The following is a 57,671-nucleotide window of genomic DNA, read 5'->3' on the forward strand; positions in this document are numbered from 1 at the left end:
GGAGACGGGGTATCAACATATCTGGCGTTGATTTTTGGCACGCTGTTGAGTTCTCAAGGAACGGTCGCTTCCTTCGTACTCACCCTCTCGGGCTTTCCTCCGGGCGCTTCCCTTCGGTGTCTCCGACTCTATCAGATCTTTCCGATCCGATTTCCTCGGTGCTTTCCAGGTTCCCGCTTCCGCGTTTCCCTTTCCGGCGGTTCTGACTCTATCAGATCCTTTCGGCGTCTGACTCCCAGTCAGGGGGGCTTGTCTTCCCGACCCTTGGGCCGTTCCGACGTCTCAAACCTTAGCCGATCCGCCCGGCGATTCCCAAACGGGCCGCCGAGTCCCTATTCGAATTGAATTCGGGCGCGCCGAAATCAACCCCGTCGGGAGATCGTGCATGTGGTTGAGGGTGCCGCTCGAGGCGGCGGAGGTGCTGTCGGGAACCGTCACGGCTCCGCGGCAACCCGAAGAACCTTACGGATCGGGCAGGGGAGTGTCAACAGCCCCCTGTCAAGATCTTTTGGAGCGGCCTCAGTCCAGGTCGCTGAGCCGGCCGCCGGCGTCCGGCTGCGCGTGCTCCACCCTGCGCAGGAGCCGGGTGAGCACCTCTCCCAGCGCCGTCCGCTCCATCGGCGTCAGGTCCTGGAGCAGGTCCTCCTCGAAGACGGTGGCCAGGCGCATCGCCTCCAGCCACTTCTCACGGCCCTCGGGAGTCAGCTCGACGATCACCCGTACGCGGTTGGACTCGTCACGCTCCCGGGTGACCAGCCCCTCGGCCACCATGCGGTCGATCCGGTGGGTCATCGCGGCCGGTGTGAGGCCGAGCCGCTTGGCGAGTTCGCCGGGGCCCATGCGGTAGGGGGCGCCGGAGAGCACCAGTGCCTTCAGGACCTCCCACTCGGCGTTGCTGATGCCGAGGGCGGCGGTCTGGCGGCCGTACGCGACGTTCATCCGGCGGTTCAGCCGGGACAGCGCCGACACGATCTTCTCGACCTGCGGGTCGAGGTCCTGGAACTCGCGCTGATACGCGGCGATCTGTTCTTCGAGCGTCGGCTCTGTGACGCCGGGGGTCTCGGCCATGGGCGCAGTATCGCACGCGGCCCCTTTGCATTGAAGTCCTTCAGTATGTACTCTTTAGCTTCTAACTTTAGCTTCGAAGTCTTCAGATCTAACTAGTGAGAGAGGTGAACGTGACCAGGGCGATGGGCGCGGCGATGCGCCGGATCCACGCGGGCAACGCACTCAGCGCGTTCGGGCTCGGCTTCACCGTCCCCTACCTGTACGTCTACGTGGCGCAGGTGCGGGGGCTCGGAGCCATGACGGCGGGACTCGTGCTCGCCGTCTTCGCCGTGGCCGCGCTGATCGTGCTGCCGCTCGCCGGCCGGGCGATCGTGCGGCGCGGCCCGCTGCCGGTCCTGCTCGCCGCCCTGGTGACCGCCGCTCTGGGCGCGCTGAGCCTCGGGCTCGCGGGCGCCGCCGCCACCGTGCTGCTGTCCGCCGCCGCGCTCGGCGCCGGGCAGGCCGTGATGCAGCCGGCGCTGGCGACGATGATCGTGGACTGCTCGACGGCGGACACCCGCTCACGGGCCTTCGCGGTGCAGTTCTTCCTGCAGAACCTCGGGCTCGGCGTCGGCGGTCTCATCGGCGGTCACCTCGTCGACGCCGCGCGCGCGTCCTCGTTCACGCTGCTGTTCGCGATCGAGGCGGCGGTGTTCGGGCTGCTGGTCGGGGTGATGGCGACCGTGCGGACGCCGCACTCGCCGCGGATCGAGGACGCGCCCGCGCGGAAGGCGAAGGGCGGCTGGAAGCAGCTGCTCGGCAACCGGGCGATGGTGCAGCTGTGCGTGCTGGGCTTCGTCCTGTTCTTCGCCTGCTACGGGCAGTTCGAGTCGGGCCTGAGCGCGTACGGCGTGGAGGCCGCCGGAATGTCCACCTCGGCGCTGGGGACGGCCCTGGCCGCGAACACGCTGATGATCGTGGTGGCCCAGTTCGCCGTGCTGAGGTTCGTCGAGCGGCGGCGCCGGTCCCGGGTCATCGCCGCCGTCGGACTCGTCTGGGCCGTGGCCTGGCTCGCCGCCGGGTACGCGGGGCTGGGCCACGGCGGCCGGGAGATGGCCACGGCCGCCTTCGTGTCCACGTACGCGCTGTTCGGGCTGGGCGAGGCCATGCTGTCCCCGACGGTCGCCCCGCTGGTCGCCGATCTCGCGCCGGAGGGCATGGCCGGGCAGTACAACTCGGCGTTCGCGCTGGTCAAGCAGCTGGCGCTGGCGGTCGGCCCGGCGGTGGGGGGACCCCTGGGCGCCTCGCTGCACGCGCCCTACATCATGACCTTCCTGCTGTTCTCGCTGGGGATCACCTTCCTGGCGCTGCGGATGGGCCGCGGCCTCACCCTGGCGCAGGACCACCCGTGGATGGCCGCCAGGTCTCGCGTGGTGGCCCGGGGCGGGTCGCCCGCGGAGTCCGTGAGCGCCTAGGAGGCCCTGTCGTCCGGCAGGGCGAACTCGCACCACACCGACTTGCCGCCGCCGGGCGTTCTGCGGCATCCCCAGTTCGAGGAGATCGTCGCCACGATGGCGATGCCGCGGCCCGACTCGTCGCCGGGGCCGGCGCGGCGGCGCAGCGGCAGGTGGTCGTCGCCGTCGGTGACCTCGACGATGAGGCGGCGGTCGGTGCGCCGCAGCCGCAGCCGCATGGGCGGGGTGCCGTGCTGGAGGCTGTTCGCAACGAGCTCGCTGGTCGCGAGGACGCCGAGGTCCTGCAGCTCGGCCGGGAAGCGCCAGCTGGTGAGGACACCGGAGGCGAAGGCACGCGCGCGGGGCGCCGCCTCGACGCCGCCGAGGAGTTCCAGCGCCGCGTTGCGGAAGAGGTCCCCGTCGGGGCCGGTGCGCGCGGGGTGCTGGAGGACGAGGACGGCCACGTCGTCGTCGTGGTCGGCGGTGACGCCGGCCGAGCGGACCAGGCGGTCGCAGACCACCTGGGGTGTGCCGGTCGCGCCGGCGAGGGCGTCCGCGAGCGCGGCGATGCCCTCGTCCAGGTCCTTGTCGCGGCGCTCGACCAGCCCGTCGGTGTACAGCACGGCCGTGGAGCCGGGGCCGAGGGCGATGGATCCGGAGGAGTGCATCCAGCCGCCGGTGCCGAGCGGCGGGCCGGTGGGCTCGTCGGCGCGGGAGACGCTGCCGGTCTCGTCGCGGACCAGGATCGGCAGATGGCCCGCCGACGCGTACACCAGACGGCCCTCGTCGGGGTCGTGGACGGCGTAGACGCAGGTGGCGATCTGGTTGGCGTCGATCTCGGCGGCGAGGCCGTCGAGGAGCTGGAGCACCTCGTGCGGGGGCAGGTCGAGGCGGGCGTAGGCGCGGACGGCCGTGCGGAGCTGGCCCATGACGGCGGCGGCGCGCACCCCCCGGCCCATGACGTCGCCGATGACCAGGGCGGTGCGGCCGCCGCCGAGGGTGATCACGTCGTACCAGTCGCCGCCGACCGCGGCCTCGGTGCCGCCGGGCTGGTAGGTGGCGGCGATGCGCAGGTCGTCGGGCTGCTCCAGTTCCTGCGGGAGCAGGGAGCGCTGGAGCGTGACGGCGGTCTCCCGCTGGCGGCGCTCGCTGGCGCGCAGGCGTTCGGCGGCCTCGGCGTGGTCGGTGACGTCCGTGGCGAAGACCAGCACGCCCGCGCCGCGGTCGGCGTCCTCGGCGACGGGCGTGCAGGTGAAGGTGTACGAGCGGCCGTCGACGGCCTTGCGGGACTTCAGCGTGCGGGGTCTGCCGCTGCGCAGCACCTGGTCGAGCAGCGGGAGGAGCCCCAGTGCGGCGAGTTCCGGCAGGGCCTCGCGGGCGGGTGCGCCGGCGGGGCGGTCGCCGAAGGCGGCGGTGTAGGCGCCGTTGAGGTAGGCGATGCGGTGCTCCGGGCCGTGCACGAGGGCGACCAGGGCCGGCACGCGGTCGAGGACGTCCCGCACGGGCAGTTCGTCGACGGCGGACGGCGGGTGTGCGCCGCCGGCGAGCCGCCGTTCGGCGCGGGCCGCGGGCACGGAGCCTTCCCCCCGCCGGTCCGGGGGGACCGGGGTGTCGGTCCGCGCGGCGGCGCGGCGCTGCGTTCCGGGGAGCCGGGCGCTCCAGCGCGTGAAGTTCACTGTGGGCAAGGCCTCGTGGGTGCTAGGGCGGGTGGCCCGTCCGACGTCGCAGGCGGTCCGGCGTCGTAGGGCAGTCTGGCAGGGAGCGGGCCGCGGCGAGCGACAACCGTCAGACGCCTGGGCGATCCGGGGAGTTCCTCGGTCCGGTCAGGTCGACCCCTTCGGGTCGTCGGTGGGACTGTGCGGCGGTTTTCGACCGGCCGCCAGTTCGAACTCCGCCCGCGGGTGTTCGAGCGAACCGAGCGAGACGATCTCCCGTTCGAACAGTCCGGCGAGGATCCATTCGGCGAGCACCCGGGCCTTGCGGTTGACGGTGGGAACCCGGCTGAGGTGGTACGCGCGGTGCATGAACCAGGCAGGGTAGCCCTTCAGCCGGCGCCCGTAGACCTGGGCGACGCCCTTGTGCAGGCCGAGGGAGGCGACCGAGCCGGCGTACCGGTGCGCGTACGTCTGCAGGGGCTCGCCGCGCAGGGAGCGGACGATGTTGTCGCCGAGGAGCTTCGCCTGGCGGACCGCGTGCTGGGCGTTGGGGGCGGTCTCGGCGCCGGGCTCGGCGGCCGTGACGTCGGGCACGGCGGCGGCGTCGCCCGCGGCCCAGGCGTGCTCCGTGCCGTCGATCCTGAGCTGGGCCGTGCAGCGGAGCCGGCCGCGGGCGGTGCGCGGCAGGTCGGTGGCGTCGAGCAGCGGGTGCGGTCTGACACCCGCGGTCCACACGACCGTGCGGGTCGGGAAGCGCTGGCCGTCGCTGAGGACGGCGACGCGGTCGGCGCAGGACTCCAGGCGGGTGCCGAGGAGCACCTGGATGTTGCGGCGGCGCAGCTGGGTGACGGTGTAGCGGCCCAGCTCGGCGCCGACCTCCGGCAGGATGCGGTCGGAGGCCTCCACGAGGATCCACCTCATGTCCTCGGGGCGGATGTTGCGGTAGTAGCGCGCGGCGTAGCGGGCCATGTCCTCCAGCTCGCCGAGCGCCTCGACGCCCGCGTAGCCGCCGCCGACGAAGACGAAGGTGAGGGCGGCGTCGCGGATCGCCAGGTCGCGGGTGGAGGAGGCGATGTCCATCTGTTCGATGACGTGGTTGCGCAGGCCGATGGCCTCCTCCACGGTCCTGAAGCCGATTCCGTGATCGGCGAGGCCGGGGACGGGCAGGGTGCGGGAGACCGAGCCGGGGGCGAGCACGAGCTCGTCGTAGCCGAGGAGGTCGGGCGCCGCGCCCCGTTCGGCGGTGGCGAGCGTGCTGACGGCGGCGGTGCGGGCGGCGTGGTCGACGGCAGTGACCTCGCCGATGACGACGTGGCACCGGTCCAGGACGCGGCGCAGCGGTACGACGACGTGGCGCGGGGAGATCGAGCCGGCCGCGGCCTCGGGAAGGAACGGCTGGTACGTCATGTAGGGGTCGGGGGTGACGACCGTGATCTCGGCCTCGCCCCGCCGGAGCTCGGCCCTCAGTCTCCGCTGGAGGCGCAGGGCCGTGTACATCCCGACGTAGCCGCCGCCGACAACCAGAATGCGCGCACGTTCCTTCACCCTCCCATGACGCACCCGGCGCTGTTGTTTGTCCACAGCCCCGGCAATTCGTGTGACCGGCGACCGGGTGTGCGCAAGGCCGGTCGCGGTGTCCGCGCGGGACGAAACGGGGCAGGTCAGCGGGGGCGGACGACGGGGCACGAAGGTAAGGATTCGGGGCGTACGCGCCGCGTACTCCGATCGGGGGGCGCACGGTGCGGAACCTGCCCCTTCTGAATTGACTTCCTCTCAACTATGTTCGTGTGTCGACGGGGTGTAGGGAATGTGGTCGAACGGGTTCGCAACGGGCGGGTCCGATCGGGACCGATGCCGCTTTCGCGCACTTCGCATCCAGTGGCGGGGAGTCTCCGGGGGGAGACGTCATTACCGGGGGAATCACATGACTGTTCAGGGCACGCACTGGTCGTCCGCAGCCTCCGTCGCGCCCGGTGGCGCGGCGGTGAACGCGGCGACGGGCTCGGCGGGGAGCGCGACGACGAGCGCGGCGGCGGGCAACGGGCGCGCGGACGGGGCGCGTACGACGCCGCTGCGGGTGGACGCACAGCGCAATCTGGAGCACGTGTTGCGTGCGGCGCGTGAGGTGTTCGGCGAGCTGGGGTACGGCGCGCCGATGGAGGACGTGGCGCGGCGCGCGCGGGTCGGGGTCGGCACGGTGTACCGGCGCTTCCCCAGCAAGGACGTGCTGGTCCGGCGGATCGCCGAGGAGGAGACGGCGCGGCTGACCGAGCAGGCGCGGGCCGCGCTCGGACAGGAGGACGAGCCGTGGTCGGCGCTGTCGCGCTTCCTGCGGACGTCCGTGGCGTCGGGGGCGGGGCGGTTGCTGCCGCCGCAGGTCCTGCGGGTCGGCTCCGCCGGGTCGGGCGAGTCCGGGGCGGGTGCCGGTGCCGGCGGCCCGGTCCGGTCCGTTGCGGCGGTGGGGGCGGTCGATCCGGTGGAGCCGGTCGGGTCGGTCGAGGGGGCTCGGTTGCCTCAGCAGCGGGTGCAGCCGGGCGGTGGCGAGCTGCGGCTCGTCGCGGAGGAGCCGGCGCCCGTCGCCGATGACGCCGGGGCCGGCGCGCTGCTCGAGGTGGTCGGGCAGTTGGTGGAGCGGGCGCGGGCGGCGGGGGAGCTGCGGACGGACGTGTCCGTGGCCGACGTGCTGCTGGTGATCGCCACGGCGGCGCCGGCGTTGCCGGATGCGGCGCAGCAGGAGGCGGCGTCCGCGCGGTTGCTGGACATCCTGCTGAACGGGCTCCGGTCCCGGCCCGCGTAGGTCGGCAGCGGGGGTTCGTCTCCGACGGGGTGTCGGCTCGGGCGGGGTGTCGGCTCGGGCGGGGGCTCGTCTCCGACGAGGTGTCGGCTCGGGCGGGGGGTCGGCTCGGGCGGGGTCGCCGCCCACCTGCCCGTGTGCGGCTTCCGCGGGGTGCGGGTGGGCTCCGGCCCGGTGGCGGATCGCTCCGGTGGCACGGGCGGCTCGGGGGAGGCGTCGCCGTCGCCGGGTGCGTTCGGGCGGGGCGCGCCGTTCCCCGCGCCCCTCGGGAGAGTTGCCCGCGCCGTCTATCCGAGCGGTGCCCGGGGTACGGGCTGCCTCACGGCACGTACGAGGTGGCCGGCGCACCGTTCCCCGCGCCGCTCGGGGGAGTTGCGCGCGCCGCGACATCGGACGGTGCTCGGACGGATGGGGCGGGGCGCGCGGTGACGACGGGGACGCGGAGACCCGTGGACCGACCTCGCCGCAGGTGCCGGCCCGGCGCGGAGGCAGTGAGCCGCCGCCGGGGAGGCTGCCTCCGGCGGACGGTGAGCTGATCGGGCGGATCGGCGCCGGGGACGGCACCGCCTACGAGGAGCTGTACCGGCGGCACGCCGATGCGGTGCGCCACCAGTTCGGCGACCTGCGCCACGACGTCGATGGCGACGGCGCCCGGCCGGAGGTGTCCCTGGGCGGCAGCGGCCTGGGTGCGGCGGCGGCACGGCATGTCGATCGGCGGCAGGCGCTGCGCGGGCGGGGTGACCGTGCACGCCGGGCCCTCCCTCACCGTCGCCCTGCACCGGCGGTGCACCGCCTGCGAGGCACGAGCAGGGGTGGACGACCTGGCCCTTGGCCTCGCGGCGTCTCCTTCTCCGTCCACGCCGACGGGGTCCGGCAGCGGCGGTCCGCCCGGTCGGCGGAGATGACCAGGCCCTCCCCGGCCACGTGGACCTGACCGGCCGCAGCTCCGCGCTGCTCGTGGCGCAGCCGCACGGCGACCCCTCCGGCCGGGCGGCGCCCGCGGACCGGGCGGAGTCCCGGTTCACCCGCCGGTAGGCGTGTCCTGCCGGGCCTCGCCGGCCGCCGCGCGGGCCCCCAGCTCCCGCAGGACGTCCGCCGTGCCGAGAGAGGCGCCCCGGGCGCGCTCGGCCGCGTAGCGGTCGGCCGGGAGGGCGGCGCGGGCGCGGGCCAGCACCCGGTCGGCCTCGCTGCGCTCCGGCTCGGGACGCGGGCGGCCCTCGCGCCAGCGGTCCGCGGCCGTGTACAGCCGGAGCGCGCCCGGCAGGTCGCCGAGCCGGCCCAGCAGTCCGGCCGCGACGTCCGCCAGCCCCGCCATGATCACCTCGGCGCACTCCTGCTCCACCACCTGCCGCAGGGCGGCCGCGAGGATCGGCAGGCCGTGCGCCGGACCGGACTCGTCGGCCACGAGCAGCGCCTCGACCACCCGCTGGGCCGCCACGAACTGCGGGGGCGGGGTGCCGTGGTGCAGCACCGCGCGCATCTCCCCGTACAGTTCGCGGGCGCGGGCCGTCTCCCCGTCCTGCAGCGCCATCTGGGCGCGCAGCAGCAGCACGAAGGCGTGCGACTCCGGCACCGTGTACCGGTCGGCCGCCGTCGCCGCCTCGTCCAGGGCGGCCAGCGCGGCCTCGCGGTCGCCGGTGCGGATGGAGATCTCGGCGAGCCGGGCGATCAGGAACGGCGACTCGGCGTACGCGCCGACCTCGTAGGACAGGCGCAGCGCCTCCCGGTACTCGCCGCGCGCCTCCTCGAACCGGCCCCGCGCCATGGCCGCCTCGCCGGCCGCGCTGCACACCTGCGCCCGCACCCAGCGGTCGCCGACGCGCCGTGTCAGGGTCCGCAGCTCGGCGAGGTCCTCGTCCACGCCCTCCAGGTGGCCCGGCGAGTCGACGGTCACGTGGGCGCGGTACATGAGGGCGACCGCGACCTCCCAGTCGCCGCCGTAGCGGCGGCAGTTGTCGACGGTCGACGTCAGGTCCGGGCGGACGTCGACCGGGCCGCCCAGGTAGTAGACGGTCAGCGGCCAGACGACGCCGGGGAGGCGGGCGGCCTGTGGACCGCCCCGCTCGTAGGCGGCCCGCAACCGCGCGAGGTACTCCTGGGCGCGCTTGCCGTCCGCGAGGCTCCGCATGCCCGACTCGGAGCTCAGGAACAGGTCGAGCATGTGCAGGTCCGTGCGCAGCTCGTGCAGCGGGTGACCGCGCTCGCCGTCGGGGGCGGCGAGGAAGGCGCTCACCGGGTCGGCCGACTCCGTCAGCGCCGCCAGCTCGCCGGCCGGTGCGTCCGCGGGCAGGGCGTCCAGGGCGGCGCCCAGGCGGAGCACCCGCCGTACCCAGGTCACCGCCTCCTGGCGGTGGTTGCGCAGCCACCAGAACCAGCTGACGGCCAGGACGACGGCGCCCGCCTCCGCCTCGTCGCCCGCGCGCACCGCCCGGTCCAGGGCCGCGCGGATGTTGTCCATCTCGGTCTCCAGGCGGGGGAACCAGGACAGCTGGGCCGCGGACCGCACCTGCGGTTCGGCCTCCTCCACCAGCGCGCGCACCCACGCGCGGTGGCGCCGCTCGGCCGCCGCGCGCAGGCCGGGGACCTCGTCCGCGCGCTCGGCGGCGTACTCGTGGATCGTCTCCAGCATGCGGTAGCGCATGCCGCCGCCGGGGCCGTGCGGGGCGGCGACCACGAGGGACTTGTCGACCAGGGCGCCGACCAGCTCCGCCGCGGGGCCGGTGCACACGGCCTCGGCCGCCGCGAGGTCCCAGCCGCCGGCGAACACCGACGCCTCGCGCAGGACCGTCCGCTCGCGCTCGTCGAGCAGCCCCCAGGACCAGTCGACGACCGCGCGCAGGGTCTGCTGTCGGGGCAGGGCGGTGCGGCTGCCGGAGGTGAGCAGGCGGAAGCGGTCGTCCAGGCGGTCGGCGATCTGCCGCGGGGTCAGCAGCCTGAGCCGGGCCGCGGCCAGCTCGATGGCGAGGGGCAGCCCGTCCAGGCGGCGGCAGATCTCCGCCACGGCCTCGGTGTCGCCGAGCACGGCGTCGGCGTCGGGGCGGACGGCCCGGGCGCGCTCGGCGAACAGGCGGTGCGCCTGCTCCGGGGCGAGGGGCTCCACCGGGCGCACCGACTCGCCGGGGACGCCCAGGGGTTCACGGCTGGTCGCGAGGATCGTGAGGCCGGGGCAGTGGGTGAGGAGGGTCTCGGCGAGGGCGGCCGCCGCGTCGACGACGTGCTCGCAGTTGTCGAGGATCAGAAGGTGGCTGCGCGGGGCGCAGTACTGGATCAGCAAGGTGGTGGGGTCGGCCTGCGGGGTCGCCGACTCGCTGGTCAGCAGCACGGTCTCGCGCAGGCCGAGGGCGCTGACCACCGCGTCCGGCACCGCCTCCGGCCGGTCGAGCGGGGCCAGCTCGACCAGCCAGGCCGAGGGGAACGCCGCGGCGGCCTCCTCGGCGAGACGGGTCTTCCCGGAGCCGCCCGGTCCGGTGAGGGTGACCAGGCGGGCCCTGTTCATCTCCGCGCGGATGGCCGTGAGTTCCGGTTCCCGTCCGACGAAGGACGTCAGACGGGGCCGGAGGTTGCCGGTCCGCTCGGGGGGCGGGGACTGCGGCGCCGGATGCTCCTGCTTCAGCAACGACTCGTGCAGGGCGCGCAGTTCCGGGCCGGGATCGGCGCCGAGGGCCTCGGCGAGGGTGCGGCGGGCGGACTCGTAGGCGGCGAGGGCGTCGGCTGTCCGGCCCGTGTCGCGCAGGGCGCGGATGAGGAGGACGTGCAGGGGTTCGTCGTAGGGGTGGGCCGCGGTCAGCTCCTGCAGCTCCGTCACGGTCTCCGGGGCGCGGCCCAGGGCGAGCGCGGCGGCGGCGCGGGCGCGGGTCGCCTCCAGCCGGAGCGCCTCCGGGCGGGTGGCGGCGGTGCGGTCGGGCAGGTCGGCCAGGGCCGGGCCGTGCCACAGGGCGAGGGCCTCGGTGAGGACGCGGTGGGCGGTGGCCGGGTCGCCGGCGGTGAGGGCCCGGGTGCCGGTGCGGGTGAGGCGCTCGAAGACGTGGAGGTCCACGTCGTCCTCGGTCGCTTCGAGGCGGTAGCCGCCCGGGGCGGAGGTGACGGCGTCCCTGCCGAGGGTGCGGCGCAGGCGGCCGACAAGGGCCTGGAGGGCGGCGGGAGCGTCCTGGGGCGGGTCGTCCGCCCAGACCTCGTCGATCAGGGTGCCGGGGGCGGCGGTGCGGCCGGGGCGCACGGCGAGGGCGGCGAGCAGCGCGCGCAGGCGCCGGCCGCCGAGGGGCAGGGGGGTGCCCTGGTCGTCTGCTGCCTGGGTCACGCCCAGGATCCTGTACCGCACGTCGCCATTGTCGCGGGGCGTGCGGGACCGGGGCACGGGGGTTTCGGCGGCGGCGGACGGCCGACGCGGCGGAAGCGTCCCGGGACCGCCCCTGCTCCGGCCCGCGCACGGCACGGCGAACGACGCCCGAGCCGCGTGGATGCACGCGCCCCCGCCCCGCGCCCGCGCCAGGCCGGTGTCCCGCGCCCGGCCTCACACCCGCGCCAGCGCCCGCGCCCGCCACACACCCGCGCCCGCGCCAAGCCGGTATCCCGCGCCCCGCCTCACACCCGCGCCCGCATTCGCGCCAAGCCGGTATCCCGCGCCCGCGCCAAGCCGGTATCCCGCGCCCGCGCCCGCGCCAAGCCGGTGTCCCGCGCCCGCGCCAAGCCGGTATCTCGCGTCCCGTCACACACCCGCGCCCCGCCGGCAGCGCGCGGCCCCCGCCTCCGCTGTCCGACGCGGGCGTCACGCGCCGGGGGTCAGCGCCCCCCGGCGCGGCTGGATGCCCGAAGGGACCGCGCGGGCGCGGGAGGGGGTGCCCGTCCAGCAGGTGCCCCGGCGGGACAGGAGGCGGCGCAGCCAGAGCTCCAGGGAGACGAGGTCGGCCAGGCCGTCCAGGGGGAGGGGTTCGCCGGCCGCGGCGGCGCGCAGGGCCTTGCGGACGACGCGTGCCTCCACCAGCCCGGCGTCGGCGAGCAGCGGGGTGGAGAAGAGGTCCACGAGGGAGTCGGCAGCGGCGCGGAGGCCCGCGCGGGCGGCCGCCGCCGAGGACGCGTGGGAGGGGGCGCCCCAGCCGGGCGGGAGGTCGGTGACGCCGGAGCCCGCCAGGACGGTGCGCAGGACGGCGGCCCGGGCGCCGGGCTGGACGCGCAGGGCTTCGGGCAGGTCGCGGCAGGCGCGGACGACCTGGTTGTCGAGGAACGGCGCGTGCAGCCGCTGGGAGCGGATCTCCGCGGCCTGTTCCAGGACGCGGAGGTCGGCGGCGTGCCGGGCGAGCGCCGCACGGGCCCGGTAGTCGCCGGGGCGCTGGGCGCCGGTGCCGGAGCGGACCGCCTCCGCCTGCAGCAGAACCGATACTTCAGCCAGTGCCTCGCCCGTCAGCCAGCGGGCGGCGGGACCGGGTCCGGCCCAGGTCAGCGCGGCGAGGGACGCGCCGACCGCCCCCTTGGGCTCGTCGAAGCGGCGCCGCATCAGCCGTTCGGCCAGTGTCTCCAGACCCGCGCGGTAGGGGGTGCGGGCGAGCCGCCGGGCCGCGCCGTACACGCGCGCGGGGACCAGCACGGAACCGTCGGCCCGGGCGAGCGCGGCGACCGGCCGGACGAGGTGGCGCCGCCGGCGGTCCATCAGCAGGTCGGCGAGGCGGGCGGGGTGGGCGTCGAGGACCTGCCGGGCGCCGTGGCCCGTGAAGTGGTCGGCGCTGCCGGCGGCCAGCCGCGCGCGGTGCCGGGCGGCCGTGACGAGGGAGGGCCCGGGTTCGTCGGTGAGGGGGCCGTCGAGGTCGGCGTACGGCAGGGTCTCCTCGCCGCCGGTGACCACGACGTGGTGCAGGCGCGGGTTGGCGGCGAGAGCGCCGGCGCGTTCCAGTTCGGCCTCGTGCCCGGCGACGGCCAGGTCGTTGAAGGTGACGGCGAGGAGGCGCTCGCCGGCGCCCGTGCCGTGGCCGAGGAGCGTGCCGGGTCTGCCGGGCAGCCCGGCGGCGAGCAGCGCGAGGGCGCCGGAGGCGGGCCCGCCGGACAGGTCGGCGCCGATGCCGGGCACCGGCATCCCGCGGGCGGCCCGCCGCTCGGCCGGGCCCATGCCGGGCACCGGGCCGGGGTCCAGGTCGGGCACGTGCCGGGGGGCGGACAGCCGCGTGCGGACCGCCTCCACGAGGGCGTCCCGTACGGCGTCCACGGCGCGGTCGGGGTCGGCGGGCGGTGCGGCGACGGCCAGGGAGGCGACCTGCTCGTACCCGGCGACCTCCCGCGCTCCGGCGCGCAGCACGAGGGCGTGCCCCGGCGGAATGCGCCGTACGCCCTCGTAGGGGGTCGTCTCGCGCAGCGCGGCCGGGACGTCCGGGGCGGCGAGCAGCGCGGCGAGGTGGGTGAAGTCGAGGTTGGCCTCGACGAGGTCGGCGAGGGGCAGGGCGGCGGTGGCGTAGGCGGTGCCGCCGGCCCAGGGCGTGTGGAACACCGGCCGGGCGCCCGCGAGATCGCCGCAGACGGTGATGCGGCGGCCGACCTGGACGACGGCCGTGTAGCTGCCGGGCCAGGTGGTCAGGTGGCGCAGCGCGCCCCCGCGCGCGGTGAACAGGCCGCGCCGCAGCTCGTCGTCGGAGGCGCCGCAGATGCCGAGGACGGCGATCCGGTTCTGCGGGTCGGCGTGGACCACGCGCACCTCGTCGGGACGCCAGTCGCCGACGGCCCACAGCGGATCCGGGTCGCCCCACAGGAGCTGGGAGCCGACCGGTTGCAGGGTCTCGCCGTCGTAGCCGGTGGCGCCGGCGGTGCCGGTCCGGGCGGCGCCCGCGGCGGTGCTGCTCCATCCCACCAACCACCGCATCGACGCCTCCACATGCCGTGGACAACCAGTGCCACCGTCCGAACCGACCCCATGCTGCCATGAAGAAAGCGCCGGGGAGGGGCGTCGGCGCCGCCTCGGGCCGGGGCGGGTGAGCGGCATGTGCCAGGGGAGTCGGCGAGCGGGCGGGGGGTGCGGCACGGGCCGGGCGCGGGTGGCATCGCAGGGGCACGGCGCGAATGCGCCCCCAATGCGCTCCCCCAAACCGCCCTTCGCGCCCTCAAGTTGCATGGTCGGAGCGGCAATCCGGTAGCGGAAAAAGGGATCGGCTTTCGGCCAAATATGCGGAGCGGCACCGAAGATGAGCACGCTCCGTACAGGCCCTGCGGAGCGCACGGCGGCCCGGGCACGCGCACGGTCCGGGAGGCGGGTATCGCCTCCCGGACCGGTCCGCCACCCGCGGGGATGAAGGCGGCGGTGTCCCCCAGCCCACTGGATCCAGTACAGCGGGCCGACCCACGCACGAGCCATGGAACCGCTCCCGAGGTGGCGGAGACAGAGCGCACGGACAGGCGCACGGCCACACGGCGGGGGCACGCCGCGACAGGCCGTGCACGGTGCGTACAGGACCGTCCTCCCCTGCGGACCACAATCCCGCCATCCGGAACAATGCCCCTTAACGCTTGGGATGCGGCGAACTACGCTGGGTTTACGAATGCCGCGGGGTTATGCCAGCGCGGCAGCCGTCTGTGTCGAGGGGTGGCGCATGTCCAGGGAGCAACGCGGGCCGAACGAAAAGCTCGGCACCGTTCTCGCCCTCGCGGGAATAAGCAACGCAGGACTCGCGCGGCGCGTCAACGACCTCGGCGCGCAGCGCGGGCTGACGCTTCGCTACGACAAGACGTCCGTGGCGCGCTGGGTGTCGAAGGGCATGGTGCCGCAGGGTGCGGCGCCGCACCTCATCGCGGCCGCCATCGGCCAGAAGCTCGGCCGGCCCGTGCCGCTGCACGAGATCGGCCTGGCGGACGCGGACCCCGCGCCCGAAGTGGGCCTCGCCTTCCCCCGGGACGTGGGACAGGCGGTGAAGTCGGCGACGGAGCTGTACCGCCTCGACCTCGCCGGGCGGCGGGCCGGCTCCGGCGGCATCTGGCAGTCCCTCGCCGGGTCGTTCGCAGTGAGCGCGTACGCAACGCCCGCGTCGCGCTGGCTGATAACCCCCGCCGACAGCTCGGTCGCGCGGGAGGCGGGCTCCGCCGAGGGGTCCGGCGCACCGATCAAAGTCGGCCACAGCGATGTGCAGAAGCTGCGGGAGGCCGCCGAGGACGCCCGGCGCTGGGACTCCAAGTACGGAGGCGGTGACTGGCGTTCCTCCATGGTGCCGGAGTGCCTGCGCGTGGAGGCGGCGCCGCTGCTGCTCGCCTCCTACTCCGACGAGGTCGGCCGTGCCCTGTTCGGGGCCACCGCCGAACTCACCCGGCTGGCCGGCTGGATGGCGTTCGACACCGGGCAGCAGGAGGCCGCGCAGCGGTACTACATCCAGGCGCTGCGCCTCGCGCGCGCGGCGGCCGACGTCCCGCTGGGGGGGTACGTCCTGGCCTCCATGTCGCTGCAGGCGACCTACCGGGGGTTCGGCGACGAGGGCGTCGACCTGGCGCAGGCCGCGCTGGAGCGGAACCGGGGGCTGGCGACCGCCCGCACCATGAGCTTCTTCCGGCTGGTCGAGGCGCGGGCCCACGCGCGCGCGGGGGACGCGCAGGCCGCGGGCGCGGCGCTGAAGGCGGCCGAGGGCTGGCTGGAGCGGTCCCGGGAGGGCGACAGCGACCCCTCGTGGCTGGGTTTCTACGGCTACGACCGGTTCGCCGCCGACGCCGCGGAGTGCTACCGCGATCTGAAGGCGCCGCGCCAGGTCCGCCGCTTCACCGAGCAGGCCCTGTCGAAACCGACGGAGGAGTTCGTGCGGTCGCACGGGCTGCGGCTGGTCGTCTCGGCGGTGGCCGAACTGGAGTCGGGGAACCTGGACGCGGCCTGCGAGCAGGGCGTGCGGGCCGTGGAGGTGGCCGGCCGGATCTCGTCCGCCCGCACCACCGAGTACGTGAAGGACCTGCTGAACCGGCTGGAGCCGTACGGGGACGAGCCGCGGGTGGTGGAGCTGCGGGAGCGGGCCCGGCCGCTCCTGATGGCGCCGGCGTAGCGGGCCTCGGCGTCCGCCGCGGCCGCCCTGCCTTCCGCGGGCGGTGGGCCCCCGCGGGCCGGGCGCCGGCACCGGGGGGGCACGCTGTCGGCCGCGGTCCCCCGCGCCGCCCGGCGGTGTCCGCGCCTCGCCGCGTTTGAGGCGGCTGTCAGTGGCGCAGTGCACTATCGAGGGCGGAGGTGGTGCGGGTGCGGGCCGGTGGGTACGACTGCGATGTGCTCGTCGTCGGCGGGGGGATCGTCGGGCTGTCGACGGCGTACGCCCTCACCCGGACCGCGCCCGGCACGCGGGTCACCGTCCTGGAGAAGGAGCCCGGGCCGGCCCGGCACCAGACGGGACGCAACAGCGGGGTCATCCACAGCGGCATCTACTACCGCCCCGGCTCCCTCAAGGCGCGGTACGCGGTGCGGGGCGCCACCGAGATGGTGAAGTTCTGCGCCGAGTACGGCATCGCGCACGCCGTCACCGGCAAGCTGATCGTCGCCACCGGGCGGGAGGAGCTGCCGCGGCTGCACGCGCTGGTGCAGCGGGGCCGGGAGAACGGCATCCCGGTGCGGGAGCTGGGGCCCGCGCAGATCACCGAGTACGAGCCCGAGGTGCGGGGCCTCGCCGCCATACACGTCGGCACGACGGGGGTGTGCGACTTCACCGGCGTCGCGCGGGAGCTGGCCCGGGCGTCGGGGGCGGAGCTCCGGTACGGCGCGCGGGCCGTCCGGGTGGACCGGCGGCCGGAACGCGGCGTGGCCGTGCTCACCGCCGGCGGGGACGTCGTGCGCGCGCGTGTGCTGGTGAACTGCGCCGGCCTGCACTGCGACGAGGTGGCGCGGCTCGCCGGGGACGAGCCCGGGGTGCGGATCGTGCCCTTCCGCGGGGAGTACTACGAGCTCGCCCGGCCGGAGCTGGTGCGGGGCCTGGTGTATCCGGTGCCCGACCCGGCGTTCCCGTTCCTCGGTGTGCATCTGACCCGCGGCGTCGACGGCAGCGTGCACGTCGGCCCCAACGCGGTGCCGGCGCTGGCCCGGGAGGGGTACGGCTGGGGGGTCGTACGGCCCCGGGAGCTGGCCGGCACGGTGGCGTGGCCGGGATCGTGGGCGATCGCCCGGCGGCACTGGCGGTACGGGGCGGGAGAACTGCGCCGCTCGCTGTCCAAGACCGCCTTCGTGGACGCCGTGCGCAGACTGCTGCCCGGGGTGGGGGCGGAGGACCTGGTGCGGGCCCCGGCCGGGGTGCGGGCGCAGGCGGTGCTGCGGGACGGCACGCTGGTGGACGACTTCCTGATCCGGGAGGGGCCGCGGACCGTGCATGTGCTCAACGCGCCCTCGCCCGCGGCCACCGCCTCGCTCCCCATCGGCCGGGAGATCGGGCGCCGGGCGCTGCGGATGCTGGGCTCGGCGTAGTGCCGCGCCGGGGGCCGCACCCGCCGCCGCCGCATCCGTGCGGCCCTAGGGGCTCCGCCCCGACCGTGGGCGGGAGGGCTCCGCCCCGGACCGCGGGCCGGGGGGCTCCGCCCGGGTACCGCGGCCGGGGGGACGCCGCACCGGGGGCGCTTAAAATCGGTCGTACTGTGGCTGACTCCCTGAACACCCCCGACGCCCCGCCCTCGGCACCGCACACCCCCGGTGCCCCCGTCCGGCATGCCCGGGCCAAGGGGGAGCCGCGCTTCCCGGACGGCCCCAAGGCCGATCCCGCCGGGTCCCACTTCGAGCGGCGGATCCGCAGTTTCCAGCCGCGGCGCAGCCGGGTGACGGCCGGGCAGGCCGACGCCCTGCAGCGGCTGTGGCCCACGTGGGGGCTGGACATCGACGGACAGCGGGTGCTCGACCTCGGCGAGCTGTTCGGCAACGACCGCCCCGTGGTCCTGGAGATCGGGTTCGGGATGGGGGAGGCCACCGCGCAGATGGCCGCGGCCGATCCGGACACCAACATCCTCGCCGTGGACGTGCACACCCCGGGCCAGGGCAACCTGCTCAACCTCGCCGAGCGCAACGGCCTGTCCAACATCCGGGTGGGCAACGGCGACGCGATCATCCTGCTCCGGGAGATGCTCCGCCCGGACTCGCTGGACGGGCTGCGCGTCTACTTCCCCGACCCCTGGCCCAAGAAGCGGCACCACAAGCGGCGGCTGATCCAGCCCGCCTTCCTCACGCTGGCCGCGACCCGGCTGAAGCCCGGCGCGATCGTGCACTGCGCGACCGACTGGGAGCCGTACGCCGAGCAGATGCTGGACGTGCTCACCGCGCACCCCGACTTCGAGAACACCCGGGCGGACGGCGGCTTCGCGCCACGCCCGGAGTTCCGTCCGCTGACCCGTTTCGAGGGCCAGGGACTGGACAAGGGTCATGTGGTGAACGATCTGCTGTTCCGGCGCGTACCGCACCGGGACCGCTGAGCGGCACCACCGGGCGGTGACCACCGGGCGGCGAGCGCCGTGCGGTACCGGTGATCCGCTCCAGCCCCTCGCCCCGTCACCGTTAGGGTCGATGCCGTGGCCACCAGTCCTCCGTTCCCGCCGAGCCAGCCCAGTCCCGGTGGCGGTGCGCTCCGTCCCGCGCACCGGTGGCGGCGCGGGGGACGCCCCGCCGCCCGGGCGCGGCCCGGAGCCGGGCGCCGGCTCGGGTACGCGGCGCTGAGCACGCTGCTGGCGCTGTCCGGTCTGGTGATCCTCGCGCTCGTGCGGCGGCAGACCGGCACGGAGGGGTTCCTCGTCGGGCTCGGTCTGGCCGTGCTGCCCGTGCCCTGGCTGACAGCCGCGTTCCGGTGGCTGGACCGGGTGGAGCCGGGACCCTGGCGGAACCTGGTCTTCTCCTTCGCCTGGGGGGCGTGCGCGGCGGCGCTCATAGCCATCGTGGCCAACAGCTTCGCCACGCGGTGGGTCGCCACCGCCACCGCCGACCCGGCCGGCGCCGACACCCTCGGCGCCACCGTGATCGCGCCCGTGGTGGAGGAGTCCGCGAAGGCCGCGGCCGTGCTGCTGGTCTTCCTCTTCCGCAGACGGCACTTCACCGGACTGGTGGACGGGGTGGTCATCGCGGGGACCACCGCGACCGGGTTCGCGTTCACCGAGAACATCCTCTACCTCGGCACGGCCTTCGGAACCGACCAGCTCACCGGCGGCCGCGGCATCGCCTCCCTCACCGCCGCCACCTTCTTCGTGCGCGTGGTGATGTCCCCGTTCGCGCACCCCCTCTTCACCGTCCTCACCGGCATCGGCTTCGGCGTCGCCGCGATGTCCGGCGAGCGCCGGCGGGTGCGGCGGGTCCTGCCGCCGGTCTGCGGGCTGCTGCTGGCGATGGGCATGCACGCCTTGTGGAACGGCTCCGCCGCCTTCGGCGAGTACGGCTTCTTCGCCGTCTACGGCGCCTTCATGGTGCCCGCCTTCGCGCTGGTGACGTGGCTCGCGATCTGGACCCGGCAGCGCGAGCTGCGGACCGTCCGGACGGAGCTGCCGGCGTATGCGCTGGCCGGGTGGCTGGGTCCCGCCGAGCCGTTCGCGCTGGGGTCGATGCGGGCGCGGCGGACGGCCCGGGACTACGCCCGGCACCACCACGGCCGCCCGGCCGCGCGCGCCGTGGCCCAGTACGAGGCGTACGCCACCTCGCTGGCGTTCCTGCGGCGCCGGGGCCGCGAGGGGAAGGCCGGGGCCGACTTCGCGGCACGGGAGCGGGAGCTGCTGGACGAGCTGTGGAGGCGCAGGCACGTGGCGCGGCCGGCGCTGGAGTACGCGGCGCGGGCACAGGCGCCGGTCCGGCCGGTGCACACGGCGCCGGTCCCGCAGGGGTACGGACATCCGGCGGCGCCATTCCCGCAGTGGTACGGCGGCTACGCGGCGGTGCCGTACACCGCGTACAACCCGTACCGCACCTGAGTCCCGCCTCCCTTCGGCCCGTACCGGACCCGAGTCCCGCCTCCGCGGCCCGCCCCGGGCCCGAGTCCCGCCTCCGCCCGGCCCGCCCCGGCCGGGCGCCGGCGCGGGCCGACGGCGCCGGCGCGGGCCGGGCCGCCTCAGGCCGAGGCTGCCGTCAGGGCCGCCAGCTCGCCCTCCGTGAGGCGCAGCTCCGCCACTCCCAGCAGCGCGGGGAGCTGTTCCACGGTCCTCGCGGAGGCGATCGGGGCGGTGACCGTCGGCCGGGCGGCCAGCCAGGCCAGGGCGACCGTGGCGACCGGGACCTCGTGGGCGGCGGCGATCTCGTCCAGGGCCGCCAGGACCCGCCGGCCGCGTGCGGACTCCAGGTGCCGGGCGGCCGAGCCGGCGCGGGCGCTGCCGACGCTCGCGCCGGGGCGGTACTTGCCGGTCAGAAAACCGGAGGCGAGGGCGAAGTAGGGGACGGCGGCGAGGCCCTCGCGGGCGGCGAGCTCCTGCAGCGGGCCCTCGTAGGTGTCGCGGGAGACCAGGTTGTAGTGCGGCTGCAGGGCGACGTAGCGGGCCAGGCCCTCGCGGTCGGAGAAGTCCAGGGAGGCCCGCAGGCGCTCGGGGGTGATGTTGGAGGCGGCGATGTGCCGGACCTTGCCGGCCCGCACCAGGTCGTCCAGCGCGCCGATGATCTCCTCGACCGGCACCTCGGGCTTGTCGTAGTGGGTGTAGTAGAGGTCGATGCGGTCGGTGCCCAGGCGGCGCAGGGAGGCGTCGGCCGCGGCCTTGATGTTCTTCGCGGACAGTCCCGGGAACTCGGGATGCTGGCTGACCTTGGTGGCGATGACGATGTCGTCGCGGTTGCCGCGGGAGCCGATCCACCTGCCGATGATCGTCTCGGACTCGCCGCCCCGGTTGCCCTCGGCCCAGGCGCTGTAGGCGTCGGCGGTGTCGATGAAGTTGCCGCCGGCGGCCGCGTAGGCGTCGAGTACCGCGAAGGAGGTCCGCTCGTCGGCGGTCCAGCCGAAGACGTTGCCGCCGAGGGCGAGCGGGAAGACCCGGAGGCCGGAGGAGCCGAGTGTGTGCAGTGCTGTCATGCCTCACTGCAACACCGGCGGCGGGCGGTCGCATCCCGCGCCGGGTCGCGGCGGGACACGGTCAGGGGTTGAGGCCCTTGTCCCGCAGCCACGCCATCGGGTCGATGCCGGTGGCCTGGCCGCCGGCGTGGACCTCCAGGTGCAGGTGCGGGCCGGTGACGTTGCCCGTGGCGCCGACGCGGCCGATGACCTCGCCGGTGGAGACCTTCTGGCCGACCGAGACGCTGATCGAGGACTGGTGGCAGAACCACAGCTCGGTGCCGTCGTCGAGGGTGAGGATCGTGCGGTAGCCGTAGGAGCCGGCCCAGCCCGCCTCGGTGATCGTGCCGCTGTGGACGGCCTTGATGAGGGTGCCGGTGGGCGCGGCGAAGTCGAGGCCGGTGTGGTAGCCGGAGGACCACATCGAGCCGGCCTGGCCGAACGTCGAGGTGATCGTGTACGAGGAGGTCGGCAGCGTGTACTGCCGGGCCAGTTCGGCCAGCCGCTTCTGCTCGGCCTTCTTCTCGGCGGCGGCCTCCGCCTCCTCCTTCGCCTCGGCGGCCTGGGCGGCCGCCTCCTTCTCGGCGCGGGCGGCGGCGTCGGCGGTCCGCTTCTGGGCGGCGGCGACCGCGGCGGCGGTGGCCCTGCTGTCGGCCTGCCCCTGCTGCTGCTCGGCCTGGGCCATGATCCGGCTGCGCAGGGCCTCGCCCGCGTCGGCGCCCTGCTCGTCGGTGCCGGAGGCCACGGCGACGCTGCTGAGCGCGGTGGTGGCGACCTCGGGGGTGTCGGCGGAGCCGTCGTCGAAGAGGGAGCCGACGGAGGGCAGGTCCGGCAGGGAGAGGGCGACCGGCGGCCTGCCGGTGTCGGCGCTGGCCATGCCGCCCGCGCCGACCGCGGCGATCACGCCGACGCCGAGGACGGTGGAGCTGCGGGCGAACCCGCCGCGCTGCTTGACGACGCGGTGCCGGCCGCGGACCGGGGCGACGGACTCCTCGGTCGGGTTCCACTCCTCCCAGGGGCCCTCCTCGGCGCGGTAGGCGCCGTAGCCGAAGGTCTGGGTCCCGGCATTCGCCGGAGCGTACGGGGCTTTCGGGGCAGGCCGGTTGGACGCCACGCGGGCGTGCTCCTTTCCTTCCTCCGCCTACCGGGTTAGCTGACGGGTTCGGAGCAGGAAGGTCTCCTACGCGCGTATACCGGCGTGGACTCCATGAGTTCACGACGGCATCCGCGTGATTCACCCCAGGGTGGTGGTTCCCCGGTTCCCTTGCGGGATTCGGCGCGTGCGCACGGAGCCGCCTCTGATGACGGCTGGGACGACCGCGCTGCGTTATCGAACGTTAATAGACCTACCGGTCACTTTCCAAGCCGTTCGGCTTGATCGTTGGCGTTCAAACCTCGGGACTTTCCCGCCGAGATGCCCCTGAACCGGGCGAGTTGACCCGGACTCAGGAGTCACCGACGGTTTTGATGATGACTCAGAAGCTCTGCGCACGGCGCTCATCCGGTCACCTTCCGTGACGAGCGCGGGGGGTACGGGAACCGATGTGCATCCGGTCCCGCCCATGGCGTATGCTGGTCACACAACGACGCGGGGTGGAGCAGCTCGGTAGCTCGCTGGGCTCATAACCCAGAGGTCGCAGGTTCAAATCCTGTCCCCGCTACTGAAGGCTCAGGGCCGGAATCCACAGGATTCCGGCCCTGAGTGCTGTCGGGCCCGGATCAGCCGAGCAGGTGCCGGTTCGGCGCCTTGGCGAGGGGCTCCAGCTCCGCCAGCACCGCGACCCGGACGCCCGCGGCGGTCAGGACGCCCGCGCCGTCGGCCGCCGTGACGAACGTGTCGGGTTCGCGCCAGGCGGTGACCACCCGTCGCACCCCGGCCCGCAGGATCAGCTCGGCGCAGGGGACGGGGCGGGAGGCCCGGCGCGTGCAGGGCTCGAGGCTGCTGTAGACCGTGGCGCCGGGCAGACGCGGGTCGGCCGGGTCGATCTTCGCCAGGGCCGCCTCCTCGGCGTGGACCACGGCATCGCCGCCCTCGCGGGAGTGGCCGCGGGCCAGTTCCGTGCCGTCGGCCGCGACCACGACCGCGCCGACGCTGAACGCGGTGTCCGACGGCGGGCAGAGCGCGGCGAGTTCGCAGGCCGTGCGCAGCCAGTGGCGGTCGGCCGCGGCGGGCTCCGTGCCGGTGCCGGGGGCCGTGGGCTCGTAGCGCAGGAGGACGACGTCCTCGATGCGGCGGGTGCCGACCAGGCGCAGGCGTCCGCCCTGGTAGGTCCCGGGACCGAACAGGCGCGGGGCCGCCGGGTCGCCGACGAACAACGGCGCGACGACCAGCTGGAGTTCGTCGGCGAGGCCCTGCTGGAGGAGCTGGGTGTGCACCTGTCCGCCACCCTCCACCATCAGGCGCCCGACGCCGCGCACGTCGTGCAGGTGCTCCAGCAGGGCCCGCCAGTCGAGGGCCGGGCCGAGCGGCACCACGCCGGCGGCGCCGCCGAGGAGGCGGGAGAGCCGTTCGGCGCCCCCGTCGGTCGTGTAGACCAGCTTCTCGCCGCCGGTGTGCCAGAAGGGGGCGCCGGGGTCGAGGTCGCCGGAGGCCGTGACGGTCACCTTCAGCGGGTACTCCGGCCGGCCCGCCGCCAGCCGGGCCGCGCGCCGCTTCTCCGAGTAGACCAGCAGGCGCGGGTTGTCGGCGCGGATCGTGCCGGCGCCGATCAGGATGGCGTCGACGGAGGCCCGTACGTCGTCGACCCGGTCGAAGTCGGCCGGGCTGGACAGCAGGAGCCGCTCGGGCCCGGTGTCGTCCAGGTGGCCGTCGAGGGAGACGGCGGCGGACAGCAGGACGTACGGCAGGGGCATCGGCGCCCTCTCTTCCTGAGGCGGCTCGGTACGCGTTCGCGTATCGTTTAAGTTTCAAACAAACTACACTGGCGGTATGACGACCCGCTGGCTCTCCCCCGGGGAGCAGCGCGCCTGGCGCGCCTACCTCGCCGCGTCCCGGCTCCTGGAGGACGCCGTCGACCGGCAGCTCCAGCAGGCCGGCGGCATGCCGCACCTGTTCTACTCGGTGCTGGCCAACCTATCCGAGGCTCCCGGCCGGCGGCTGCGCATGACCGACCTCGCCGAGACGCTGAAGATCACCCGGAGCAGGCTGACGTACGCGGTGACCCGGCTGGAGCGGGACGGCCTGGTGCGCCGGGAGGACTGCCCCGAGGACAGGCGCGGCTCGCTCGCGGCGCTGACGGACGAGGGGATGGCCGTGCTGGAGCGCACGGCGCCCGGGCACGTCGAGACGGTGCGCGCCTCGCTGTTCGACCGGCTGGCCCCGGAGCAGGTGGGGCAGCTGGAGGAGATCTGCACGGGGATCGCGCGGGGACTCCAGGGCGAGGACGGGGACGGCGGGGCGGGGGCCGCGCCGGGGGACGTGCCGTGGCGCCGGCGGTCCGGCCCGTGCTCCGGGACGTGAACCGGCCGGGGCCATTGCTTCAAAATTCAAACATGCGGTAGGGTCCCGGATCACCCTCTGCTTCAAACCTGAAGCACGGGTGGGCCACGGACGTGGACCACGGAACGGAACCCGGAGACCCGCATGCCCGACATCCCCGCCGCCACCCCGCGCGCCCGCGTCCGGGTGCCGCTGCGCTTCGGCGACGGCTACAGCGCCGACGCGGAGCTCGTCACCTTCGACGGCCTCGCCGACGGCCGCGAGCACCTCGCCGTCCTCCTCGGCGACCCGGCCCCCGGCACCCCGCCCCTGGTGCGCCTGCACTCCGAGTGCCTGACCGGGGACGTCTTCGGTTCCGCCCGCTGCGACTGCGGCCCCCAGCTGCGCGAAGCGGCCGAGCGCATCGCCGGCCGCGGCGGCGTCCTGCTCTACCTCCGCCAGGAGGGCCGCGGCATCGGCCTCTACAACAAGCTCGACGCCTACGCCCTCCAGGACCAGGGCCTCGACACCTACGAGGCGAACGCCGCCCTCGGCCTCCCCGAGGACGCCCGGGACTACACGGCCGCCGCGCAGATGCTCGCCGCCCTCGGCATCGCCGAACTGGACCTGCTCTCCAACAACCCCGACAAGGCCGCCCAGTTGCGCTCCCTGGGCGTCACCGTGCGGGACCGGGTGCCGACCGGCGTCTTCACCACCGCCCACAACGTCCGCTACCTGCGCGCGAAGGTCCTCCAGACCCAGCACACGCTGCCACTGGCCGAACTGACGGCGCTCTAGGCCCTGCCGCCGGGTCGGGTGGCTGCGGCACCGCGCCGGCCCCGGTCCCGCGGGCGCCCGTGCCCGTACGCGAGGGCGCGACTGCGGCGCCCGCCGGCCGACCCGGCGGGCGGGCGGCGGCGAGGCGGACTTCCCCCAGCCGTCGCCGTCGGCTTCCCGCGGGCGTCGCGCACGTGCTTCCGCCGGCCCCAGGGCAACGGCCTCGGACATCGCGGGGCACGCAACCGCCCACCTGTGCGGGGTGCGCGCGACGACCCCGCCGGCGGCTTCGGCGGGAGCGAGGGCCTCACCCCGGCGCGCTCGCCCACGACCGCCGGGTCGGCGTGGCCACCGGCGCCCTCGCCGCCCTGAGCTGCCTCGGCTTCCCCGGCGTCGCGGACTTCCCGGCGTCGCGGGCTTCCCCGGCGTCGTCGGCACCCTCAGCTGCCTCGGCGTACCGAGCTGTCCCGGTGCCCCGGCCCCCGGCGTCCTCGGCGCCCCGGCGATCCGCTGCCCCGGCTGCCCCCGCCGCGCGGCGAGGCCGGCCGCGCGGCGGGCGACGGCGGCCCGGCTCCGCGGTGGCCGCGTGGACCGGCATGCCGGAGCCCGCGACGCCGGGGTGATCCGGAGGGCAGGGCCCGCTGTCCCTGAGCCGACGCGACGCCCCCCGCGCGGGCGGAGCCGGGCGTGGGGAACCGGGACCGAAGACGCCGTCGCCGATGCCTGCGCCAGGTTTCGCGATCCCGGCGGGACCCCTGGGCGGGAGGCGAGGAGCTTCTCAGGCCCGGCCCCGGCCCGGAAGGCGCAGTGCCGACAGGGCGCCGAGGGCGAGCAGCACCGCCGCCACGGCGTAGGCGAGCCGGAACCCCGCGGGGTCCGGGCCGGCCGCGCCCAGCACGACCGAGAGCACGGCCGTGCCGACGGAGGCGGCCAGCTGGGCGTTGATGCTCAGGGCGGTGCTCGCGCCGGCCAGCCGGGCCGCGGGCAGGTCGCGGGTCGCGGTGGTCATCGCCGGCATCAGCGTCATCCCGGCGCCCACGCCCATGACCATGCCCGCGGCGACGATCCGCCAGGGCGCCGCCCCCGCCGTCCCGGTCTGCCAGGCCAGCAGGGCCATGCCGAGCGCGGCCACCGCGCATCCCGCCGCGACCAGCCGGCGCGGAGCCACCCGGTCGATCCGCCGGGCCGCGACCTGCATGGTCGTACCCACCACGAGCCCGGCCGGCGCCCCGAGCAGCCCCGCCGCCGTCGCGCTCAGGCCCCGCTCCTGCTGCCAGTACAGCGGACCGAGCAGCATCGACCCGAAGTAGCCGCAGGTGAACGGGGCCAGCGTGCCAATGCCCGCGGCGAAGGTACGGTCCCGCAGCAGCCGCAGGTCCAGCAGCGGCGCGGGGACCGTGAGCGCCCGCCGCACGAAGGCCGCGGCGAGCACGGCACCGGCGAGCGTCGGCGCCAGCGTGCCGGGGGCCGCGAAGTCGCCGCGTTCGCCGCCGCGGGCCAGGCCGTACAGCAGCAGGGCCATACCGGGCGGGAGCATCAGCAGGCCGGACAGGTCCAGGCGGGGCGGGTCCGGACGGCCGGCGGCCGGGGCGTCCCGCGGCAGCAGCACGACGGCGAGGACCAGGGCCAGGACCCCGACCGGCAGATTGATCAGGAAGATCCACCGCCAGGACGCCGCGTCGACCAGCCGGCCGCCGAGCACCGGGCCCGCCACCGGGCCGACCAGGATCGGCAGCCCCAGCAGGCCCATCGCCCGGCCGAGCCGGGCCCGGTCGGCGACCCGCATCCCCATCGCCATGCCGACCGGCTGCAGCAGCCCGCCGCCCAGTCCCTGCAGCGCCCGGAACGCGATCAGACTGGCCGCGTCCCAGGCGCACGCGGCCAGCACGGAGCCCAGCGTGAACAGGGCGAGCGCGAGCACGTAGGCGCGTCTGGAGCCGATCCGGTCCATCGCCCAGGCGGCGGTCGGGACGACCGCGGCGAGCGCGAGGGTGTACGCGGTCGCGGTCCACTGGATGGTCTCCAGCGGGGCGCCGAAGGACTCCGAGAGGCGGCGCAGCGCGACGTTGACGATCGTCGTGTCGAGCACGGACATCGTGGTGCCGAGGACGACCACGGCGACGACCCGGTGGAGAGCGGTCGCCGGGGCGGGCCCCGCCCCGGCGGCCGGCCGCACGGGCCGGGCGGGCCGGAGGGCGCGCATCGCCTGCGCCCCCTCAGCCGGCGTACGGGCGCTCGGCGCGCGCGGCCCGCAGCACCCGTCCCCACCAGACGAGCTGGCCCAGCATGCCCTTGGCGGCGCCGGTGCACACGTCCGCGTCGCGCGGGACGCCGTCCTCCCCGAGACCGGACCAGGGCCCGTGCAGGCTGACCGAGTCGCGCACGCTCACCGCGTGCAGCTCGGCGAAGACCAGCCGCAGCTGCTCGACCGCGCGCAGCCCGCCGCCGAGGCCGCCGTACGACACGAAACCGACCGGCTTGGCCTGCCATTCGCGGTGGTGCCAGTCGATGAGGTTCTTCAGGGACGCCGGGAAGCTGTGGTTGTACTCGGGCGTCACGACGACGAACGCGTCGGCGGCGGCGAGCCGCGGCGACACCTCCCGCAGCGCGGCCACGGCACCCGGAGGGGGCGTGCCGCCCCAGCCGGGCAGCACCAGCGGCAGCTCCGCCTCGGCCAGGTCGACGACGTCGAGGTCGAGGCCCGGGTCGGCGCCGGCGACGGCGAGGAACCAGTCGGCGACGGCCCGGCCCTGGCGCCCCTCGCGCACGCTGCCGACGACGACGGCGACGCGGAGCGGCGGCTCCTCGGCGGTACGGGCGAGGGCGGCGGGATCGGTGACGGCATCGGTGACGGACATGGCTGTCTCCCCCTCAGTGGTGGTTCATCCGGATCTGCCGGCGAGGCGCGGCGGCGCTCGCCGGCAACAAAGTACAACGACCGTTGTAGAAATTACAACGCTCGTTGCACTTCGGATAAGGTGAGCCGGTCACGGAGGAGGCGAGCGTGGGCGAGACGAACGAGACCCGGCTGGAGCGCGCACGGCGGGAGGTGCCGCCGCGCAAACTGCAGAAGCAGATGGCCATCGCGAGCGCGGCCTGCACCGTCTTCGGCCGCGAGGGCTACGCCCGCGCCTCGGTCGACGCGCTCGCCGCCGCGGCCGGCGTCTCCACGCGCACGCTCTACAACCACTTCCCCGGCGGCAAGGCCCAGCTCTTCCAGACCGTGGTCACCTGGACGTCGAGCGAGGTCCGCGACGCCCAACTGGCCCGCCTGCACGCCGTCCTGGACCCAGAGCGCCCGCCGCGGCCCGACGAGCTGGAACGCGACCTCGTCGCCCTGGCCCGGGCCTTCGTCGGACTGATGGCCGACTACGCCAGCCACTACGCCCTGGTCCGCCACATCCACGCCGAGGCCGACCACGTGCCGGCGGAGGTCCTCCGGGCCTGGCACGAGGCCGGCCCGGAACCGGTCGGCCGGGCCGTCACCGAGGCGATGGCCCGCCTGGAGGACGCCGGTCTGCTCGACCTCCACGGCGACGCGGCCCTGGCGGCAGGGCACTTCACGGCCCTGATCTCGCACACGATCGTCCAGTTCACCCACTACGGGGTACGGCCGCTGCCGGCGGCGGAGACGGACCGGCTGATCCGGGGCGGGGTCGGCGCGTTCCTCCGGGCCTACGCGAGGACGTGAGGCACGTCCGGCACCGGACAACTCCATGTGAAGCGGACGCTCTTTCAGCCGTGCTGGCCATGAATTCCTGAAGGACGCTCAGACAAACTCGTTCCACGTCGAGTTGGAGTCCGGCAAGCGCCCCGAGCCGCTCCTCTGGACCGATGAGCGGGTGCGGCGCTGGCGCGAGGCGGGAGAGATCCCAGGCCCGGTCATGGTCTGGACTCCGCAGCAGTTCGGCACCTTCCTCGACGCCGCCGAGACCGGCTGTATGCCGTCTTCCACTGGTGGGCACCCGCGGCCTCCGTCGCGGCGAGGCGGTCGGCCAGGACTGGCACGAGATCGACCTCTGCGCCGGCCTCATCACCCCGGCCAGGGGAATCGTGGTCGACGGCTGGGACCCCTGCGAGTCGGAGCCGAAGACGGACGGCAGCGCGAACACGATCGCGCTCGACAGTACGAACATCGCCGTGCTGCGCGACCACAGGGCCCGCCATGACAAGGAGCGTGCGGAGTGGGGCGATGCCTGGCAGGACACGGGCAAGGTCTTCACGAAGGAGGACGGCTCCTGGCTCCACCCGGAGACGGTCTCGGAGACCTTCCGGCACATCCTCGCCACGACCGACCTGCCCCCATCACACTGCGGGACCTGCGCCACGTGGCCGCGGCGCTCACGCATGGAGGCGGCGGTGACATCCGTCCGCCACGGCCCCAGCCGATCCGCAGGACACAGGCGCATCCGCTCACGCATCGCTCACGCAAGAGCCGGAAAACGAAGCAGCGCCCGAGCCGACCGGAGCCGACCCGAGCGCTGCCTGGCAGTTCAGAGGGGGTGAACCCTCTCCCCCAGCCGTAGGCCCTGTGGGACTCGAACCCACAACCAATGGATTAAAAGTCCACTGCTCTGCCAATTGAGCTAAGGGCCCGGGCACTGCTGCCTGTCCGAGCATAGCCGGACCGAGCCGCCTCTCCGATCGGGTATCGGGACACGGCCGCGTCGCGGGGCGGGAGTGCGGGCGGGCGACGGGTCAGTTCCCGGCCGGTGCCGGGGCGGGCGCGGGGGCGCCGGCCAGGAACCAGCGGCGGGCCGAGACCAGCCACCAGGTGGCCGCGAAGCCCAGGACGACCAGGACGGCGGCCGGGGCGTAGTTGAAGGTCCTCCAGGTGACCGGGGACACCTGCGGGAGCATGAAGAGGACGGTGATCACCGCCACCCAGCTCACGGAGACGATCCCGACGGCACGGGACCAGCGGCCCAGATGCCAGGGGCCCCGGTCGAACGCGCTGCCCTTGCGGACGCGGAGGAAGGTCGGGATGACGTACGCGATGTACAGGCCGATGACCGCGATCGACGTCACGGCCGCGTACGCCGTCGTGTTGATCAGGTAGGGCAGTCCGAGCGCCAGGGCGCCCAGCGCGGCCAGCCAGACCGCCGCCACGGGGGTGCGGGTGCGCGGGCTGACCGTGCGCCAGACGCGGGAGAAGGGCAGCGCTCCGTCCCGCGAGAAGGCGTAGATCATGCGGCTGTTGGCGGTGACGGAGGCCATGCCGCAGAAGAGCTGGGCGCCGATGACGACCAGCAGCAGGAGGGTGCCGGCCGTGGCGCCGAGGGCGTCCAGGAGGATCTGGGCGGGCGGGGCGCCCGTGGGGGAGGCCAGCTCGTCGTCGTAGGACTGGATGGCGGACGTGAAGCCGAGCAGCAGCACGAAGCCGGCGATCCAGGAGGACCAGATCGAGCGGACGATGCCTTGGGGGCCCGCCGTCGCCGCGTCGCGGGTCTCCTCGGTCATGTGGGCGGAGGCGTCGTAGCCGGTGAAGGTGTACTGGGCCATGAGGAGACCCAGGAGGACCACGTAGGGGCCGCTGCCCCAGCCCGTGCCGTTGACGAAGTGCGTGAACACGAAGGACGCCGACTGGTGGCGGTCGGGGACGAACGCGAGCGCGGTGACGATCACCGCGACCCCGAGCACGTGCCACCACACGCTGACGCCGTTCAGGAACGCGACGATCCGCACGCCGAAGGTGTTCAGCAGGCCGTGCAGGACGAGGATCGCCGCGAACAGCGCCACCGTGCGGCCCGGAGTCACCTCGAAGTCGAAGCGGAGGTTCAGGTAGGCGCCGAGGAAGGAGGCCGCGCCGAAGTCGACGCCCGCGGTCACCGCCACCTGGCCCAGCACGTTGAACCAGCCGGTGAACCACGCCCAGGCCGCCGCGGAACGCGGGGGTGCGAGACGGTGGGCCCAGAAGTACAGGCCCGCGGACGTCGGGTACGCCGAGCAGATCTCGGCCATCGACAGGCCCACGAACAGCGTCATCAGGCCCACCGCCACCCAGCCCCAGGTCATCACGGCGGGGCCGCCGGTGGTCATGCCGAAGAGGTAGAGGGTGAGGCAGCCGGAGAGGACCGAGATGATCGTGAAGGAGACGGCGTAGTTGGAGAACGCCGACATGCGGCGGGCGAGGACCTGGGTGTAGCCGAGCTGGGCCAGCCGTTCCTCGTCCGACGGGCCGGACGTTGCCCGCGGCCCGCCCGCCCTCGTGTCGTCTGTCATGCCTCCAGCGATTCCCTCACCTGAGGTGTGACATGCAGCACAGCCCGGCCGGAAAGGGCGCGGGAAGGGGCCTTCGCGGTCCCGCGAGGCTGACGCGACCGGTCCGCAGGGCACCGGGGCCGCGCGGCCGTGCGCCCGGCCCGGAACGCGGGAAGGGCCCGTACGACCGGAGTCGTACGGGCCCTTCCCGGCCTCACTCGGCGTCAGCCGTTGCGCTTCCAGCGCGGCTTGTCCTCGCGGCGGCCGAAGGAGCCGGTGCCGCGGTGGTCGTCACGACGGCCGTAGGGGCGCTCGTGGCCGGCCGAGCGGAAGCCCGGACGGTCGTCGCGGCGGTCGCGGTTGAACGGACGGTCGCTGCCCCGGTGTCCACCGCGCTCGTCCCGGCGGAAGCCGCCGCGGTCGTCACGGCGCTCGAAGGAACGGCCGGTGCGGTCGCGGTCGCGGTCGAACGGACGGCGCTCGCCCCGGTCGTCACGCCGCTCGAAACCACGGCTGCCCCGGTCACCCCGGTCGTCACGCCGCTCGAAACCGCGGCTGCCGCGGTCGCTCCGGTCGTCACGCCGCTCGAAACCGCGGTCGCGGTCACGGTCGCGGTCGAACGGACGGCGCTCGCCCCGGTCCTCACGGCGCTCGAAGCCGCGGCTGCCCCGGTCGCCCCGGTCGTCACGGCGCTCGAAACCGCGCTCGCGGTCACGGTCGCGGTCGAACGGACGGCGCTCGCCCCGGTCCTCACGGCGCTCGAAACCACGGCTGCCCCGGTCACCCCGGTCGTCACGCCGCTCGAAACCGCGCTCGCGGTCCCGGTCGAAGCGCCGCTCCCGGCGCTCGTACGGCGCCGCGGCGGCCGGGCGCTCCTCGCGCTCGGTCTCGCGCTCCACCGGCTCCTCGGCCACAGCCGGCTCGGCCGCCGCCGTCGCCTGGGCCTCGGCCACCGCGGTCTCCGGGTCCTCGCCGCGCTCGCGGGCGGCCCGGGCGACCAGCCGGTCGGCCTCCTCGCGCAGCTCGGTCGCACGCCGCTGGGCGCGCTCCAGCTGCTTGGTCAGCTGGGCGACCTCGCGCTCGGCCTGCTGCGCGGCGTTGGCCGCGGACTCGGCCTGGACCTCGGTCATGGAGCGGGCGCCGGTGATCTCGGCGACCTCCGGGTCGAAGGCGGCGCCGCCCTGGATGATGTGGCGGGCCGCGTCGACGCCGGCGTCCTCCATGAGGCGGAAGATCTGGCGCCGCTGGTGCGGCAGGGACAGGGAGACCACGGTGCCGGTGCGGCCGGCGCGCGCGGTACGGCCCGCACGGTGCAGGTAGTCCTTGTGGTCGCCGGCCGGGTCCACGTTCAGGACCAGGTCGATGCCGTCGACGTGGATGCCGCGGGCGGCGACGTCCGTGGCGACGAGGACGTTGACGTAACCGTCCTTGAAGTCGGCCAGCGTGCGGGTGCGGGCGCCCTGGGTCATGCCGCCGTGCAGCGCGTCGGCCTTCACACCGGCCTCGCGCAGCTGCTCGGCGACGCGGTCGGCGCCCAGCTGGGTGCGGACGAAGATGATCGTGCGGCCCTTGCGGGAGGCGATCGCGGCCGTGACCGGCGCCTTGTCCTTGGGCTTCACGATGAGGATGTGGTGCGACATGGTCGTCACCGCGCCCTGGGCCGCGTCCACCTCGTGCAGGACGGGCTCGTTCAGGTAGCGGTCGACCAGGGTCTTGATCTCGTTCTCCATCGTGGCGGAGAAGAGCATCCGCTGACCGCCGGCCGGAACCTGGTCGAGCAGCTCGGTGACCTCGGGCAGGAAGCCCAGGTCGGACATCTGGTCGGCCTCGTCCAGGACGGCGATCCGCACGTCCTCCAGGGAGCAGGCGCCGCGGTTGATGATGTCGCGCAGCCGGCCCGGGGTGGCGACCAGGACGTCGACGCCGCGCTCCAGGGCGTAGATCTGGTTGCCCATGGAGGTGCCGCCGCAGACGACCTTCATCTTCAGGCCGAGGACGTCGCCGTACGGCTGGAGGGCGTCCGCGACCTGCATGGCCAGCTCGCGGGTCGGGGTCAGGATGACCGCGCGGGGCTTGTGCTTCTGGGTGCGGCCGCCGGCCAGCTGGGCCAGGGTGGGCAGACCGAAGGAGAGGGTCTTGCCGGAGCCGGTGCGGCCCCGCCCGAGGATGTCCTTGCCGGCCAGGGCGTCCGGGATGGTCGCGGCCTGGATCGGGAAGGGGGTCGTCACGCCGTTCTGTGCGAGCTTGCGCACGATGCCCTCGGGGAGGCCGAGGTCGGCGAAGGTGATCTGGGGGGTGGTGTCAGCGGCCTCGGTGGCCTCGGCGACCTCGGTCGTCACGTCGACGAGTTCGTTCTCGTTCTCGGACACGACGATCTGGTCAGTACTGGACACGGACATGCGAATGGGAAACCTTCCGGAGTCTCTTCGGCACGCGCCCGTCAACTCCGTGATTCGCTCACGACCGCCTCGATGCGGTCCGCCACGGCAAAGGAGAGTACGCGCCACACGGCGCGCTCTGCGATGGCGCCGGGCAAATGGGATCAAACGATCTACCACCATACGCACCCATCCCCCCTGATGGCAAACCGAGCCCCGACGCGCAGCTCAGCGGGCCTTCACCCGCCCCCCGCACCACCCCCCGCACCGCCCCCCGCACCGGCCTCCGCGAGGCATCACGCGGCCATGCCCGCCGCCGGGGCCGGCTCGCGCCGCAGCAGCTGCGGGCCCGTCTCCTCGTGCGCCGAGGACGACGGCTCGGCCGACGGCACCTGCGACACCGGCGGAGGCGGCGTGGAGGCGGGCGGCTCGGGCGGCGCGGAGCTGGCCGGGGGCGGCGTCGGCGCCCCGCTCGGCGCGGGCTGCCCGGGCTCGGCGGTCTCCCCCGGCTCGACCGGGTCCGGGGAGGCGCTGCCCGCCTCGGTCGGGCCGGCCGGCGCCGAGGCCGTCCTGCCCCGCTTCGCCTTGGCGCCGCGCCGGTGCTCGGCGCCGGCCGCGGCCTCCCGGTGGCCGCCGAGCCCGCCCGGGCCGCCCGGGCCGCCCGCCGGACCGCCGCCGGACCCCTCCGCGCCGCGCTGCCCCGCGGAGTGGGAGGGCCGGGCCCGGCCCGCGTCGTCGCCCACGCTGACACAGCCCGCGGCGGCGGTGACGGCCAGCACCGTGACGGCGAGACGGACGGGTACGTTCAAGGGGCGCACGGCGGCCACCTCCGAGGCAAGGGAAGGAGTCGACCTCCCAACTCCCGTCGCCCGCAAGAGGACACGCACACCGGGTCCGCATCCGGTCCCGGCCGCGCGGCGCCGCCTCCCCCGTCCCCCGCGATCGTCGCCGACAATGGCCCTGTGCTGACGATGACGCGCGACAGGTTCGAAGAACTGGTGAGTGAGGCCCTGGACCGGATCCCGCCGGAGCTGACGCGGGTCATGGACAACGTGGCCGTGTTCGTCGAGGACGAGCCGCCCGCCGACGACCCGGAGCTCCTGGGTCTGTACGAGGGGACCCCCCTCACCGAGCGCGGCGAGTGGTACGCGGGGGTGCTGCCCGACCGCATCACGATCTACATGGGCCCGATCCTGCGCTTCTGCGAGACGGCGGACGACGTGGTCCACGAGGTGGCCGTGACGGTGGTGCACGAGGTGGCGCACCACTTCGGCATCGAGGACGCCCGGCTGCACGAACTGGGCTGGGGCTGACGCCCCGGGGACACGGCGGCCGCATGGCCGCGCCGGGACACGGGCATACGGGACCAATGGCCCGCGTCCCCGTCGCAGTCCTGGAACGCATGCTGAACCGGATGCCGCACCGCACCCGCCGCTCCCGCGGGAGCACGCCGCCCTGCCCCGGCCCGGCCGACCGGCCGCGCCCCTGGCTGCGCGCCCTCGGCCTCACGGCGGTCGTCCTCGTCGGAGCCTGGCTGGGCCTGCTGGTCGTCGGCAACGTCCGGGCCCCGGTCGGCCCGATGGACACGACGATGGCGCTGCGCCCGTCGTTCACCGGGGGCACGAGGATCGACGTGTCCCCGCTGGGCGCGCTCACCCTGGACAGCCATGTGGCGCCGGTCCGCCTGGACGTCGACGTCGACCGGCTGGACCCGCTGCGCTCCCAGGCGCTGGTCGACCGCCCCGAGCGGATCTCGGGCCTCCAGGACGAGGTGGCCCGCGACGTCCGGCACGGCACGCTCGACCTGGCCGTCCGCTCCTGCGTCGCCGTGGTCTCCGGGGCCACGGCCCTCGGTCTCGCCGTCTACCGCCGCCCGCGCCGGGCCCTGGCCGCCGGCGGACTGGCGCTGGCCCTGCTGGCCGCCTCGGGCGCGTCGGCGTACGCCACCTGGAACCCGAAGTCGGTCCTGGAGCCGAGGTTCTCCGGACTGCTGAGCTCGGCGCCGTCGGTGGTCGGCAACGCCCGCAGCATCGTCACGGAGTTCGACGTCTACCAGAAGGAGCTGGCGCGCCTGGTGACGAACGTGACCAAGCTCTACGACGTCACGTCCACCCTGCCCGCCTACCGGCCGGACCCCTCCACCATCCGGGTCCTGCACGTGTCGGACATCCACCTCAACCCGGCGAGCTGGAAGATCATCGCCTCGCTGGTGCGCCAGTACAAGGTGAACGCGATCGTCGACTCCGGCGACACCATGGACCACGGCACGGCGGCGGAGAACGGCTTTCTGGACCCGATCCGGGATTTGGGCGCGCCGTACGTCTGGGTGCGGGGCAACCACGACTCCCGGACCACCCAGCGCTATCTGCGGCGCATGAGGAACGTGCACGTCCTCGACGACGGCCGGGCGGAGACGGTCGCGGGTCTGCGCTTCGCGGGGATGGGCGACCCGCAGTTCACCCCGGACCGCTCGGCGGCGCCCGGCGGCGGCGCGTCGGAGCGGCTGGCGGGCGACCGGCTGGCCAGCGCCCTGCGCGACCAGCGGGCGGCCGGCACTCCGGTGGACGTGGCGGTCGTCCACGAGCCGTCCGCCGCCCGGGAGACGGACGGCGAGGTGCCGCTCGTGCTCTGCGGCCACCTGCACCGCGAGGGGACGGAGCTGCTGCCGTACGGCACCCGGCTGCGCCGGGAGGGATCGACCGGTGGCAGCGGGCTGCGCGCCGTGGAGCGGCGGTACCCCGACCCGATCCAGGCGTCGATCCTCTACTTCGACCGGGACAGCCACCGGCTCCAGGCCTGGGACGCCATCCAGCTCGGGGGGCTGGGACTGACGAAGGCCGAGGTCAGCCGCCATCTGGCGGAGGAGAACCAGCCGGGCGGCACCGGCGTCCCCCGTTCACCGTCTCCCTCCCCCCCGGCTCCCTCCGCCTCCCCCTCCGGCACCTCTCCGTAAAGCGTTTTGGCGATACCCCTCGGCATCCCATATGCTTCTCACGTCCCCGACGCGCTGAGAAGCGCCCAGGCGGGCCGATAGCCCTCATCGTCTAGCGGCCTAGGACGCCGCCCTTTCAAGGCGGTAGCACGGGTTCGAATCCCGTTGGGGGCACGCAATACCGTGTGCGACACTGTTGCACGCACGCTGGGTCCTGTGGAGCAGTTTGGAGTGCTCGCCACCCTGTCAAGGTGGAGGCCGCGGGTTCAAATCCCGTCAGGACCGCTGGTGTTTCACGTGAAACGCCGTGGCTGGGTAGCTCAGTTGGTACGAGCGTCCGCCTGAAAAGCGGAAGGTCGCCGGTTCGACCCCGGCCCCAGCCACAGGAACGAAACCCCCCTCGGGCGACCCGAGGGGGGTTTCGTCGTCTCCGGCCCATCGGCGATCGCTGAGCCGCCGAGCAGTGCGCAGCCGCCGTGCAGTGCGGGGCCCGGCGAGACGACACGGGGACGATCAGGTGGAGGGCCGTGGCGGGGAGGACGCGCCGGGCGGGTCCCCGCGTTGCTTCCGGGGGCGCCGGCCCCGCCGCGTTCAAATCGTTCGCCTGTCTTTCGGCGGAGGTGAGATCCTGGAAGCCGTATGTCTACGCATCCCGCCCCCGCCCTCGGCACCCTCGCCACCCGTCTGACCGAGCTGTCGCTGCGCGACGCGCACCGGCTGGGCAGGCGGCTGGAGGGCGCACGCAAGATCCGCAAGCCGGAGGCCCGTGCCGCCGTCCTCGCCGAGATCGAGACGGAGATAGGCCGCGCCGAGGAGCGGATGGCCGAGCGGCGCTCCCGCCTGCCCGCCGTCACCTACCCCGAGCAGCTGCCGGTCAGCCAGAAGAAGGACGAGATCGCGGCCGCCGTCCGCGATCACCAGGTCGTCATCGTGGCCGGTGAGACCGGGTCCGGCAAGACCACCCAGATCCCGAAGATCTGTCTGGAGCTGGGCCGCGGCGTGCGCGGCATGATCGGGCACACCCAGCCGCGCCGGATCGCGGCCCGGACCGTCGCCGAGCGGGTCGCGGAGGAGCTGAAGACGCCCCTCGGCGAGGCCGTCGGCTGGAAGGTCCGCTTCACCGACCAGGTGAACCCGGACGCCACCTTCATCAAGCTGATGACGGACGGCATCCTGCTCGCCGAGATCCAGACCGACCGCGAGCTGCGCGCCTACGACACGATCATCATCGACGAGGCCCACGAACGGTCCCTCAACATCGACTTCCTGCTCGGCTACCTCGCCCAGCTGCTGCCGAAGCGCCCCGACCTGAAGGTCGTCATCACCTCGGCGACCATCGACCCGGAGCGGTTCTCCCGGCACTTCGACGACGCGCCGATCATCGAGGTCAGCGGCCGGACCTATCCGGTCGAGGTGCGCTACCGGCCCCTGCTGGAGGAGGACTCCGAGGACGCCGACCGGGACCAGATCACCGCGATCACCGACGCCGTCGAGGAGCTGACGGCGGAGGGGCCGGGCGACATCCTGGTGTTCCTCTCCGGCGAGCGGGAGATCCGGGACACCGCGGACGCGCTGGAGAAGAAGTACGCCCGCGCCGGCGGCCCCCAGGGGCAGCGCATGGAGGTGCTGCCCCTGTACGCCCGGCTCTCGCACGCCGAGCAGCACCGGGTGTTCCAGCCGCACACCGGGCGCAGGATCGTTCTGGCGACCAACGTCGCCGAGACCTCCCTCACCGTCCCCGGCATCAAGTACGTCATCGACCCCGGCTTCGCCCGGATCAGCCGCTACAGCCACCGCACCAAGGTCCAGCGGCTGCCGATCGAGCCGATCTCGCAGGCCAGTGCCAACCAGCGCAAGGGCCGCTGCGGCCGTACGTCCGACGGCATCTGCATCCGGCTGTACTCCGAGGACGACTTCCTCTCCCGTCCCGAGTTCACCGACGCGGAGATCCTCCGGACCAACCTCGCCTCCGTCATCCTGCAGATGACCGCGGCCGGCCTCGGCGACATCGAGAAGTTCCCCTTCATCGACCCGCCGGACCACCGCAACATCCGCGACGGCGTGCAGCTGCTGCAGGAACTGGGCGCACTGGACCCGGCCCAGAAGGACCCCCGCAAGCGGCTCACCGAGACCGGCCGCAAGCTGGCCCAGCTGCCCGTGGACCCGCGCCTGGCCCGCATGGTCCTGGAGGCCGAACGCAACGGCTGTGTCCGCGAGGTCATGGTCATCGCCGCCGCGCTGTCCATCCAGGACCCGCGCGAGCGTCCGGCCGACAAGCAGACCCAGGCCGACCAGCAGCACGCCCGCTTCAAGGACGAGACCAGCGACTTCCTCGCCTACCTCAACCTGTGGCGGTACATCCGCGAGCAGCAGAAGGAGCGCGGTTCCAGCTCCTTCCGCCGGATGTGCAAGCAGGAGTACCTCAACTTCCTGCGCATTCGCGAATGGCAGGACATCTACACCCAGCTGCGCACGGTCGCCAAGCAGATGGGCCTCCACCTCAACGACCAGGACGCCCCCGCCGACCGCATCCACGTCTCCCTCCTCGCGGGCCTGCTCTCCCACATCGGGATGAAGGACGTGAAGGACGGCAACAAGAACGAGTACCTGGGCGCCCGCAACGCCAAGTTCGCGATCTTCCCGGGGTCGGCGCTGTTCAAGAAGCAGCCGAAGTTCGTGATGTCGGCCGAGCTGGTGGAGACCAGCCGCCTCTGGGCGCGGGTCAACGCGAAGATCGAGCCGGAGTGGGTCGAGCCGCTGGCCGGGCACCTGCTGAAGCGGACGTACAGCGAACCGCACTGGGAGAAGGACCAGGCGGCCGTGATGGCGTACGAGAAGGTCACGCTGTACGGCGTCCCGATCGTCGCCCAGCGGAAGGTGAACTACGGCCGCATCGACCCCGAGGTCTCGCGCGAGCTGTTCATCCGCAACGCGCTCGTGGAGGGCGACTGGCGCACCCACCACAAGTTCTTCGCCGACAACCGCCGGCTGCTCAGCGAGGTCGAGGAGCTGGAGCACCGGGCCCGGCGCCGGGACATCGTGGTCGACGACGAGACCCTCTTCGACTTCTACGACCAGCGGGTGCCCGAGCACGTGGTGTCCGGCGCCCACTTCGACTCCTGGTGGAAGCGGAAGCGGCACGAGCAGCCGGACTTCCTGGATTTCGAGCGGGAGATGCTGATCCGGGAGTCGGCGGAGGCGGTCACGAAGGCCGACTACCCGGACGTCTGGCGCCAGGGCGGCCTGAAGTTCCGGGTCACCTACCAGTTCGAGCCGGGCGCGGACGCCGACGGCGTGACCGTGCACATCCCCCTCCAGGTCCTCAACCAGGTCACGGACGAGGGCTTCGACTGGCAGATCCCCGGCCTGCGCGAGGAGTTGGTGACCGAGCTGATCCGCTCCCTGCCGAAGCCGGTCCGGCGCCACTACGTGCCGGCGCCGAACTACGCGCGGGCGTTCCTGGAGAAGGCGCAGCCGCTGCGGGAGCCGCTGACCGCCACGATGGCCCGTGAGCTGAAGCGCATGGTCGGGGTCCCGTTCGAGGCGGACGACTTCGACTGGGCGAAGGTCCCCGACCACCTCAGGATCACGTTCCGGATCGTCGACGAGCGGCGCCGGAAGCTGGCCGAGGACAAGGACCTCGAGGCGCTGAAGCTCCAGCTCAAGCCGAAGGCCCGCAAGGCCCTCTCCCAGGCCGCCGCGGCGACCGCCTCCCGCGAGGGCGGCGAGTCCCTGGAGCGCACGGGGCTGACCGACTGGACGATCGGCACCCTCAACCGGGTGTTCGAGACCCGCCGGGCGGGACAGCCGGTCAAGGCGTACCCGGCGCTGGTCGACGACGGGGACACGGTCTCCGTGCGCCTCTTCGACACCGAGGCCGAGCAGGCGGAAGCCATGTGGAAGGGCACCCGGCGGCTCATCCTGCGCAACATCCCCGTGAACCCGGCGAAGTTCGCCTCCGAGAAGCTGACGAACCAGCAGAAGCTCGCCCTGTCCGCGAACCCGCACGGATCCGTGCAGGCGCTGTTCGACGACTGCGCGACGGCCGCCGCGGACAAGCTGATCGCCGACTTCGGCGGGCCCGCGTGGGACGAGGAGTCGTACCGCAAGCTGTACGACAGGGTGCGCGCCGAGATCGTCGACACCACGGTCCGCACGGTCGCCCAGGTGCAGCAGGTGCTGGCCGCCTGGCAGGCCTGCGAACGCCGTCTGAAGGCCGTGAGCAGCCCCACCCTGCTCGCGAACCTCACGGACGTGCGCAAGCAGCTGGACGCCCTCGTGAAGCCCGGCTTCGTGACGTGGGCGGGCATACGCCGGCTGCCCGACCTCGTGCGCTACCTGGTGGCCGCCGAGCGCCGCCTGCAGCAGATGCCGACGAACGTCCAGCGGGACACCACGCGCATGGAGAAGGTCCACGAGATGCAGGACGAGTACGCCTGGCTCCTGGAGCAGCTCCCCGCGGGGCGCCCGGTGCCGTCCTCGGTCCTGGAGATCCGCTGGATGATCGAGGAGCTGCGGGTCAGCTACTTCGCCCATGCGCTGGGCACGGCGTACCCCGTCTCGGACAAGCGGATCGTCAAGGCGATCGACGCGGCCGTGCCGTAGCCGGACCCGTACGGAGGGTGAGTTCGACCGGGGCCCTCACCCTCCTGTACAGTCTCATCTCGCAGCGCAACGCACGGCAAGCGCCGCGAAACCTGGTCCTGTGGAGCAGTTTGGAGTGCTCGCCACCCTGTCAAGGTGGAGGCCGCGGGTTCAAATCCCGTCAGGACCGCACAGCAACTGAGGCCCGCACCCGCGAGGGTGCGGGCCTCAGTCGTACCCACGCCCCCGCCCCGCCCCGTCTCGCGCAGCCCCGGCCGGTGATGACGACCCGTCATGCGGCCTGCCGCGCAGGGCGAGCCGCCGCGGGAGCGGCCGCCGGGTTGCCGGCCGGGCGGCGGTCCGGAGCCGGCGAAGCCGCCGGCGGGCTTGACGGCGTCACATTCGCTCGGTACTCCGGACAGCAGGGCCCCGTTCTCCTGTGCGGCCCCTGGAGGTGGCGTATGACGGCGTCAGCCAGGCACGAGACACGGGCGCTCCTCAGGGCGCATCTGTCGGCCGCCTCGTCCTACCGGCACCTCACCCGCGGCTGCCCCGTCTGCCACCGCCTGCTGCGGCTGGCGATGGACGCGGGCCCGGCGACCGGGGAGAGCGAGCGGGAGGCCTGCGAGGACGACCGCCCCCGCGGGGCGTGACCTCGTCCGAGGCCGGTGATGCCCAACCCCCTTGCCTGCGTGGGTATCTGACGCCGTCACGCCTCCTTTAGCGCACACATGCCACCGGCAACAAGGACTCTGGCATGTGACGGGAGTCACCGCGTAAGTTTCCGGAACAGCGGTACTTAGCCGGTTCCTACAACCAGTCAATTTAATATGTGCAATTGCACCGCCCCCGGGAGGCCGGCCCCGGTCGTTCGGACAGGCCTCCCCAGAGTCCGACACGGACGCTCACAGCACCGCCCCACGACGGCGTCCCGCGCACAAAAAAGATCGCGCTGGACTCGGCGGAGTCCAGCGCGATCGACGACGCACCCTGTGTGGCTAGCCTGCGGTGTTCCGTTCGGCTCGGGCGAGGGTCCTGTTGGGGCAGGTCCCGCGTCGCTTGGAGCTGGGGTTCCGGGCGCCTCGGACGGTTGGGGGCCGACCGGCTTGCCCGGTTATGGAGTTGTTCAGGCCTCGCTGCGCTGCTGCGGGATGCCCGCGAGCAGAGCGCGGACCTCGGCCTCGCGGTAGCGGCGGTGCCCGCCGAGCGTACGGATGGACGTGAGCTTCCCGGCCTTCGCCCACCGCGTGACCGTCTTGGGGTCGACACGGAACATGGTGGCGACCTCAGCCGGGGTCAGCAGCGGCTCAGCATCAGGGGTGCGAGCGGTCATGAGCGGCCTCCTCGGGAGAACCGAACCTTCTCGGTTCTTTCCTCTAAATTCTGCACCTTGACCCGCGTTGCCCGAAATGGCGGACGCGAGTCGAGTCGGTTATAGGACGAACGGCTTGTCCTCGGCACTACAACTACACCATCTGTCCAGCCCCGTCGGCCAAACCGATGGAATTGCCCTCCCAGGTGTTCATCAGCGACGGAAGCCGATGGACCATGCCATAGCGGACAGTCACGCCACTGTGACGATCAGTCACAGGACGATCAGGAGTCACCAGACCCCCCAAAGCGTGCAATGCTGAGAATCCGCCCGAACGTGAGCATAGTGGGGCGGACGGAGCCCTCCCCGGACTCCTTGTCCTATTTTGGCATGAGGGGTGGCTTCCAGGGCAAGGGCCATGTAAGTGCCGTCCATCACCCTTGGGGCCGAAAGTCCAGATCGGGGCCGACATCCCGTCAGATGGGCCAAGTGCCGTAGACCGTACGCCGTGCGCCGCCTTCCGGGCCGTGACGCACGTCACTGCGTGCGACGCGGCTGGCTCTCAGTTCGCCGAACGGCGGGCGCGCACCGCCCGCCACCGCTCCACCAGCCGCCCGTACGCCTCCCCGGCGGCCGCCGCGTCCCCGCGGCGCAGCGCCTCGATCCCGGCCGCCACGTCCGCCGCCGAGTGGTCGTCCTCCAGCTCGCCCGCCGGCAGCACATGCACCAGACCGCCGTAGTCCAGCTCGACCAGCGCGCGCGGGTGGAACTCCTCCAGCCACCGGCCGACGTCCACCAGGCCGTCGATCAGCGGACCCTCCTCGACGGTGTCCCGCAGCGTGCGCAGCGCCCGCGCCACCCGGCGCCGGGCCTGCACCATCGGCGTGCGGTAGCGCAGTACCGGGGGGATCTCGGCGGTCCCCTTGCCGTACCGCCGCTCCTCGTCCGCGACCAGCACGAACCAGTTCAGCGGCACCTGCCAGGTCGCCGTGCGGATCCACGGGCGGGCGTCGGGGTTGCGGGCCAGCCAGCGCTCGTAGTCCTGCGCGGCCTGGCGGCGCACCACCGGCGGCAGCACCGCGTCCAGCACCGGCGGGGGCAGCTCCTCTCCCAGCTCGCCCAGGGCCTGCCAGCCGCGCAGCCGGGTCCGCCAGGGGCACACGCACACCACCCCGTCGACCTCCAGCACGAAGGCGTCGCCGCTCTCGTGCACCGGAACCGCGACCGGCGGGGTGGGCAGCAGGTCGGCGAGGGAGCGGCGCAGCTCGTCCTGGTAGGAGGGGCGGTCGGGCCGGCGGGCGTAGTCCGCCCAGTGGCTGCGCTCCGGCTCCGGGAAGGCGCCCAGCGGTTCGTACACGCGCAGGTACGCGGCATAGGGGACGACCACGGAGGACACCTTCGGCACGCCTGCTCCCTCCCCACCGGGCCCGGCTCGAAACCACTGCAAATCGTGTCACGCCGTTACGTGCGCCGAGGGCGCGGGAGAGTGATCCTGAACACTGCGCGGTCGGTGGTCGTGCCAAGGCTCTACGCTCATGCCACGGCACCCCGCCACCCGTACGGGGACCGCACCCCACTCGCCGCTAGTACACAGGAGTCACCACAGTGACCGACGTAACCGGCGCACCTGCTGATGTCCTGCACACCCTGTTCCACTCCGACCAGGGCGGGCACGAGCAGGTCGTGCTCTGCCAGGACCGCGCCAGCGGCCTCAAGGCCGTGATCGCCATCCACTCCACCGCCCTGGGCCCCGCCCTCGGCGGCACGCGCTTCTACCCGTACGCGACCGAGGCCGAGGCCGTCGCCGACGCCCTCAACCTCGCGCGCGGGATGTCGTACAAGAACGCCATGGCCGGTCTGGACCACGGCGGCGGCAAGGCCGTGATCATCGGTGACCCGGAGCGCGACAAGAGCGAGGAGCTGCTCCTCGCCTACGGACGCATGGTCGCCTCCCTCGGCGGCCGCTACGTCACCGCGTGCGACGTCGGCACGTACGTCGCCGACATGGACGTCGTGGCCCGCGAGTGCCGCTGGACCACCGGCCGCTCCCCGGAGAACGGCGGGGCCGGCGACTCCTCCGTCCTCACCGCCTTCGGCGTCTACCAGGGCATGCGCGCCTCCGCCCAGCACCTGTGGGGCGACCCGTCGCTGCGCGGCCGCAAGGTCGGCATCGCAGGCGTCGGCAAGGTGGGCCGGCACCTGGTGCAGCACCTGCGGGACGAGGGCGCCGAGGTCGTGATCACGGACGTCCGCGCGGACGCCGTCCGGCGGATCCTCGACCAGTACCCCGAAGGGGTGACGGCCGTCGCCGGCACCGAGGAGCTGATCCGGGTGGAGGGGCTGGACGTCTACGCGCCCTGCGCCCTCGGCGGCGCCCTGAACGACGACTCCGTGCCGGTGCTCACCGCCAAGGTGGTGTGCGGCGCGGCCAACAACCAGCTCGCCCACCCGGGCGTCGAGAAGGACCTCGCGGACCGCGGGATCCTCTACGCGCCGGACTACGTGGTGAACGCCGGCGGGGTCATCCAGGTGGCCGACGAGCTGCACGGGTTCGACTTCGACCGGTGCCGGGCGAAGGCGGCGAAGATCTTCGACACCACGCTGGCAATATTCGCACGTGCGAAGGACGATGGCATTCCGCCGGCCGCGGCGGCCGACCGGATCGCCGAGCAGCGGATGGCCGACGCCCGCGCGCGGAGCACCGCACGCTGACGCGTCCGAACAGATGAGCGGTACCCGTCGGCGGGAATGTGGAGACAACTCTCACTTCCCCCGGCGGGTCGTTCTCCGATAAGTGGTTAAAATCGCCACTGACCAGCGAGGACAGGGCGCCTCGAAGGTCCTGGGCACACGCGCGTGCCGCGGGCGACGTACCGTATGGGCGCGGGCTCAGGTACCGTGGAAGCCCTACGGACCGGCCTCTCCCCGGAGAGTCCGTTCCAGATCATGAACGCGTGTCAGACTCTGGGGCCGTCGAGCCCCGTCGTTGAGGGGGTCGAGCCATGGGGCGCGGCCGGGCCAAGGCCAAGCAGGCGAAGGTTGCCCGTCAGCTGAAGTACAACAGCGGTGGGACAGACCTCTCACGCCTGGCCGAGGAGCTGGGCGCATCGACGTCGAACCAGTCGCGGAACGGCGACCGATTCGCGGACGATGAGCACGACGACGACCTGTATGCACGGTACGCCGACCTCTACGAGGACGACGACGACGAGGACGAGGATCCCTCGCAGCACCGTCGCGGCGCTTGACCTTGCACGGACCAGTCCGGTCGGTGGCCCAGCCACCGACCGGATTTTGTGCTGTCCGGACGGTCAGGCGGCGTAGTCGCCCACCAGCTCCGCGCCGGTCTCCTTGTCGCCCCGCTCGGTGATCTCGCCGGCGACCCAGGCCTCGACGCCCCGGTCGGCCAGCGTCGCGAGGGCCACCTCGGTGGACTCCTGCGGCACGACCGCCATCATGCCGACGCCCATGTTGAGCGTCCTCTCCAGCTCCAGGCGCTCGACGCCGCCGGTCCTGCCGACCAGGTCGAAGATCGCACCCGGGGTCCAGGTGGCCCGGTCGACCACGGCCTGCAGGTGGTCCGGGACGACACGGGCCAGGTTGGCCGCGAGACCGCCGCCGGTGATGTGGCTGAACGCGTGCACATCGGTGGTGCGGGTGAGCGCCAGGCAGTCCAGCGAGTAGATCTTCGTGGGCTCCAGCAGTTCCTCGCCGAGGGTGCGGCCGAGCTCCGCGACCTCTGTCTCCAGGGCCATCCCGGCGCGGTCCAGCAGCACATGGCGGACCAGCGAGTACCCGTTGGAGTGAAGTCCGGAGGACGCCATGGCGATCACGGCGTCACCCGTGCGGATGCGGTCCGCGCCCAGCAGCCGGTCGGCCTCCACGACGCCCGTGCCGGCGCCGGCGACGTCGAAGTCGTCCGGGCCCAGCAGCCCCGGGTGCTCGGCCGTCTCGCCGCCCACCAGGGCGCAGCCGGCCAGCACACAGCCCTCGGCGATGCCCTTGACGACGGCGGCGACCCGCTCGGGGTGGACCTTGCCGACGCAGATGTAGTCCGTCATGAAGAGCGGCTCCGCGCCGCACACCACGATGTCGTCCATGACCATGGCGACCAGGTCGTGGCCGATGGTGTCGTAGACGCCCATGCGGCGCGCGATGTCGACCTTGGTGCCGACGCCGTCCGTGGCGGAGGCCAGCAGCGGGCGCTCGTAGCGCTTGAGGGCGGAGGCGTCGAAGAGCCCGGCGAAACCGCCGAGGCCGCCCAGCACCTCGGGGCGCCGGGTCTTCTTCACCCACTCCTTCATCAGCTCGACCGCGCGGTCGCCCGCCTCGATGTCGACGCCCGCGCTCGCATAGCTGGCGCCGCCCACGGCAGTAGGGGTCTCAGAAGACATGACCTTGAGAACTTTCGTGTCGTACTGCGTGAAACAGCGGGGGTTACGGGCGGCGGATCGCGTCGGTCGCGGCCGTGGCGGCCGGGCCCGCGGCCAGCTCGGTCTCCAGCAGCTGCTTGCCGAGCAGCTCCGGGTCCGGCAGCTCCATCGGGTACTCGCCGTCGAAGCAGGCGCGGCAGAGGTTCGGCTTGGCGATCGTGGTCGCCTCGATCATGCCGTCGATGGAGATGTAGGCCAGGGAGTCGGCGCCCAGGCTGGTGCCGATCTCCTCGATGGTCATGCCGTTGGCGATCAGCTCCGCGCGCGTGGCGAAGTCGATGCCGAAGAAGCAGGGCCACTTCACGGGCGGGGAGGAGATCCGGATGTGGACCTCGGCGGCGCCCGCCTCGCGGAGCATGCGCACCAGGGCCCGCTGGGTGTTGCCGCGCACGATGGAGTCGTCCACGACGACCAGGCGCTTGCCCTTGATGACTTCCTTCAGCGGGTTCAGCTTCAGGCGGATGCCCAGCTGGCGGATCGTCTGCGAGGGCTGGATGAAGGTCCGGCCGACGTAGGCGTTCTTCACCAGGCCGTTGCCGAAGGGGATCCCGGAGGCCTCCGCGTAGCCGATGGCGGCCGGGGTGCCGGACTCCGGGGTCGCTATGACCAGGTCGGCCTCGACGGGCGCCTCCTTCGCCAGGCGGCGGCCCATCTCGACGCGGGAGAGGTACACGTTCCGGCCGGCGATGTCGGTGTCCGGACGGGCCAGGTACACGTACTCGAAGACACAGCCCTTGGGCTTCGCTTCCGCGAATCGGGAGCTGCGCAGGCCGTTCTCGTCGACGGCGACGAACTCGCCCGGCTCGATCTCCCGCACGAAGCTCGCGCCGGTGATGTCCAGGGCGGCGGTCTCGGAGGCGACCACCCAGCCGCGCTCCAGCCGGCCGAGCACCAGCGGGCGGATGCCCTGCGGGTCACGGGCGGCGTAGAGGGTGTGCTCGTCCATGAAGACGAGCGAGAAGGCCCCGCGGACCTGGGGGAGGACCTGGTGGGCCGCCTCCTCGATGGTCAGCGGCTTGCCGTCCTCGTCGACCTGGGCGGCCAGCAGAGCCGTCAGCAGGTCGGTGTCGTTGGTGGCCGCGACCCGGGTGGAGCGGCTGTTGTTGTCGTTCGGCAGGTCGGCGACCATCTCGGCGAGCTGCGCCGTGTTGACCAGGTTGCCGTTGTGGCCGAGCGCGATCGAGCCGTGCGCGGTGGCGCGGAACGTCGGCTGGGCGTTCTCCCACACGGAGGCGCCGGTGGTCGAGTAACGGGCGTGTCCGACCGCGATGTGACCCTGGAGCGAACCGAGCGAGGTCTCGTCGAAGACCTGGGAGACCAGGCCCATGTCCTTGAAGACGAGGATCTGGGAGCCGTTGCTGACCGCGATGCCCGCGGATTCCTGGCCCCGGTGCTGGAGGGCGTAGAGCCCGAAGTACGTGAGCTTTGCGACCTCTTCACCCGGAGCCCAGACACCGAAGACGCCGCAAGCGTCCTGGGGGCCCTTTTCGCCGGGAAGCAGATCGTGATTGAGTCGACCGTCACCACGTGGCACGCCATCGAGTGTAGGCGAGATCGTCCACTGGTCCGAATTGGGGATACGTGGTCCTCGCCGACGGCGCGACCGCGATCACCTTGGGTGTTTCTGCGTCTTTCCAGGTCAGCGCGGTGCGTCCGCGCCGGCCGACGTCCGGGCGCGCTCCCACGGTCCGGTCCTGGGGACCTTCCCGGCGGGCCTGAGTGAGGTGTCGCACACCAGCCGGCCTCCGCGGGCCTCCGGCGCGCCACGGGCGTCCCCGAGCGCTACGGCGTCCCCGAGCGCTACGGCGTCCCGGACGCGCCGGGGCTCTCCGGTGCGCCGGGCCTCTCCGGTGCCCCGCGGCTCTCCCGCGCCGGGCCGCGGCTGAGGTGGACGCGGTCGCCGTCGCCGTCGGTGAGCGTCAGCTTCGACGCGCCGGTCTCGGCGCGGAGCGTGCCGGTGGTGAGGATGCGGGCGAGGGTGCGCTCGAAGTCCATCCGCTCCCGGTCGCAGGCCATCCTGGTGGTGCGCAGGTCTCCGAAGGTGATCCGGTCCCCGCGCACGGTGGCCCGGGCGCTGAAGTGGTTGCAGCCGAGGTTGCCCGCCGCCCTGCCGTCCTCGTCGATGCGGAGGCGGGCGGCCGCGGGCGCGTGCCGGTCGGAGCCGCCGGCGGTGATGCCGTCGACCCGCCAGTCGATCCCGGTCACCTCCTGCCGGCCCACCGCACCACTGTCCCCCTTCTCGCCGCCGCAGGCCACCGCGAACGGCAGGAGCACGGTGGCCGCCGTCAGAGTCAGGCGCTGCTTGTACCGGTTCATACGGGTTCGACGGGCGAGCGGTAGGACCGGTTCCCCTCCGGCGCGCGGGCCGGGCGGCCTACGACATCACCGGCAGCAGTCCCCCGAGGTCCGCCCGCTCCCCGCTGGCGCTGACCTTCGCCCCGGCGACGGCGTCCTTCCACGCCACCCGCCCCGTGGCCAGCCGGATCCAGGTGAGCGGGTCGGTCTCCACGACGTTGGGCGGGGTGCCGCGGGTGTGCCGGGGGCCCTCGACGCACTGCACGACGGCGTACGGCGGCACCCGCACCTCGGTCGAGCCGCCGGGCGCCTTCACGGCGAGGGCGTCGGCGAGCAGCCGGGTGGCGGCGGCCAGGGCCTGCCGGTCGCAGGGCGCCTCCAGGCCGGGGACGGCCGCGTTCAGGTCGTCGGTGTGGACGACCAGCTCGACGGTCCGGGTGACCAGGTAGTCGTCCAGCGGCATCGCGCCCGCGTTGGTCGCCAGGAGCCGCCCGCCGGGGTGCTCGGCGAGCAGGGCGCGCAGGCTCCGGTCGATGTCACCGAGGTAGGCGTCGAGGTCGGGGTGTTCCGCGGCCAGCTCGCGGGTGAAGCCGGCGATCGCGGCGGCGCTGCCGGCGGTCGCGAAGGGCCAGTCGAGCGGCTGGGCGTCCTGCCGGGGCGGGGCCGGCCGGTCCAGGGCGCGGTGCACGGCGGTGAGGGCCATGCCGATGTGCGCGATCAGGTCCCGCACGGTCCAGTCGCCGAGCCGGGTCGGCAGGGCGAGCTGCTCGGGTGCGAGGCCGCGTACGGCCTCCCGTACGTTGCCGAACTGGGCGAGGACCGCGGCGCGGGTCCGGTCGGGGTCATAGCTGCGGGCGCGCTTCTTGGCCTGGGGCATGGGAGTGACCTTATGCCTGCGCGGGCGGGCGCTTCAGCGGGGTGCGCGCCTCACCCGGACGCCCTCGCGCGCGGTGGCGGCCGCGCCCGGCGCCGACGCGCGCGCAGGCCCCGCCCGGCGGTCCGGGCAGGGCCTGCGGGAGGCCGCGGCGGTTACGCCAGCAGGGCCGGGATCGTCCGCTCGTGGGCCTCGCGCAGCTCGGCGAGGGAGAGCGTGAACTCGCCCTGGACCTCCACCGCGTCTCCGTCCACGACGCCGATCCGGGTGGCCGGCAGGCCGCGCGCACCGCACATGTCGGTGAAGCGGAGCTCCTCCGAGCGGGGCACGGCGACGATCGCGCGGCCGGCCGACTCGGAGAAGAGGAAGGTGAAGGCGTCCAGACCGTCCGGGACGATCAGGCGGGCGCCCTTGCCGCCGAGCAGCGCGGACTCCACGACCGCCTGGACCAGACCGCCGTCGGACAGGTCGTGCGCGGAGTCGATCATGCCGTCGCGGGAGGCGGAGATCAGGATCTCGGCCAGCAGCCGCTCGCGCTCCAGGTCGACCTTCGGGGGCAGGCCGCCGAGGTGGTCGTGGATCACCTGGGACCAGGCCGAGCCGCCGAACTCCTCCCGGGTGTCGCCGAGGAGGTAGATCAGCTGGCCCTCCTCCTGGAAGGCGACCGGGGTGCGGCGGGCGACGTCGTCGATCACACCGAGGACGGCCACGACCGGCGTCGGGTGGATCGCCGCCTCGCCCGTCTGGTTGTACAGCGAGACGTTGCCGCCGGTCACCGGGGTGCCGAGCTGCAGGCAGCCGTCGGCGAGACCGCGGACGGCCTCCGCGAACTGCCACATCACCGCCGGGTCCTCCGGCGAGCCGAAGTTCAGGCAGTCGGAGACGGCGAGCGGCTTGGCGCCGGTGGTCGCCACGTTCCGGTAGGCCTCGGCCAACGCCAGCTGGGCGCCCGTGTACGGGTCCAGCTTGGCGTAGCGGCCGTTGCCGTCGGTGGCGATCGCGACGCCGAGACCGGTCTCCTCGTCCACGCGGATCATGCCGGAGTCCTCCGGCTGGGCGAGGACGGTGTTGCCCTGCACGAAGTGGTCGTACTGGGAGGTGATCCACTTCTTGGACGCCTGGTTCGGCGAGGCCACCAGCTTCAGGACCTGGTCCCTGAGCTCCTCGGAGGTCTCCGGGCGCGGCAGCTTGTTCGCGTCGTCGGCCTGGAGGGCGTCCTGCCACTCGGGGCGCGCGTACGGGCGCTCGTAGACCGGGCCCTCGTGCGCGACCGTGCGCGGGTCCACATCGACGATCTTCTCGCCGTGCCAGTAGATCTCCAGGCGGTCGCCGTCCGTCACCTCGCCGATCACGGTGGCGATGACGTCCCACTTGGCGCAGATCTCCAGGAACCGGTCGACCTTGTCCGGCTCCACGACCGCGCACATGCGCTCCTGGGACTCGCTCATGAGGATCTCCTCGGGCGAGAGCGTGGAGTCGCGCAGCGGGACGTCGTCCAGGGTGACGCGCATGCCGCCGGAGCCGTTGGAGGCCAGCTCGGAGGTGGCGCAGGACAGGCCGGCGGCGCCGAGGTCCTGGATGCCGACGACCAGCTTCTCCCGGAACGCCTCCAGGGTGCACTCGATGAGGAGCTTCTCCTGGAAGGGGTCGCCGACCTGGACCGCGGGGCGCTTGGACGGCTTGGCGTCGTCGAAGGTCTCGGAGGCGAGGATCGAGGCGCCGCCGATGCCGTCGCCGCCGGTGCGGGCGCCGTAGAGTACGACCTTGTTGCCGGCGCCGGAGGCCTTGGCGAGGTGGATGTCCTCGTGCCGCATCACACCGATGGCGCCGGCGTTGACCAGCGGGTTGCCCTGGTAGCAGGCGTCGAAGACGACCTCGCCGCCGATGTTGGGCAGGCCCAGGCAGTTGCCGTAGCCGCCGATGCCCGCGACCACGCCCGGCAGGACGCGCTTGGTGTCGGGGTGGTCGGCCGCGCCGAACCGCAGCGGGTCGACGACCGCGACCGGGCGCGCGCCCATCGCGATGATGTCGCGGACGATGCCGCCGACGCCCGTGGCCGCGCCCTGGTAGGGCTCGACGTAGGAGGGGTGGTTGTGCGACTCGACCTTGAAGGTGACCGCGTAGCCCTGGCCGACGTCCACCACGCCGGCGTTCTCGCCGATGCCGACGAGCAGCGCGTCCGACCGGGGCGCCTTCTCGCCGAACTGGCGCAGGTGGACCTTGGAGGACTTGTACGAGCAGTGCTCGGACCACATGACCGAGTACATGGCGAGTTCGGCGCCGGTCGGGCGGCGGCCGAGGATCTCCACCACCCGCTCGTACTCGTCCTTCTTCAGGCCGAGTTCGGCCCAGGGCAGCTCGACGTCGGGGGTCGCGGCCGCGTGCTCGACCGTGTCCAGAGGCGTCCGGCTCATGCGTTGACCAGCTTCTTGAGGATCGAGGTGAAGAACGGCAGCCCGTCGGTACGGCCCGTACCGATCAGCGGCTCGACGGCGTGCTCGGGGTGCGGCATGAGGCCGACGACGTTGCCGGCCTCGTTGGTGATGCCGGCGATGTCGTTGAGCGAGCCGTTGGGGTTGAAGTCGAGGTACCGGAAGGCGACCCGGCCCTCGGCCTCCAGCTTGTCCAGGGTGTACCGGTCGGCGACGTACCGGCCGTCCATGTTCTTCAGCGGGATGTGGATCTCCTGGCCGGCGCGGTAGTCGCCGGTCCAGGCGGTCTCCGCGTTCTCCACCCGCAGCTTCTGGTCGCGGCAGATGAAGTGGAGGTGGTCGTTGCCGAGCATCGCGCCCGGGAGGAGGTGCGCCTCGGTGAGGATCTGGAAGCCGTTGCAGATGCCGAGGACCGGCAGACCGGCCTTCGCCTGCTCGACGATCGGCTCCATCACCGGCGAGAACCGGGCGATGGCGCCGGCCCGCAGGTAGTCGCCGTAGGAGAAGCCGCCGCACAGCACGACGGCGTCGACCTGCTTGAGGTCCTTGTCCTTGTGCCAGAGGGCGACGGGTTCCGCCCCGGCGATGCGGATCGCGCGCTGCGTGTCCCGGTCGTCCAGGCTGCCCGGGAAAGTGACGACGCCAATACGAGCGGTCACTTCGCCGCCTCCGCGACTTCGTCGACCCGGACGGTGAAGTCCTCGATCACGGTGTTGGCGAGGAAGGATTCCGCAAGATCGCGGATGCGGGCGAGCGCGGCCTCGTCGACCGGCCCGTCGACTTCCAGTTCGAAACGCTTTCCCTGGCGGACGTCCGAGATCCCTTCGAAACCCAGACGCGGCAGCGCTCGCTGGACCGCCTGGCCCTGGGGGTCGAGGATCTCCGGCTTGAGCATGACGTCGACTACGACGCGTGCCACTGGCACTCCCGGTGTGTGGTGCTGAGCAGGTCCCTTCAGACTACCCGCACAAAATTTCTACGCGAGTAGAGTTGGAGGAAAGCACGTGAGCCGCATCACGATCGGGTGTCGAACCGGCACGCTTCCGAAAAGTTCTGGGAAAGTTCGTCCGTCCTCCCGGCCCGCGTATTGTGCTGGGACACGCGGGGGGATTTAGTCGGGCTTCACTTTGCATTGCCGGGCACTGTACAAATGAATTGGCAATAGCCGATACTCGGCACGTCCTCGGCGGTGAGCTGTAGCGACGTGCCGCACGAAGGGACCGATATTCGTGGCGCAAAAGGTCGTGGTCACTCTCTTCGACGATATCGACGGCTCGGAAGCGGCGGAGACGATCGCCTTCGGACTCGACGGCAAGTCGTACGAGATCGACCTGAACGAAACCAACGCCAAGAAACTGCGCAAGGCGCTCGCGCCCTACGTCGAGGCCGGCCGCAAGCGGTCGCGGTCCGGCAAGGCGTACCGGCAGACGGAGGTCGCGCCCGACCCGGCGGCCGTCCGCGCCTGGGCCCAGGCCAACAAGATGGACGTCCCGGCACGCGGACGCATCCCGAAGAAGGTCTACGAGGCGTTCAGCGCCGCGCAGTGAGCCCGCGAAGGGGCGAGTCCTCAGGGTCCGTCAGCGGGCCCTGGGGACCGTGCACTTGGGACGGACGGGGGCACGGCGGAACCGACTTGCGCGACCCCCCGGGTGATCGGCTAATGTCTGGGACACGCCGAGGGGCGAGGCCGCAGGGCCGGATCCCACGGACCGTGCGGGTGTAGTTCAGTAGTAGAACATCCCCCTTCCAGGGGGAAGGCGCAGTGTGCGATTCCTGTCACCCGCTCTGCACCGCCGTACCGACCATTCCTGTGGATCAGGTAGGCTGGTGCTCGCACCGATCGGTGGGAGCCGGTCGGGAGCAGCGCGGACGTAGCTCAGTTGGTAGAGCGCAACCTTGCCAAGGTTGAGGTCGCGAGTTCGAGCCTCGTCGTCCGCTCGGGAAGAAGAACCCCGGTCCCTCGGACCGGGGTTCTTTCGTCGTCCGGCCGCTCTGACATTTGTCATGCCGGGAAAATGACACCGCACACTGCCCGTCCGGCCGCGCCGCCGGGACGCTGTCCTCATGGACATCGACGGACACGAGCACGTGATCGAGGTCACCGACCTCACACGTGTCTACGGGGGCGGGTTCGAGGCGGTGCGCGGCATCACCTTCTCCGTGGCACGCGGCGAGATCTTCGCCCTGCTGGGCACCAACGGCGCCGGCAAGACCTCCACCGTGGAACTGCTGGAAGGTCTGGCCGCGCCGGCCGGCGGCCGGGTACGGGTCCTCGGCCACGACCCGTACCGGGAGCGGGCCGCCGTACGCCCCCGCACCGGAGTGATGCTCCAGGAGGGCGGGTTCCCCGCCGAGCTGACCGTCGCCGAGACCGCCCGGATGTGGGCGGGATGCACCAGCGGGGCCCGGCCGGAGGGGCAGGCGCTGGAGCTGGTCGGGCTCGCGGGCAAGCACCGGGTGCGGGTCAAGCAGCTCTCCGGCGGCGAGCGGCGGCGCCTGGACCTGGCGCTCGCGCTGCTCGGCGACCCCGAGGTGCTGTTCCTCGACGAGCCGACGACCGGGCTCGACGCGGAGGGCCGCCGGGACACCTGGACGTTGGTGCGGCAACTGCGGGAGACGGGCACGACCGTCCTGCTCACCACGCACTACCTGGAGGAGGCCGAGGGCCTCGCCGACCGGCTCGCCATCCTCCACGAGGGCCGCATCGCCGCCTCCGGCACCCCGGCCGAGGTCACCGCCGGCCGCCCCTCCCGGATGTCCTTCGAACTGCCCGACGGGTACCACCTCGGCGACCTGCCGCCCCTCGCCGAGCTCGGCGTGTGCGGGCACGAGAGCGACGGCAGGGTCGTACGGCTGCGCACCCGCGAACTCCAGCGGACCGCCACCGCCGTCCTCGCCTGGGCCGAACGGGCCGGCGTCGAACTGCGCGGACTGGACGTGCGCTCGGCGTCCCTGGAGGAGGCGTTCCTCGGCATCGCCCGGACGGGAGTCCCCGCGGCCGGACGGAGCCTCGAGCCGGGGACGGAGGCGGCGGCATGAGCGGCGTGATCCCGGGCGCCCTCACGCCCTCCCTACGGCGGCTGCGGGCGCTGGCGAGGGCGGAGTTCGCCCTCCTCGGCCGCAACCGCGGCGTCGTGTTCACCGCGCTCGTCGTGCCGCTCGCGCTGCCGTTCAGCGTGCGGCCGGCCCTCGACCAACTCGACCTGGAGAAGCAGGGACTGAGCATGGGGACGGCCATGCTGACCGCCGCCATCGGCTTCTCCTTCCTCTTCGCCGTCTACACCTCGCTGGTCAACGCCTACGTCGCGCGGCGCGAGGACCTCGTCCTGAAGCGGCTGCGCACCGGCGAGCTGACCGACGGCGAGATCCTCACCGGGACCGCCCTGCCCGCCCTGGCCCTGGGCCTCGCCCAGGCGCTGGTGCTGTGCGCCGGATGCGCGGTCCTGCTGCACGCCGGGGCGCCCAAGGCGCCGCACCTGGCGCTGCTGGGGCTGCTGGCCGGGCTGGTGCTGAGCGCCGCGCTCGCCGCGCTCACCGCGTCCTTCACCCGGACCGTGGAGAGCGGCCAGGTCACCTCGCTGCCGCTGGTGTTCGTGTCGATGATCGGCTCGGGGATCATGTTCCCCACCGAGGCCATGCCGGCCAGGCTCGCCTCCGTCTGCGAACTGCTCCCGCTGTCCGCCGCGATCCGGCTCGTCCGGGCGGGCTGGACCGGCCGGCTGAGCGCGTACGAGGCCCTCGGCGCCCTCGTGACCGCACTGGCCTGGACCGTGCTGGCGGTGTTTGCTGTAGGGCGGTGGTTCCGGTGGGAGCCGCGGCGCTGAGGGACGGGGGGCGCACATGGTGGGACGGCTACGGCGGTGGCAGCAGCGGCACTGGCGGGAGCGCAGCAAGACCGAACGGGTCGAGCTGTACACCGTCGTCACCTGGTACGTCTCCACCTGGTTCTTCTCCCTCTGCTGGCTGCTGCTGCCCCTGGCCGGCGGGCTCGGCCACCGGCCCGCGGCGCACGTCCTCGGCGCCTCGCTGGCCCTGGTGGCGACCCTGCAGTGCGCGCTCTCCAACCGGCTCACCCGGTCCGCGCTCGACCACTACCTGGGGCGCGCACCGCTGCCGGCCGGCGCGCACCGCGTCCCGGCCGCCCTGATGGGGCTGGCGCTGGCCCTGCTCGTGGCCCTCGCGGCGCTGGACGCCGCCGAGCCGGTGGCGGTCCGGCTGGCCATCGGCGCCTCCGTGCTGCCGTTCGGGCTGCTGTACGGGCTCACGGTGCCCGTACGGGTGTTCCTGCGTCAGGCCGCGGTGCTCGCGGTGCTGCTCGTGGGCGCGTTCGGGCTCGCCGACCGCAGCGGCCCCGGCCTCCTCGCGACCGGCCTGGTCACCGCCTTCGGGGCGGCGTTCTCCCTGCTCGCCTGCCGCTGCGGCGCCTGGACCCTGTCCGCGCTGTGGGAGGCGGAGCGGGCCCGCGAGGTCGAGGCGCGGCTCGCCGTCGCCGAGGAACGGCTGCGGTTCGGACGCGATCTGCACGACGTGCTGGGGCGGAACCTGTCCGTCATCTCGCTCAAGAGCGAGCTGGCCGTGCAACTGGCGCGGCGCGGAAGGCCGGAGGCCGTGGAACAGATGGTGGAGGTCCAGCGCATCGCGCAGGAGTCGCAGCGCGAGGTGCGGGCCGTGGTCCGCGGCTACCGCGAAGCGGACCTCGGCGCCGAACTCGCCGGCGCCCAGGGGGTGCTGGCGGCGGCCGGGATCGACTGCGCGGTCCGCGCGGAGACCGGTGGCCTGCCTGCCGAGGTGCAGTCCGCGCTCGGCTGGGTGGTGCGCGAGGCGACCACGAACGTGCTGCGGCACGGGGACGCGGGCCGGTGCGAGGTGGGGTTGACGGTGCGAGAGGGGCGGGCGGTGCTGACGGTGGAGAACGACGGCGTGCCGGACGCCGAGGCCGGGGCGGCGGGCGCGGCCGGGGCGGCGGTGCGGGCGGGTGGCGGCACGGGGCTCGCCGGGCTGCGGGAACGGCTGGCCGCCGTGGACGGGACCCTGGAGGCGGGCGTGGTCGGCGACGGCCGGGACCGGTTCCGGGTGGTGGCTCAGGTACCCCTGGCGCCGGTGGAAGGAGTCGCCTCGTGAGCGCCCGGGTGCGGCTCCTGCTCGCCGACGACGAGCACCTGATCCGGGGCGCGCTGGCCGCGCTGCTCTCCCTGGAGGACGATCTGCTGGTCGTCGCGGAGGCGGCGA

At 73.6% G+C, this 57,671-nt stretch carries 43 protein-coding genes, 8 tRNA genes, 1 pseudogene and 1 riboswitch (1 of these 53 running past the window's edge); of the genes and pseudogenes, 29 read left to right on the forward strand and 23 right to left on the reverse strand.

Going from position 1 to position 57,671, the window contains the following annotated elements:
- Positions 1–519 precede the first annotated feature (519 nt).
- A complete protein-coding gene (locus ABZ261_RS01745; RefSeq protein ID WP_356854590.1) occupies positions 520–1,068 on the reverse strand; it encodes a MarR family transcriptional regulator in 549 nt (182 codons plus the stop codon).
- A gap of 134 nt (positions 1,069–1,202) precedes the next feature.
- Here ABZ261_RS01745 and ABZ261_RS01750 point away from each other — a divergent pair, with 134 nt between their 5' ends.
- Positions 1,203–2,462: an MFS transporter gene (locus ABZ261_RS01750; RefSeq protein WP_356854938.1), complete on the forward strand. Its 1,260-nt coding sequence runs from the start codon at positions 1,203–1,205 to the stop codon at positions 2,460–2,462.
- Here ABZ261_RS01750 and ABZ261_RS01755 read toward each other — a convergent pair.
- A complete protein-coding gene (locus ABZ261_RS01755; RefSeq protein ID WP_356854939.1) occupies positions 2,459–4,117 on the reverse strand; it encodes a SpoIIE family protein phosphatase in 1,659 nt (552 codons plus the stop codon). The two genes, ABZ261_RS01750 and ABZ261_RS01755, sit on opposite strands and share 4 nt — an antisense overlap.
- A gap of 147 nt (positions 4,118–4,264) precedes the next feature.
- Positions 4,265–5,641 (reverse strand): NAD(P)/FAD-dependent oxidoreductase, encoded by a 1,377-nt coding sequence (locus tag ABZ261_RS01760; RefSeq protein WP_356854591.1) that lies wholly within the window; start codon positions 5,639–5,641, stop codon positions 4,265–4,267.
- Positions 5,642–6,020: 379 nt separating this feature from the next.
- Here ABZ261_RS01760 and ABZ261_RS01765 point away from each other — a divergent pair, with 379 nt between their 5' ends.
- Together ABZ261_RS01765 and ABZ261_RS01770 are read left to right on the forward strand one after the other, a co-directional pair.
- Entirely contained in the window at positions 6,021–6,893 is an 873-nt protein-coding gene (locus ABZ261_RS01765) for a helix-turn-helix domain-containing protein (RefSeq protein WP_356854592.1), read from the forward strand.
- A 701-nt stretch (positions 6,894–7,594) separates the two neighbouring features.
- On the forward strand, positions 7,595–7,795 hold the full coding sequence (locus ABZ261_RS01770) for an NPCBM/NEW2 domain-containing protein (RefSeq protein ID WP_356854593.1): 201 nt from the start codon (positions 7,595–7,597) through the stop codon (positions 7,793–7,795).
- Positions 7,796–7,911: 116 nt separating this feature from the next.
- On the opposite strand, the gene ABZ261_RS01775 is transcribed toward ABZ261_RS01770, so the two are convergent.
- On the reverse strand, positions 7,912–11,187 hold the full coding sequence (locus tag ABZ261_RS01775; RefSeq protein WP_356854594.1) for a BTAD domain-containing putative transcriptional regulator: 3,276 nt from the start codon (positions 11,185–11,187) through the stop codon (positions 7,912–7,914).
- A gap of 468 nt (positions 11,188–11,655) precedes the next feature.
- Entirely contained in the window at positions 11,656–13,731 is a 2,076-nt protein-coding gene (locus ABZ261_RS01780) for an asparagine synthase-related protein (RefSeq protein ID WP_356854595.1), read from the reverse strand.
- Positions 13,732–14,455: 724 nt separating this feature from the next.
- Between ABZ261_RS01780 and ABZ261_RS01785 the strand changes: the two genes are divergently transcribed.
- The 4 genes from ABZ261_RS01785 (at position 14,456) to ABZ261_RS01800 (ending at position 19,745) form a co-directional block, all read left to right on the forward strand.
- Positions 14,456–15,880 carry an MFS transporter gene (locus tag ABZ261_RS01785; RefSeq protein ID WP_356854596.1) on the forward strand — a complete coding sequence of 475 codons (1,425 nt, stop codon included), beginning with the start codon at positions 14,456–14,458 and terminating at the stop codon, positions 15,878–15,880.
- Between the two features lie 179 nt (positions 15,881–16,059).
- Positions 16,060–17,277 carry an L-2-hydroxyglutarate oxidase gene (lhgO, locus tag ABZ261_RS01790; protein ID WP_356854597.1) on the forward strand — a complete coding sequence of 406 codons (1,218 nt, stop codon included), beginning with the start codon at positions 16,060–16,062 and terminating at the stop codon, positions 17,275–17,277.
- A gap of 167 nt (positions 17,278–17,444) precedes the next feature.
- Positions 17,445–18,269, forward strand: a complete 825-nt coding sequence (gene trmB, locus ABZ261_RS01795; protein ID WP_356854598.1) for a tRNA (guanosine(46)-N7)-methyltransferase TrmB — start codon at positions 17,445–17,447, stop codon at positions 18,267–18,269.
- Positions 18,270–18,365: 96 nt separating this feature from the next.
- The gene (locus ABZ261_RS01800) at positions 18,366–19,745 is read left to right on the forward strand and encodes a PrsW family intramembrane metalloprotease (protein WP_356854599.1); all 1,380 of its coding nucleotides are present in this window, start codon (positions 18,366–18,368) and stop codon (positions 19,743–19,745) included.
- Between the two features lie 137 nt (positions 19,746–19,882).
- Here ABZ261_RS01800 and ABZ261_RS01805 read toward each other — a convergent pair whose 3' ends face one another.
- Both ABZ261_RS01805 and ABZ261_RS01810 read right to left on the reverse strand, forming a co-directional pair.
- Positions 19,883–20,827 carry an aldo/keto reductase gene (locus tag ABZ261_RS01805; protein ID WP_356854600.1) on the reverse strand — a complete coding sequence of 315 codons (945 nt, stop codon included), beginning with the start codon at positions 20,825–20,827 and terminating at the stop codon, positions 19,883–19,885.
- Between the two features lie 61 nt (positions 20,828–20,888).
- Entirely contained in the window at positions 20,889–21,920 is a 1,032-nt protein-coding gene (locus ABZ261_RS01810; RefSeq protein ID WP_356854601.1) for a M23 family metallopeptidase, read from the reverse strand.
- A gap of 7 nt (positions 21,921–21,927) precedes the next feature.
- Positions 21,928–22,095, reverse strand: a riboswitch (cyclic di-AMP (ydaO/yuaA leader).
- A 298-nt stretch (positions 22,096–22,393) separates the two neighbouring features.
- Between ABZ261_RS01810 and ABZ261_RS01815 the strand changes: the two genes are divergently transcribed.
- Positions 22,394–22,467: transfer RNA gene (locus ABZ261_RS01815), tRNA-Met, on the forward strand.
- 58 nt (positions 22,468–22,525) lie between these two features.
- Here ABZ261_RS01815 and ABZ261_RS01820 read toward each other — a convergent pair.
- Positions 22,526–23,659: a dihydrofolate reductase family protein gene (locus tag ABZ261_RS01820; RefSeq protein WP_356854602.1), complete on the reverse strand. Its 1,134-nt coding sequence runs from the start codon at positions 23,657–23,659 to the stop codon at positions 22,526–22,528.
- Between the two features lie 76 nt (positions 23,660–23,735).
- Here ABZ261_RS01820 and ABZ261_RS01825 point away from each other — a divergent pair, with 76 nt between their 5' ends.
- Positions 23,736–24,266, forward strand: coding sequence for a MarR family transcriptional regulator (locus ABZ261_RS01825; RefSeq protein WP_356854603.1), 531 nt, complete (start codon positions 23,736–23,738; stop codon positions 24,264–24,266).
- Positions 24,267–24,389: 123 nt separating this feature from the next.
- Positions 24,390–25,022 carry a GTP cyclohydrolase II gene (gene ribA, locus ABZ261_RS01830; protein ID WP_356854604.1) on the forward strand — a complete coding sequence of 211 codons (633 nt, stop codon included), beginning with the start codon at positions 24,390–24,392 and terminating at the stop codon, positions 25,020–25,022.
- A gap of 757 nt (positions 25,023–25,779) precedes the next feature.
- Here the strand turns inward: ribA and ABZ261_RS01835 are convergent.
- Complete coding sequence (locus tag ABZ261_RS01835; protein WP_356854605.1) at positions 25,780–27,204, reverse strand: DHA2 family efflux MFS transporter permease subunit; 1,425 nt, start codon at positions 27,202–27,204, stop codon at positions 25,780–25,782.
- A gap of 13 nt (positions 27,205–27,217) precedes the next feature.
- On the reverse strand, positions 27,218–27,859 hold the full coding sequence (locus ABZ261_RS01840; protein WP_356854606.1) for an NAD(P)H-dependent oxidoreductase: 642 nt from the start codon (positions 27,857–27,859) through the stop codon (positions 27,218–27,220).
- 146 nt (positions 27,860–28,005) lie between these two features.
- Between ABZ261_RS01840 and ABZ261_RS01845 the strand changes: the two genes are divergently transcribed.
- A complete protein-coding gene (locus ABZ261_RS01845; protein WP_356854607.1) occupies positions 28,006–28,692 on the forward strand; it encodes a TetR/AcrR family transcriptional regulator in 687 nt (228 codons plus the stop codon).
- Between the two features lie 94 nt (positions 28,693–28,786).
- A pseudogene (locus tag ABZ261_RS01850) lies at positions 28,787–29,368 on the forward strand (site-specific integrase); the annotation flags it as partial.
- Positions 29,369–29,524: 156 nt separating this feature from the next.
- Here the strand turns inward: ABZ261_RS01850 and ABZ261_RS01855 are convergent.
- The 4 genes from ABZ261_RS01855 to ABZ261_RS01870 form a co-directional block, all read right to left on the reverse strand.
- Positions 29,525–29,597: transfer RNA gene (locus tag ABZ261_RS01855), tRNA-Lys, on the reverse strand.
- A 102-nt stretch (positions 29,598–29,699) separates the two neighbouring features.
- Positions 29,700–31,223: an amino acid permease gene (locus ABZ261_RS01860; protein ID WP_356854608.1), complete on the reverse strand. Its 1,524-nt coding sequence runs from the start codon at positions 31,221–31,223 to the stop codon at positions 29,700–29,702.
- 203 nt (positions 31,224–31,426) lie between these two features.
- Entirely contained in the window at positions 31,427–33,601 is a 2,175-nt protein-coding gene (locus ABZ261_RS01865) for a DEAD/DEAH box helicase (protein WP_356854609.1), read from the reverse strand.
- 275 nt (positions 33,602–33,876) lie between these two features.
- Positions 33,877–34,398, reverse strand: a complete 522-nt coding sequence (locus tag ABZ261_RS01870) for a hypothetical protein (protein ID WP_356854610.1) — start codon at positions 34,396–34,398, stop codon at positions 33,877–33,879.
- A 144-nt stretch (positions 34,399–34,542) separates the two neighbouring features.
- Here ABZ261_RS01870 and ABZ261_RS01875 point away from each other — a divergent pair, with 144 nt between their 5' ends.
- From ABZ261_RS01875 to ABZ261_RS01910, 8 genes are all read left to right on the forward strand, one after another.
- On the forward strand, positions 34,543–34,893 hold the full coding sequence (locus ABZ261_RS01875; protein WP_356854611.1) for a metallopeptidase family protein: 351 nt from the start codon (positions 34,543–34,545) through the stop codon (positions 34,891–34,893).
- Between the two features lie 56 nt (positions 34,894–34,949).
- On the forward strand, positions 34,950–36,533 hold the full coding sequence (locus tag ABZ261_RS01880) for a metallophosphoesterase (protein WP_356854612.1): 1,584 nt from the start codon (positions 34,950–34,952) through the stop codon (positions 36,531–36,533).
- An 80-nt stretch (positions 36,534–36,613) separates the two neighbouring features.
- Positions 36,614–36,686 (forward strand) — tRNA-Glu (locus ABZ261_RS01885).
- Positions 36,687–36,722: 36 nt separating this feature from the next.
- Positions 36,723–36,797 (forward strand) — tRNA-Asp (locus tag ABZ261_RS01890).
- A 24-nt stretch (positions 36,798–36,821) separates the two neighbouring features.
- A tRNA-Phe gene (locus ABZ261_RS01895) sits at positions 36,822–36,895 on the forward strand.
- A 256-nt stretch (positions 36,896–37,151) separates the two neighbouring features.
- Positions 37,152–41,117, forward strand: coding sequence for an ATP-dependent RNA helicase HrpA (hrpA, locus tag ABZ261_RS01900; RefSeq protein ID WP_356854613.1), 3,966 nt, complete (start codon positions 37,152–37,154; stop codon positions 41,115–41,117).
- A gap of 94 nt (positions 41,118–41,211) precedes the next feature.
- A tRNA-Asp gene (locus tag ABZ261_RS01905) sits at positions 41,212–41,286 on the forward strand.
- Positions 41,287–41,557: 271 nt separating this feature from the next.
- On the forward strand, positions 41,558–41,749 hold the full coding sequence (locus ABZ261_RS01910; RefSeq protein WP_356854614.1) for a DUF6274 family protein: 192 nt from the start codon (positions 41,558–41,560) through the stop codon (positions 41,747–41,749).
- 473 nt (positions 41,750–42,222) lie between these two features.
- On the opposite strand, the gene bldC is transcribed toward ABZ261_RS01910, so the two are convergent.
- Both bldC and ABZ261_RS01920 read right to left on the reverse strand, forming a co-directional pair.
- Positions 42,223–42,429 (reverse strand): developmental transcriptional regulator BldC, encoded by a 207-nt coding sequence (bldC, locus tag ABZ261_RS01915; protein WP_003949541.1) that lies wholly within the window; start codon positions 42,427–42,429, stop codon positions 42,223–42,225.
- Between the two features lie 541 nt (positions 42,430–42,970).
- Complete coding sequence (locus tag ABZ261_RS01920) at positions 42,971–43,813, reverse strand: hypothetical protein (protein ID WP_356854615.1); 843 nt, start codon at positions 43,811–43,813, stop codon at positions 42,971–42,973.
- Positions 43,814–44,013: 200 nt separating this feature from the next.
- On the opposite strand from ABZ261_RS01920, the gene ABZ261_RS01925 reads away from it, so the two are divergent.
- Both ABZ261_RS01925 and ABZ261_RS01930 read left to right on the forward strand, forming a co-directional pair.
- Entirely contained in the window at positions 44,014–45,120 is a 1,107-nt protein-coding gene (locus ABZ261_RS01925) for a Glu/Leu/Phe/Val dehydrogenase dimerization domain-containing protein (protein WP_356854616.1), read from the forward strand.
- 290 nt (positions 45,121–45,410) lie between these two features.
- The gene (locus ABZ261_RS01930; protein ID WP_356854617.1) at positions 45,411–45,656 is read left to right on the forward strand and encodes a DUF3073 domain-containing protein; all 246 of its coding nucleotides are present in this window, start codon (positions 45,411–45,413) and stop codon (positions 45,654–45,656) included.
- A 63-nt stretch (positions 45,657–45,719) separates the two neighbouring features.
- Here the strand turns inward: ABZ261_RS01930 and purM are convergent, their stop codons facing one another.
- From purM to purS, 7 genes are all read right to left on the reverse strand, one after another.
- A complete protein-coding gene (gene purM, locus ABZ261_RS01935; protein ID WP_356854618.1) occupies positions 45,720–46,802 on the reverse strand; it encodes a phosphoribosylformylglycinamidine cyclo-ligase in 1,083 nt (360 codons plus the stop codon).
- A gap of 43 nt (positions 46,803–46,845) precedes the next feature.
- Positions 46,846–48,375, reverse strand: coding sequence for an amidophosphoribosyltransferase (gene purF, locus ABZ261_RS01940; RefSeq protein ID WP_356854619.1), 1,530 nt, complete (start codon positions 48,373–48,375; stop codon positions 46,846–46,848).
- A gap of 266 nt (positions 48,376–48,641) precedes the next feature.
- A complete protein-coding gene (locus tag ABZ261_RS01945; protein WP_356854620.1) occupies positions 48,642–49,157 on the reverse strand; it encodes an META domain-containing protein in 516 nt (171 codons plus the stop codon).
- 58 nt (positions 49,158–49,215) lie between these two features.
- Complete coding sequence (locus ABZ261_RS01950; RefSeq protein WP_356854621.1) at positions 49,216–50,013, reverse strand: sterol carrier family protein; 798 nt, start codon at positions 50,011–50,013, stop codon at positions 49,216–49,218.
- Between the two features lie 152 nt (positions 50,014–50,165).
- Complete coding sequence (gene purL / locus ABZ261_RS01955; RefSeq protein ID WP_356854622.1) at positions 50,166–52,424, reverse strand: phosphoribosylformylglycinamidine synthase subunit PurL; 2,259 nt, start codon at positions 52,422–52,424, stop codon at positions 50,166–50,168.
- Positions 52,421–53,101, reverse strand: coding sequence for a phosphoribosylformylglycinamidine synthase subunit PurQ (gene purQ / locus ABZ261_RS01960; RefSeq protein ID WP_356854623.1), 681 nt, complete (start codon positions 53,099–53,101; stop codon positions 52,421–52,423). Before purQ ends, purL begins: the two co-directional genes overlap by 4 nt.
- Positions 53,098–53,361: a phosphoribosylformylglycinamidine synthase subunit PurS gene (gene purS / locus ABZ261_RS01965; RefSeq protein WP_014673609.1), complete on the reverse strand. Its 264-nt coding sequence runs from the start codon at positions 53,359–53,361 to the stop codon at positions 53,098–53,100. Before purS ends, purQ begins: the two co-directional genes overlap by 4 nt.
- A 310-nt stretch (positions 53,362–53,671) precedes the next feature.
- Here purS and ABZ261_RS01970 point away from each other — a divergent pair, with 310 nt between their 5' ends.
- From ABZ261_RS01970 to ABZ261_RS02000, 7 genes are all read left to right on the forward strand, one after another.
- Positions 53,672–53,989, forward strand: coding sequence for an Lsr2 family protein (locus tag ABZ261_RS01970; protein WP_351208694.1), 318 nt, complete (start codon positions 53,672–53,674; stop codon positions 53,987–53,989).
- 166 nt (positions 53,990–54,155) lie between these two features.
- Positions 54,156–54,227 (forward strand) — tRNA-Gly (locus ABZ261_RS01975).
- 80 nt (positions 54,228–54,307) lie between these two features.
- Positions 54,308–54,380 (forward strand) — tRNA-Gly (locus ABZ261_RS01980).
- 126 nt (positions 54,381–54,506) lie between these two features.
- A complete protein-coding gene (locus ABZ261_RS01985; RefSeq protein WP_356854624.1) occupies positions 54,507–55,481 on the forward strand; it encodes an ABC transporter ATP-binding protein in 975 nt (324 codons plus the stop codon).
- On the forward strand, positions 55,478–56,266 hold the full coding sequence (locus tag ABZ261_RS01990; RefSeq protein ID WP_356854625.1) for an ABC transporter permease: 789 nt from the start codon (positions 55,478–55,480) through the stop codon (positions 56,264–56,266). Before ABZ261_RS01985 ends, ABZ261_RS01990 begins: the two co-directional genes overlap by 4 nt.
- A 16-nt stretch (positions 56,267–56,282) precedes the next feature.
- The gene (locus tag ABZ261_RS01995) at positions 56,283–57,563 is read left to right on the forward strand and encodes a histidine kinase (protein WP_356854626.1); all 1,281 of its coding nucleotides are present in this window, start codon (positions 56,283–56,285) and stop codon (positions 57,561–57,563) included.
- Positions 57,560–57,671, forward strand: the 5' portion of a protein-coding gene (locus ABZ261_RS02000) for a response regulator transcription factor (protein ID WP_356854627.1). It continues 503 nt past the right edge of the window; 112 of the gene's 615 nt are visible here — the first part of the coding sequence; the start codon lies at positions 57,560–57,562; its stop codon lies beyond the right edge, outside the window. Before ABZ261_RS01995 ends, ABZ261_RS02000 begins: the two co-directional genes overlap by 4 nt.

Origin of the sequence: Streptomyces sp. NPDC006193 (assembly GCF_040613915.1) — a bacterium.
GTDB lineage: Bacteria > Actinomycetota > Actinomycetes > Streptomycetales > Streptomycetaceae > Streptomyces.

Coding starts and splice junctions, on each gene's coding strand:
- ABZ261_RS01745 (WP_356854590.1), bottom strand. CDS start 1,068: ATGGCCGAGACCCCCGGCGTCACAGAGCCGACGCTCGAAGAACAGATC.
- ABZ261_RS01750 (WP_356854938.1), top strand. CDS start 1,203: ATGCGCCGGATCCACGCGGGCAACGCACTCAGCGCGTTCGGGCTCGGC.
- ABZ261_RS01765 (WP_356854592.1), top strand. CDS start 6,021: ATGACTGTTCAGGGCACGCACTGGTCGTCCGCAGCCTCCGTCGCGCCC.
- ABZ261_RS01770 (WP_356854593.1), top strand. CDS start 7,595: ATGTCGATCGGCGGCAGGCGCTGCGCGGGCGGGGTGACCGTGCACGCC.
- ABZ261_RS01780 (WP_356854595.1), bottom strand. CDS start 13,731: ATGCGGTGGTTGGTGGGATGGAGCAGCACCGCCGCGGGCGCCGCCCGG.
- ABZ261_RS01785 (WP_356854596.1), top strand. CDS start 14,456: ATGTCCAGGGAGCAACGCGGGCCGAACGAAAAGCTCGGCACCGTTCTC.
- ABZ261_RS01805 (WP_356854600.1), bottom strand. CDS start 20,827: ATGACAGCACTGCACACACTCGGCTCCTCCGGCCTCCGGGTCTTCCCG.
- ABZ261_RS01820 (WP_356854602.1), bottom strand. CDS start 23,659: ATGCCCCTGCCGTACGTCCTGCTGTCCGCCGCCGTCTCCCTCGACGGC.
- ABZ261_RS01825 (WP_356854603.1), top strand. CDS start 23,736: ATGACGACCCGCTGGCTCTCCCCCGGGGAGCAGCGCGCCTGGCGCGCC.
- ribA (WP_356854604.1), top strand. CDS start 24,390: ATGCCCGACATCCCCGCCGCCACCCCGCGCGCCCGCGTCCGGGTGCCG.
- ABZ261_RS01835 (WP_356854605.1), bottom strand. CDS start 27,204: ATGCGCGCCCTCCGGCCCGCCCGGCCCGTGCGGCCGGCCGCCGGGGCG.
- ABZ261_RS01840 (WP_356854606.1), bottom strand. CDS start 27,859: ATGTCCGTCACCGATGCCGTCACCGATCCCGCCGCCCTCGCCCGTACC.
- ABZ261_RS01860 (WP_356854608.1), bottom strand. CDS start 31,223: ATGACAGACGACACGAGGGCGGGCGGGCCGCGGGCAACGTCCGGCCCG.
- ABZ261_RS01865 (WP_356854609.1), bottom strand. CDS start 33,601: ATGTCCGTGTCCAGTACTGACCAGATCGTCGTGTCCGAGAACGAGAAC.
- ABZ261_RS01880 (WP_356854612.1), top strand. CDS start 34,950: ATGGCCCGCGTCCCCGTCGCAGTCCTGGAACGCATGCTGAACCGGATG.
- hrpA (WP_356854613.1), top strand. CDS start 37,152: ATGTCTACGCATCCCGCCCCCGCCCTCGGCACCCTCGCCACCCGTCTG.
- ABZ261_RS01910 (WP_356854614.1), top strand. CDS start 41,558: ATGACGGCGTCAGCCAGGCACGAGACACGGGCGCTCCTCAGGGCGCAT.
- bldC (WP_003949541.1), bottom strand. CDS start 42,429: ATGACCGCTCGCACCCCTGATGCTGAGCCGCTGCTGACCCCGGCTGAG.
- ABZ261_RS01930 (WP_356854617.1), top strand. CDS start 45,411: ATGGGGCGCGGCCGGGCCAAGGCCAAGCAGGCGAAGGTTGCCCGTCAG.
- purM (WP_356854618.1), bottom strand. CDS start 46,802: ATGTCTTCTGAGACCCCTACTGCCGTGGGCGGCGCCAGCTATGCGAGC.
- ABZ261_RS01945 (WP_356854620.1), bottom strand. CDS start 49,157: ATGAACCGGTACAAGCAGCGCCTGACTCTGACGGCGGCCACCGTGCTC.
- ABZ261_RS01950 (WP_356854621.1), bottom strand. CDS start 50,013: ATGCCCCAGGCCAAGAAGCGCGCCCGCAGCTATGACCCCGACCGGACC.
- purL (WP_356854622.1), bottom strand. CDS start 52,424: ATGAGCCGGACGCCTCTGGACACGGTCGAGCACGCGGCCGCGACCCCC.
- ABZ261_RS01985 (WP_356854624.1), top strand. CDS start 54,507: ATGGACATCGACGGACACGAGCACGTGATCGAGGTCACCGACCTCACA.
- ABZ261_RS01990 (WP_356854625.1), top strand. CDS start 55,478: ATGAGCGGCGTGATCCCGGGCGCCCTCACGCCCTCCCTACGGCGGCTG.
- ABZ261_RS01995 (WP_356854626.1), top strand. CDS start 56,283: ATGGTGGGACGGCTACGGCGGTGGCAGCAGCGGCACTGGCGGGAGCGC.